This window comes from Lysinibacillus sp. EB271-A1-10B, from assembly GCF_058791335.1.
The window spans coordinates 1-57,671 of the sequence record NZ_JBYTDL010000020.1; the positions used below are offsets into that span (position 1 = coordinate 1).

The 57,671-nt window shown below is 36.4% G+C and carries 57 protein-coding genes, 1 other RNA gene and 1 pseudogene (1 of these 59 running past the window's edge); 27 read left to right on the plus strand and 32 right to left on the minus strand.

Annotated features, from left to right (window positions below; translation table 11 throughout):
• Positions 1-382: 382 nt before the first annotated feature.
• The 3 genes from AC3WSK_RS20015 to AC3WSK_RS20025 form a co-directional block, all read right to left on the minus strand.
• Positions 383-661 (minus strand): hypothetical protein, encoded by a 279-nt coding sequence (locus AC3WSK_RS20015; RefSeq protein WP_240518348.1) that lies wholly within the window; start codon positions 659-661, stop codon positions 383-385.
• 227 nt (positions 662-888) lie between these two features.
• The gene (locus AC3WSK_RS20020; RefSeq protein ID WP_427484541.1) at positions 889-1,440 is read right to left on the minus strand and encodes a superoxide dismutase family protein; all 552 of its coding nucleotides are present in this window, start codon (positions 1,438-1,440) and stop codon (positions 889-891) included.
• Between the two features lie 150 nt (positions 1,441-1,590).
• Positions 1,591-2,397: a 3D domain-containing protein gene (locus AC3WSK_RS20025; RefSeq protein ID WP_427484540.1), complete on the minus strand. Its 807-nt coding sequence runs from the start codon at positions 2,395-2,397 to the stop codon at positions 1,591-1,593.
• Positions 2,398-2,872: 475 nt separating this feature from the next.
• On the opposite strand from AC3WSK_RS20025, the gene AC3WSK_RS20030 reads away from it, so the two are divergent.
• The 6 genes from AC3WSK_RS20030 to AC3WSK_RS20055 all read left to right on the plus strand — a co-directional run bounded on the left by AC3WSK_RS20030 (position 2,873) and on the right by AC3WSK_RS20055 (position 12,034).
• The gene (locus tag AC3WSK_RS20030) at positions 2,873-4,000 is read left to right on the plus strand and encodes a response regulator (RefSeq protein WP_079563061.1); all 1,128 of its coding nucleotides are present in this window, start codon (positions 2,873-2,875) and stop codon (positions 3,998-4,000) included.
• 374 nt (positions 4,001-4,374) lie between these two features.
• Entirely contained in the window at positions 4,375-7,416 is a 3,042-nt protein-coding gene (locus tag AC3WSK_RS20035) for an ATP-binding protein (RefSeq protein ID WP_492414395.1), read from the plus strand.
• A gap of 241 nt (positions 7,417-7,657) precedes the next feature.
• Positions 7,658-8,347 carry a response regulator gene (locus tag AC3WSK_RS20040; protein ID WP_427484537.1) on the plus strand — a complete coding sequence of 230 codons (690 nt, stop codon included), beginning with the start codon at positions 7,658-7,660 and terminating at the stop codon, positions 8,345-8,347.
• Positions 8,344-9,324: a sensor histidine kinase gene (locus AC3WSK_RS20045; RefSeq protein ID WP_492414396.1), complete on the plus strand. Its 981-nt coding sequence runs from the start codon at positions 8,344-8,346 to the stop codon at positions 9,322-9,324. Before AC3WSK_RS20040 ends, AC3WSK_RS20045 begins: the two co-directional genes overlap by 4 nt.
• 114 nt (positions 9,325-9,438) lie before the next feature.
• Positions 9,439-10,200 carry an ABC transporter ATP-binding protein gene (locus AC3WSK_RS20050; RefSeq protein ID WP_079563058.1) on the plus strand — a complete coding sequence of 254 codons (762 nt, stop codon included), beginning with the start codon at positions 9,439-9,441 and terminating at the stop codon, positions 10,198-10,200.
• Positions 10,190-12,034 (plus strand): FtsX-like permease family protein, encoded by a 1,845-nt coding sequence (locus tag AC3WSK_RS20055; RefSeq protein ID WP_427484535.1) that lies wholly within the window; start codon positions 10,190-10,192, stop codon positions 12,032-12,034. The genes AC3WSK_RS20050 and AC3WSK_RS20055 overlap by 11 nt, the downstream gene beginning before the upstream one ends.
• 435 nt (positions 12,035-12,469) lie before the next feature.
• Here the strand turns inward: AC3WSK_RS20055 and AC3WSK_RS20060 are convergent, their stop codons facing one another.
• A complete protein-coding gene (locus AC3WSK_RS20060) occupies positions 12,470-12,910 on the minus strand; it encodes a hypothetical protein (protein WP_079563055.1) in 441 nt (146 codons plus the stop codon).
• A 311-nt stretch (positions 12,911-13,221) separates the two neighbouring features.
• On the opposite strand from AC3WSK_RS20060, the gene AC3WSK_RS20065 reads away from it, so the two are divergent.
• The 3 genes from AC3WSK_RS20065 to AC3WSK_RS20075 all read left to right on the plus strand — a co-directional run bounded on the left by AC3WSK_RS20065 (position 13,222) and on the right by AC3WSK_RS20075 (position 15,430).
• Complete coding sequence (locus tag AC3WSK_RS20065; RefSeq protein WP_492414398.1) at positions 13,222-13,806, plus strand: DUF4352 domain-containing protein; 585 nt, start codon at positions 13,222-13,224, stop codon at positions 13,804-13,806.
• A 369-nt stretch (positions 13,807-14,175) separates the two neighbouring features.
• Positions 14,176-14,814: a YfbR-like 5'-deoxynucleotidase gene (locus AC3WSK_RS20070; RefSeq protein ID WP_492414399.1), complete on the plus strand. Its 639-nt coding sequence runs from the start codon at positions 14,176-14,178 to the stop codon at positions 14,812-14,814.
• A gap of 103 nt (positions 14,815-14,917) precedes the next feature.
• A complete protein-coding gene (locus tag AC3WSK_RS20075) occupies positions 14,918-15,430 on the plus strand; it encodes a zf-HC2 domain-containing protein (protein WP_079563053.1) in 513 nt (170 codons plus the stop codon).
• A gap of 53 nt (positions 15,431-15,483) precedes the next feature.
• On the opposite strand, the gene AC3WSK_RS20080 is transcribed toward AC3WSK_RS20075, so the two are convergent.
• From AC3WSK_RS20080 to AC3WSK_RS20090, 3 genes are all read right to left on the minus strand, one after another.
• The gene (locus AC3WSK_RS20080; RefSeq protein WP_427484533.1) at positions 15,484-16,482 is read right to left on the minus strand and encodes an anti-sigma factor; all 999 of its coding nucleotides are present in this window, start codon (positions 16,480-16,482) and stop codon (positions 15,484-15,486) included.
• Positions 16,475-17,005, minus strand: coding sequence for a sigma-70 family RNA polymerase sigma factor (locus AC3WSK_RS20085; protein WP_079563051.1), 531 nt, complete (start codon positions 17,003-17,005; stop codon positions 16,475-16,477). Before AC3WSK_RS20085 ends, AC3WSK_RS20080 begins: the two co-directional genes overlap by 8 nt.
• Before the next feature lie 232 nt (positions 17,006-17,237).
• Positions 17,238-17,576 (minus strand): zinc ribbon domain-containing protein YjdM, encoded by a 339-nt coding sequence (locus tag AC3WSK_RS20090; RefSeq protein WP_079563050.1) that lies wholly within the window; start codon positions 17,574-17,576, stop codon positions 17,238-17,240.
• A 247-nt stretch (positions 17,577-17,823) separates the two neighbouring features.
• On the opposite strand from AC3WSK_RS20090, the gene ssrS reads away from it, so the two are divergent.
• The 3 genes from ssrS to AC3WSK_RS20105 all read left to right on the plus strand — a co-directional run bounded on the left by ssrS (position 17,824) and on the right by AC3WSK_RS20105 (position 19,376).
• A non-coding RNA gene (gene ssrS / locus AC3WSK_RS20095) (6S RNA) lies at positions 17,824-18,016 on the plus strand.
• Positions 18,017-18,216: 200 nt separating this feature from the next.
• Positions 18,217-18,753 (plus strand): hypothetical protein, encoded by a 537-nt coding sequence (locus AC3WSK_RS20100; RefSeq protein WP_492414400.1) that lies wholly within the window; start codon positions 18,217-18,219, stop codon positions 18,751-18,753.
• A 383-nt stretch (positions 18,754-19,136) separates the two neighbouring features.
• Positions 19,137-19,376, plus strand: a complete 240-nt coding sequence (locus AC3WSK_RS20105; protein WP_079563048.1) for a DUF3923 family protein — start codon at positions 19,137-19,139, stop codon at positions 19,374-19,376.
• Positions 19,377-19,576: 200 nt separating this feature from the next.
• Here AC3WSK_RS20105 and AC3WSK_RS20110 read toward each other — a convergent pair whose 3' ends face one another.
• Positions 19,577-20,758 (minus strand): NupC/NupG family nucleoside CNT transporter, encoded by a 1,182-nt coding sequence (locus tag AC3WSK_RS20110; protein ID WP_079563047.1) that lies wholly within the window; start codon positions 20,756-20,758, stop codon positions 19,577-19,579.
• Positions 20,759-21,139: 381 nt separating this feature from the next.
• Positions 21,140-21,700: a hypothetical protein gene (locus AC3WSK_RS20115; protein ID WP_427484530.1), complete on the minus strand. Its 561-nt coding sequence runs from the start codon at positions 21,698-21,700 to the stop codon at positions 21,140-21,142.
• 156 nt (positions 21,701-21,856) lie between these two features.
• Here AC3WSK_RS20115 and AC3WSK_RS20120 point away from each other — a divergent pair, with 156 nt between their 5' ends.
• Positions 21,857-22,312, plus strand: coding sequence for a hypothetical protein (locus tag AC3WSK_RS20120; protein WP_492414401.1), 456 nt, complete (start codon positions 21,857-21,859; stop codon positions 22,310-22,312).
• A 207-nt stretch (positions 22,313-22,519) separates the two neighbouring features.
• Here the strand turns inward: AC3WSK_RS20120 and AC3WSK_RS20125 are convergent, their stop codons facing one another.
• From AC3WSK_RS20125 to AC3WSK_RS20145, 5 genes are all read right to left on the minus strand, one after another.
• On the minus strand, positions 22,520-22,933 hold the full coding sequence (locus AC3WSK_RS20125) for a VOC family protein (protein ID WP_079563044.1): 414 nt from the start codon (positions 22,931-22,933) through the stop codon (positions 22,520-22,522).
• A gap of 141 nt (positions 22,934-23,074) precedes the next feature.
• On the minus strand, positions 23,075-23,701 hold the full coding sequence (locus tag AC3WSK_RS20130) for a nucleoside/nucleotide kinase family protein (RefSeq protein WP_492414402.1): 627 nt from the start codon (positions 23,699-23,701) through the stop codon (positions 23,075-23,077).
• A gap of 59 nt (positions 23,702-23,760) precedes the next feature.
• Positions 23,761-24,402 carry a 3-oxoacid CoA-transferase subunit B gene (locus AC3WSK_RS20135; protein ID WP_079563042.1) on the minus strand — a complete coding sequence of 214 codons (642 nt, stop codon included), beginning with the start codon at positions 24,400-24,402 and terminating at the stop codon, positions 23,761-23,763.
• Positions 24,403-25,110, minus strand: coding sequence for a CoA transferase subunit A (locus AC3WSK_RS20140; RefSeq protein WP_427484526.1), 708 nt, complete (start codon positions 25,108-25,110; stop codon positions 24,403-24,405).
• Positions 25,111-25,217: 107 nt separating this feature from the next.
• Positions 25,218-26,096 carry a LysR family transcriptional regulator gene (locus tag AC3WSK_RS20145; protein WP_079563040.1) on the minus strand — a complete coding sequence of 293 codons (879 nt, stop codon included), beginning with the start codon at positions 26,094-26,096 and terminating at the stop codon, positions 25,218-25,220.
• A gap of 300 nt (positions 26,097-26,396) precedes the next feature.
• Between AC3WSK_RS20145 and AC3WSK_RS20150 the strand changes: the two genes are divergently transcribed.
• Positions 26,397-27,710: a short-chain fatty acid transporter gene (locus AC3WSK_RS20150; protein WP_492414403.1), complete on the plus strand. Its 1,314-nt coding sequence runs from the start codon at positions 26,397-26,399 to the stop codon at positions 27,708-27,710.
• 112 nt (positions 27,711-27,822) lie between these two features.
• Here AC3WSK_RS20150 and AC3WSK_RS20155 read toward each other — a convergent pair whose 3' ends face one another.
• Positions 27,823-28,434: a LysE family translocator gene (locus tag AC3WSK_RS20155; RefSeq protein ID WP_170939027.1), complete on the minus strand. Its 612-nt coding sequence runs from the start codon at positions 28,432-28,434 to the stop codon at positions 27,823-27,825.
• Between the two features lie 206 nt (positions 28,435-28,640).
• Between AC3WSK_RS20155 and AC3WSK_RS20160 the strand changes: the two genes are divergently transcribed.
• Together AC3WSK_RS20160 and AC3WSK_RS20165 are read left to right on the plus strand one after the other, a co-directional pair.
• Positions 28,641-29,066 (plus strand): SRPBCC family protein, encoded by a 426-nt coding sequence (locus tag AC3WSK_RS20160; RefSeq protein ID WP_492414404.1) that lies wholly within the window; start codon positions 28,641-28,643, stop codon positions 29,064-29,066.
• The gene (locus AC3WSK_RS20165; protein WP_079563036.1) at positions 29,063-29,383 is read left to right on the plus strand and encodes an ArsR/SmtB family transcription factor; all 321 of its coding nucleotides are present in this window, start codon (positions 29,063-29,065) and stop codon (positions 29,381-29,383) included. Before AC3WSK_RS20160 ends, AC3WSK_RS20165 begins: the two co-directional genes overlap by 4 nt.
• 40 nt (positions 29,384-29,423) lie before the next feature.
• On the opposite strand, the gene AC3WSK_RS20170 is transcribed toward AC3WSK_RS20165, so the two are convergent.
• Both AC3WSK_RS20170 and AC3WSK_RS20175 read right to left on the minus strand, forming a co-directional pair.
• A complete protein-coding gene (locus AC3WSK_RS20170; RefSeq protein WP_427484523.1) occupies positions 29,424-30,203 on the minus strand; it encodes a YqhG family protein in 780 nt (259 codons plus the stop codon).
• A gap of 17 nt (positions 30,204-30,220) precedes the next feature.
• A complete protein-coding gene (locus tag AC3WSK_RS20175; protein ID WP_427484522.1) occupies positions 30,221-31,735 on the minus strand; it encodes a DEAD/DEAH box helicase in 1,515 nt (504 codons plus the stop codon).
• Positions 31,736-32,354: 619 nt separating this feature from the next.
• Here AC3WSK_RS20175 and AC3WSK_RS20180 point away from each other — a divergent pair.
• The 5 genes from AC3WSK_RS20180 to AC3WSK_RS20200 all read left to right on the plus strand — a co-directional run bounded on the left by AC3WSK_RS20180 (position 32,355) and on the right by AC3WSK_RS20200 (position 36,640).
• Positions 32,355-33,179 carry a methyl-accepting chemotaxis protein gene (locus AC3WSK_RS20180; RefSeq protein ID WP_079563033.1) on the plus strand — a complete coding sequence of 275 codons (825 nt, stop codon included), beginning with the start codon at positions 32,355-32,357 and terminating at the stop codon, positions 33,177-33,179.
• 211 nt (positions 33,180-33,390) lie between these two features.
• Positions 33,391-33,963: a dienelactone hydrolase family protein gene (locus tag AC3WSK_RS20185; protein WP_079563032.1), complete on the plus strand. Its 573-nt coding sequence runs from the start codon at positions 33,391-33,393 to the stop codon at positions 33,961-33,963.
• A 19-nt stretch (positions 33,964-33,982) separates the two neighbouring features.
• Positions 33,983-34,939: a LytTR family transcriptional regulator DNA-binding domain-containing protein gene (locus tag AC3WSK_RS20190; RefSeq protein ID WP_492535119.1), complete on the plus strand. Its 957-nt coding sequence runs from the start codon at positions 33,983-33,985 to the stop codon at positions 34,937-34,939.
• A 148-nt stretch (positions 34,940-35,087) separates the two neighbouring features.
• On the plus strand, positions 35,088-35,936 hold the full coding sequence (locus tag AC3WSK_RS20195) for an ABC transporter ATP-binding protein (RefSeq protein WP_079563030.1): 849 nt from the start codon (positions 35,088-35,090) through the stop codon (positions 35,934-35,936).
• Positions 35,933-36,640, plus strand: coding sequence for an ABC transporter permease (locus AC3WSK_RS20200; RefSeq protein WP_079563029.1), 708 nt, complete (start codon positions 35,933-35,935; stop codon positions 36,638-36,640). Before AC3WSK_RS20195 ends, AC3WSK_RS20200 begins: the two co-directional genes overlap by 4 nt.
• A 36-nt stretch (positions 36,641-36,676) precedes the next feature.
• Here the strand turns inward: AC3WSK_RS20200 and AC3WSK_RS20205 are convergent, their stop codons facing one another.
• Positions 36,677-37,267 (minus strand): GNAT family N-acetyltransferase, encoded by a 591-nt coding sequence (locus tag AC3WSK_RS20205; RefSeq protein WP_079563028.1) that lies wholly within the window; start codon positions 37,265-37,267, stop codon positions 36,677-36,679.
• A 93-nt stretch (positions 37,268-37,360) separates the two neighbouring features.
• Here AC3WSK_RS20205 and pdxR point away from each other — a divergent pair, with 93 nt between their 5' ends.
• Positions 37,361-38,737 carry a MocR-like pyridoxine biosynthesis transcription factor PdxR gene (gene pdxR, locus AC3WSK_RS20210; protein ID WP_492414406.1) on the plus strand — a complete coding sequence of 459 codons (1,377 nt, stop codon included), beginning with the start codon at positions 37,361-37,363 and terminating at the stop codon, positions 38,735-38,737.
• Positions 38,738-38,786: 49 nt separating this feature from the next.
• Positions 38,787-39,596 carry an EcsC family protein gene (locus AC3WSK_RS20215; protein WP_079563026.1) on the plus strand — a complete coding sequence of 270 codons (810 nt, stop codon included), beginning with the start codon at positions 38,787-38,789 and terminating at the stop codon, positions 39,594-39,596.
• Between the two features lie 80 nt (positions 39,597-39,676).
• Here AC3WSK_RS20215 and AC3WSK_RS20220 read toward each other — a convergent pair whose 3' ends face one another.
• The gene (locus tag AC3WSK_RS20220) at positions 39,677-40,645 is read right to left on the minus strand and encodes a quinone oxidoreductase family protein (protein ID WP_492414407.1); all 969 of its coding nucleotides are present in this window, start codon (positions 40,643-40,645) and stop codon (positions 39,677-39,679) included.
• A 66-nt stretch (positions 40,646-40,711) separates the two neighbouring features.
• On the opposite strand from AC3WSK_RS20220, the gene AC3WSK_RS20225 reads away from it, so the two are divergent.
• The gene (locus tag AC3WSK_RS20225) at positions 40,712-41,329 is read left to right on the plus strand and encodes a hypothetical protein (RefSeq protein ID WP_492414408.1); all 618 of its coding nucleotides are present in this window, start codon (positions 40,712-40,714) and stop codon (positions 41,327-41,329) included.
• A gap of 451 nt (positions 41,330-41,780) precedes the next feature.
• Positions 41,781-42,054: pseudogene (locus AC3WSK_RS20230) on the plus strand (MFS transporter); the annotation flags it as partial.
• A gap of 146 nt (positions 42,055-42,200) precedes the next feature.
• On the opposite strand, the gene AC3WSK_RS20235 reads toward AC3WSK_RS20230, so the two are convergent.
• From AC3WSK_RS20235 to AC3WSK_RS20245, 3 genes are all read right to left on the minus strand, one after another.
• Positions 42,201-43,385, minus strand: coding sequence for an NAD(P)/FAD-dependent oxidoreductase (locus AC3WSK_RS20235; protein ID WP_079563023.1), 1,185 nt, complete (start codon positions 43,383-43,385; stop codon positions 42,201-42,203).
• A 50-nt stretch (positions 43,386-43,435) separates the two neighbouring features.
• Positions 43,436-43,864 carry a helical membrane plugin domain-containing protein gene (locus AC3WSK_RS20240; protein ID WP_079563022.1) on the minus strand — a complete coding sequence of 143 codons (429 nt, stop codon included), beginning with the start codon at positions 43,862-43,864 and terminating at the stop codon, positions 43,436-43,438.
• A gap of 461 nt (positions 43,865-44,325) precedes the next feature.
• Positions 44,326-44,943, minus strand: a complete 618-nt coding sequence (locus AC3WSK_RS20245) for a TetR/AcrR family transcriptional regulator (protein ID WP_079563021.1) — start codon at positions 44,941-44,943, stop codon at positions 44,326-44,328.
• 124 nt (positions 44,944-45,067) lie between these two features.
• On the opposite strand from AC3WSK_RS20245, the gene AC3WSK_RS20250 reads away from it, so the two are divergent.
• Positions 45,068-47,254: an MMPL family transporter gene (locus tag AC3WSK_RS20250; protein ID WP_492414409.1), complete on the plus strand. Its 2,187-nt coding sequence runs from the start codon at positions 45,068-45,070 to the stop codon at positions 47,252-47,254.
• 200 nt (positions 47,255-47,454) lie between these two features.
• Here AC3WSK_RS20250 and AC3WSK_RS20255 read toward each other — a convergent pair whose 3' ends face one another.
• Complete coding sequence (locus AC3WSK_RS20255) at positions 47,455-48,969, minus strand: DHA2 family efflux MFS transporter permease subunit (protein WP_079563019.1); 1,515 nt, start codon at positions 48,967-48,969, stop codon at positions 47,455-47,457.
• 157 nt (positions 48,970-49,126) lie between these two features.
• Here AC3WSK_RS20255 and AC3WSK_RS20260 point away from each other — a divergent pair, with 157 nt between their 5' ends.
• On the plus strand, positions 49,127-50,032 hold the full coding sequence (locus AC3WSK_RS20260; protein ID WP_079563018.1) for a TetR/AcrR family transcriptional regulator: 906 nt from the start codon (positions 49,127-49,129) through the stop codon (positions 50,030-50,032).
• Positions 50,033-50,238: 206 nt separating this feature from the next.
• Here the strand turns inward: AC3WSK_RS20260 and cydS are convergent, their stop codons facing one another.
• From cydS to AC3WSK_RS20305, 9 genes are all read right to left on the minus strand, one after another.
• Positions 50,239-50,337 (minus strand): cytochrome bd oxidase small subunit CydS family protein, encoded by a 99-nt coding sequence (gene cydS, locus AC3WSK_RS20265; RefSeq protein ID WP_492414410.1) that lies wholly within the window; start codon positions 50,335-50,337, stop codon positions 50,239-50,241.
• Between the two features lie 11 nt (positions 50,338-50,348).
• Complete coding sequence (locus tag AC3WSK_RS20270; RefSeq protein ID WP_492414411.1) at positions 50,349-51,377, minus strand: cytochrome d ubiquinol oxidase subunit II; 1,029 nt, start codon at positions 51,375-51,377, stop codon at positions 50,349-50,351.
• Entirely contained in the window at positions 51,374-52,717 is a 1,344-nt protein-coding gene (locus AC3WSK_RS20275) for a cytochrome ubiquinol oxidase subunit I (protein ID WP_492414412.1), read from the minus strand. The genes AC3WSK_RS20270 and AC3WSK_RS20275 overlap by 4 nt, the downstream gene beginning before the upstream one ends.
• 129 nt (positions 52,718-52,846) lie before the next feature.
• Positions 52,847-53,623 carry a sulfite exporter TauE/SafE family protein gene (locus tag AC3WSK_RS20280; protein WP_079563015.1) on the minus strand — a complete coding sequence of 259 codons (777 nt, stop codon included), beginning with the start codon at positions 53,621-53,623 and terminating at the stop codon, positions 52,847-52,849.
• A gap of 373 nt (positions 53,624-53,996) precedes the next feature.
• Positions 53,997-54,629 (minus strand): response regulator, encoded by a 633-nt coding sequence (locus AC3WSK_RS20285; RefSeq protein WP_492414413.1) that lies wholly within the window; start codon positions 54,627-54,629, stop codon positions 53,997-53,999.
• The gene (locus AC3WSK_RS20290; RefSeq protein WP_427484516.1) at positions 54,626-55,657 is read right to left on the minus strand and encodes a PAS domain-containing sensor histidine kinase; all 1,032 of its coding nucleotides are present in this window, start codon (positions 55,655-55,657) and stop codon (positions 54,626-54,628) included. The genes AC3WSK_RS20285 and AC3WSK_RS20290 overlap by 4 nt, the downstream gene beginning before the upstream one ends.
• Before the next feature lie 73 nt (positions 55,658-55,730).
• The gene (locus AC3WSK_RS20295) at positions 55,731-56,069 is read right to left on the minus strand and encodes a rhodanese-like domain-containing protein (protein WP_079563013.1); all 339 of its coding nucleotides are present in this window, start codon (positions 56,067-56,069) and stop codon (positions 55,731-55,733) included.
• Between the two features lie 151 nt (positions 56,070-56,220).
• Positions 56,221-57,627 (minus strand): MBL fold metallo-hydrolase, encoded by a 1,407-nt coding sequence (locus AC3WSK_RS20300; RefSeq protein ID WP_079563012.1) that lies wholly within the window; start codon positions 57,625-57,627, stop codon positions 56,221-56,223.
• Between the two features lie 19 nt (positions 57,628-57,646).
• On the minus strand, positions 57,647-57,671 hold the 3' end of the coding sequence (locus AC3WSK_RS20305; protein ID WP_492414414.1) for a helical membrane plugin domain-containing protein. It continues 539 nt past the right edge of the window; only the last 25 of its 564 coding nucleotides appear in the window; its start codon lies beyond the right edge, outside the window; the stop codon is at positions 57,647-57,649.

The following is a 57,671-nucleotide window of genomic DNA, read 5'->3' on the forward strand; positions in this document are numbered from 1 at the left end:
TGTTATCTCCCTATAGTTGTTAACACTAGCAATCATACCCAAAAGATACAAATCAACTTTTGCTAGCTTTTGAACATATTTTGATAATGACTTTCCTTGAAATTTCTCGCTAAGTTATGTAAGTGCTTCTATTCCACTCATTTTTTAACTGCCAAAGGAAAAAAACTTACTCGTTCCCGTAGCTTACTATGAGCGGTCACTTTCTTTTATCGCAATATATAAACTTGCAAGGAATGCTCATAATTCAAAAAAACATTTACTTTTTAGTTTTAAATTTTTGGTTTATTAGAAAAAACATACTAAAATTAGCATGTTTTAGAAATGCTTATAAAATGATAAATTCTTATTTTTTCATTCAGGCCGAAGCCCGTCCCTTTTTTACTTAAGCTGTAACACTCGTTTTACCATTTTGATTGTCATCACCGTTACCTTTATGCTGTGTTACATACTGAATAACAAACATCGCAATAAAGATGGCTAAACCTGCCCAATCTGAAAACTTTTCTGAATAGATAAGAAGTAAACCAGCTGCAATCGCAATAATGCGTTCAAACCAAAGCATTTTGCGATACCAGTATCCGATTACTCCCGCACCTATAGCTACCATTCCTGTAGCTGTGAATACTCCCCATATAATTTGAGGTATAGTTGTCTCTATCATTAACAACACAGGTGAGATTGGAAGGGGTACCCCTCCCACCTAAACAAATTCAATTCTTCGCATAAAATTTATCTAAGATCACTTGACTGGAGGTAAGAAAGTGCCCAGCCGGAACAAAAATCAACCTCACGTTATGGTGATGAACTAAAAGTTTCATCGATTTTTACCCTTAAAACAAAAAACTGTATCTAAAGTGATTTTCTTTAGATACAGTCGATTTATTGTCCTTATTGAATAATGCCACAAGCAATTCTAGCACCAGAATTACCTGAAGGATCTGTTTTATAATCATCCTCTGATTCATGAATGATTAATGTCGTTCCCCCATCTCGTAACAATGAGTTAGCAGCATTTTTTTCTAATGTTAGCCCTTCAGCCAAAAAGTTTAAATCCACTTTACCATCTTCTCCAACTTCTAAATTTGGAAGATCTCCTAAATGATATCCCTTAGGGTTATCCTTCCCATGCTCTTTACTCGTTGGATTAAAATGAGGACCTGCTGATTCAAATGTTGGTGGCTCACACTTCCCAACGGAATGAATATGAATGCCATGTGTTCCTGCTGGCAATCCTGATAGTGCGAGTGTCATCTTAACCCCATTATCCTCTTCCTCAAAATATGCATTGCCATAACTTTCATTATTTTTACCAATTACTTTCGCGGTTGCAGTTAGTCCTGAATTTGCGTTAACTGCCACTTTTTGCTCCTTCTTTTCAAAGAAACTACAACCACCGACAAATACTAATAAAGAAATTATTATTAAGCTCATTTTTTTCATAAAAATCCCTCCTCTTTTTGATGGTTTCCAACAATCCTTCCACTTATGCAAGTTCAATGGGAATTTTGCAAATCATTGATTAAGGAGTAGTAAACTTTAAACAATATAAAAAGGGTATCTTCAGTTCAAGGAGACACCCTCTCAAATACATTAATTTAAAATTTTTACAATTACATTTTTGACGCCCCACTGACGAGCTTGTCCCTCGGTAGGAATAAATACATCAATTTTATTACCTTTTATCGCTCCACCAGTATCTGCTGCAATTGCTTCACCATAACCTTCAACCCAAACCCTTGTCCCAAGAGGAATTACTCGTGGATCTACAGCAATTACCTTTAAGTTTGGATTCGATCTTATATCTGTTCCATTCGCTGTAATTCCCGAACATCCTTCGCAATACGCGGTATAGGCTGTTGCTCGCATTGTGAACGTTTTTCCCGTAGTTGTCGGAGCACTCACAGATTTTGTACTAGCTGTTGCAACTTTATTACTTGAAGCTGTCGCTTGCTTTTTACTTGATGTCGTTGCTACCGTTTTAGGTTTGCTTTCGGACGTTTTAGGTTTTGCTGCCGAAGCATTGATAGCCAATGATTCACCTACATAAATTAGATCAGCAGATGCAAGGTTATTCCATTCCTGTAATTCTTCCACTGACACATCATTTTCACGTGCAATTGTAAATAAAGTATCTCCGGCCTCAACAAAGTGTTGGTCTTTCGGCGAATTATCATTTTTCTTTTCGGCTATATTTAAATTTTGCTCTGGATAAAACCATCTTGCTTCTGAGTCGATCATTGGCTCATAATCTTCTAAAGTTAAATTGTAAATTTTCGAGATTCCCCAAAATGCATCGAATGGCATAAAAGTGAGTTTGTCCTTTGCAGATGATGGACTGGCAAATAAACTTAATCCCAAGGTTAATGTTACCGCTAAAGCTAAAGCTTGTTTTTTCATATTTTTGTAACCTCCACATTTTATTATTTCGCAGTCTTCTGCTAGCACACTAGATTTAGGCTCTTAATGCTAGAGAATACAAGCAATCATTCAGGACAACAGACCTGATATTACGAATTATTGCTAAAATTGCGGAAAAATATACAAGTGCAAATATATTTTTGGTAAATAAACAATTTTATGGAGGAAATATTAGAACTCTATTTGCAATCTTTATATGTTGGAAAATAAGTATTTTCATCCGATAATAAGGAGGAATGGAGGGTAAAAATTAATTCAATAATGTCTTCTCAGATGATGGAGCTACAACATACTTTACAAATGGGTGTTATGCAAAATGTGGTCAATCTAATACTGCAGCAGCAAGAGACCATACATCCGTAAAAAGGGTCAGTCATTGATATTTTAATTTAACCTACTTCACTGAGGTATAATTGATATCAGGTTAATAAACATTAGAAAGTTGGTGGCCTTTTTGATTCGAGCGATAGTAATGGATGATGAGCCATTAGCGCTTATAAACATGGAGAAAAAGTTAAAGGAATTTAATTCAATAGAGGTCGTTAGATCTTTTACGACTGTAAAAGATCTGCTTGCAATAGGGCCAAGCTTGGATTTCCAAGTGGCATTTTTAGATATTGAAATGCCTGGCATGAACGGTTTAGAGATTGCACAGCTTTTAAAAGAATGGAACAAAAATATTTATATCGTATTTGTCACTGCGTATCGAGACTATGCAGTACAAGCATTTGAAATTCACTCCCTTGACTATTTATTAAAGCCTATTTCAAAAGCTCGTCTAGAGACAACTATTAATAGAATCCAAGAACTCCTTCACCTAGAAAATAAACCGAATCCTATAGAAGTACGAAATAAACCCGCACTTACGATCCAATGCTTTGGAGGATTCGTTGTTTTACATAATGACAAAGCAGTCCATTGGAGAACGCTTAAAACAAAAGAATTATTTGCCTTTCTTCTTTCCAATCTTAATAGTCATGTTCCTCGCGATACAATCATCGAAGCTTTATGGGCAGACACGGAATGTAAAAAGGCACGAGTACAGTTACATACAACAGTTTCCTATCTACGCACCACGCTTTCAGCATTAGGTTATTCAGAAGTCATACAGTATGCAAACGGCTGCTATGTTTTGCAATTAGAGGATTTTCAATGTGATGCCCATAACTTGGAGCATATTTTAAATGATAAAACGGAGACTGGTAAGATTGATGTAGGGAGAGCTGAGGCGCTCGTACAAAATTACCAAGGCGAATTTATGTCCTCATTAGATTATCCCTGGATTACTGGTAAAGCAAGTTTTATGAACAACAAATTTACTCTTTTACTTCATGATTTATTAGAGCACTATACATCAATTGATGATGCGGAAAAACGAGAGCATATATTACTTTTAACAGTAGAACATACCCCCTATTCCGATAAAACCATCCAACAGCTAATGAGGCACTATATAGAAGTTGATCATCGAGCAGGTGCAGTAAAGGTTTACAACACCTTTAAAAGTATCTTGATGTCGGATCTCGGTATTTTACCAAAGCAAGAAACAACTGAGCTGTTTAACGCTATATCTGTTGAATAATTCTAGGCATCGAGAAGATACCCTCGATGCCTAATCTTATTGGCGAACAGGTATTATCAATATGACTCTGCATGAATGTGTCCAGAGGCTTTAACTTGAATTTACCTACACTATATTATCTCTCCCCTTGAAATCATTCGTCACACCCCTTAATGAAAACTAATTCACCCAAAAATATAATTGACACATACAATAGGCAGGAGCTAAGATTTCACGCTATTCTCGTGTGAAAGTGAGTAGCCCGAAGCGAAAATCAACTCTTTCTGATTAGTCTGAAAGTATCTTTTTTATAAATTTTTTATTCCCATTTTCTAAATTTCATGGCATGGTGAATATAGGCCTTTTAATACATAAAGTAAATTTCGGAGGTTCTTATGTCACTGTTAAAAAAAGCGACAATACGACATTCGCTTTTCATCATTTTAATTTTTATAGTTCTTACTACACTTCGTATACTATGGCTTGCCTATTTTTTCCCTTCCAGTGAACAAACGATTGCCAAGGAAGGTGTATTTGATCTACGGGATCAGCAGTTATCCGATGAAGAAGTTCTTAACTTAGATGGAGAATGGCTCTACTATCCCGGATTATTAATAGATCCGTTAAACACTGCTCATAACAAATCTCTCCAATCGTTTGAACAAGCTACCCGGGTGATTCCCACGCGAGATTCTGAGGCAACTGCAGAACGATACGGTTCATACCGTTTAAAAATCTTACTCAATGACACTGCCCCCAAAGATAATCGTTATGCCGTTGAGATTCCTTCCGTGTCAACTGCTTCAGCATTATATCTTAATGGGAAGTTGGTTGAACAGTCTGGAAAAGTAGCTACCGATTCACAAAGTCATCAAGGCCAAGCTACTCCTTATACGCTTTACTTTACAAATGAGCAGCCTGAAATTGACTTAATTTTACACGTGTCTAATTTCGATACATCAGAAAGTCTTACCATTAATAAAAGAATTTTATTTGGCTCTGCTGTAGCTATGGAAAATCGCCAAATTATAAATGATTTATCCCTTGCTACAATCTCAATAACACTACTATTATTCGCACTTTTTAGCAGCCTTGTGTTTTTATTTATTTATCCAAGACCAATTGTTTTACTGTTCACAATAGGTTTTCTTTTACTTTTAGCAGATGAGTTAATTTCATACGATCAATCTATGCTCGATTGGTTACATCTCAATTATGTATGGTCATTCAAACTATCTACTATCATTTATCTCGGGGCTTCTTTTTTCTTTGTTCAATTTATGCGTGTTTTACTAGTCAAATATCATCATGCTAAATGCTTTCAGTGGCTCTTCGCTTTCTACGCCCTTTCAGCATTTTTCACTATCGTCTTACCAGTTAATTGGTTATACTCAATAAATTCTTTTTACTTTATACTGTATGTCATTTCATTTTTATCTGTAGTAGTACTCGCTTTAAGAGAGTATCTTGAAAATCAAAAACAGAGTACTGCATTTATAGCATTGACGGCTCTCGGAACATTAAACGGCATCATATGGGCATATATCAAATCCAACTATTTTTATGATATACCAATGTATCCATTCGATTATTTGTTTATCATGCTTGGTTTTTCAGGTTATTGGTTTAAACGTTTTTTTGAAAATAAAGAGCAGATTAATCAATTGATTGCTAAATTACAAAAAGACGATGCTTTGAAGGATGAATTTTTATCCAGTAGCTCACAAAAACTATGGGATCCTATGAATAAAATGATTACGTTAGGGCAATCCATTTACGATAATCCAAACAATAAGCTTATGGATGATGATAAACAAAACCTAAAACATCTTATTGATATCGGGAGAAGCATGTCATTTTCATTAAATGACATATTAGACTTTACTCGTTTAAAAGAAGGTAACTTGCATCTCCATAAACAGAACGTCAGCATTCAAGGTACAGTTTATGGCGTTTTTGATTTGTTACGTTTTATAACAATCGGTAAACAGATTCAAATGAGTTCAACAATTCCTAGGGCATTCCCTAATGTGGTGGCCGATGAAAATCGATTGATTCAAATTCTTTTTAATCTCCTACACAATGCTATTAAATATACGAGTGCAGGATCTATAAAAATCAGCGCCCAAATCGAAAATAATATGGCTGTTATCCATATTCGTGATACCGGGCTAGGAATGGATGATGATATCCAAAGTCGTCTATTTTCCCCCTACGAACAAGGAAATGATAATAATGATGGAATCGGCCTTGGATTATTAATTTCAAAGAGGCTGATCGAATTACATGGAGGAACTTTACAAATACACTCTATTCCTAACAAAGGATCGGATGTCTTTTTCACCTTACCATTAGCAGATGAAAACGTTAATGAGGAGCAATCCTATATCGAGGAAGAGGACACGCATCTTCTTGTTGAAGAAAAAAATTCATCATCTATAACGGAAAAGCAATTCAACATTTTAATGATTGACGATGATCCTATTAACTTAACAATTATGCGTAGCTTATTTGCAACTTCGGAATATGCTGTTACTACAGTTACTAGCAGTGAGCAGGCATTAGAATTGCTACAGCAAGAAGATTGGGATCTAGTCATTATTGATGCGATGTTACCTTATATATCAGGCTATGCATTAACTGAAATTATTCGAGAGCATTACTCATTGCTTGAATTACCTGTCTTAATATTAACGGCTCGAAATTGTTCCGAGGATGTTTATACTTGTTTCGCCCATAGTGCAAATGACTATGTGACAAAGCCCATTAATTCTTTAGAGTTAAAGGTAAGGAGTAGAGCCCTAATCGATTTAAAATATAGTATCAATCAACGACTACATTTAGAAACAGCTTGGCTTCAGGCCCAAATACAACCTCATTTTTTATTTAATACATTAAACTCAATTGCATCACTTAGTACGATCGATACAGACCGAATGATTGACTTAATGCATCATTTTGGTGAATATCTACATGCCAGCTTCGATGTGCGGAATTTACAGCGAGTAGTATCACTTAAGGATGAGTTAGAGCTAGTACGGTCATATCTCTATATTAGTCAGCAGCGTTTTGGAGACTTACTAAATATCGAATGGGATATTGATGACAATATAAATATTGAAATCCCGCCTATCTCCTTACAAACTTTAGTGGAAAATGCAGTTGTTCATGGTGTATTAAAACAGGAAGAAGGCGGTACAGTTTGTATTCGTATAAAGAATTGTCCGAATCATGTTGCAGTAAGTGTTATAGATAATGGGGTTGGGATTGATTCAAATCTATTAGATGAACTACAATCCGGTAGCTATTCGCCAAGTTCTGGTGTTGGGCTACGTAATACAGATTTACGACTTAAAAGGATTTACGGACAGAGGTTACAAATTAATAGCACGTTAAATGAAGGAACAACTATCACCTTCCACATTCCAAAAAAATAAATAAAAGAGGTCATCACATTCCCAATTGGGTTTGTGGTGGCTCTTTTTTATAATTTCAAGTTACAATTACTTTACTCAATAGAGAATATTAATGGATTATTTAAAATCAGGGTACATTAAAAATATATAAATAAGAAGAAGGCTACTCAGCGTAACGTGGGGTTGATTTCCATGACATACGTTTTAAACAAATGTTATTCCCAACTTTCGGTGATGAGCAAAAAAAGGAAAGGTCGATACTATGTACAAAATTTACATAATAGAGGACGATATCAATATTTCAAAAACCATTGAGGAGCATTTATCAAAATATCAATTTGAATGCTATACCGTTCAACAATTTAATCAAATAGTAGAAGAATTCCAAGCAATTCAACCCCATCTCGTTGTTATGGACATTAACTTACCAACCTATGATGGGTACTTTTGGTCGCGCAAAATCCGCCAGTTATCCAACTGCCCTATTATTATTGTATCTGCTCGTGTTAATGATATCGATCAAGTATATGGTATTGAAAATGGTGCGGATGATTTTATTACGAAGCCCTTCTCACTAGATGTGCTTATGGCAAAGGTGAATGGTCTTATTCGTCGTACATATGGAGAATATGCTTCCTCTGATTCTAATTCGATTTCCATCGCAAATACAACATTAAATGCTAATACAGTTCGTCTTTACACCGAAAAGCATGAGAGCCTACTAACATTAAAAGAGATGCAGCTTAGCACATTACTATTTGAAGCTTATCCTAATGTTGTTCCTCGTCAAAAATTGTTAAGTGCTATTTGGGATGATGAATCCTTCGTTGAGGAAAACACTTTATCAGTTAATATTGGCCGATTACGCAAAAAATTCGAGGCAATCCAATCTAGACTAGAAATTAAAACAATTCGCGGACTTGGCTATCAATTAGTGGAGGCAGAAGAATGAAGCTCTTCTTTCGAGATCATGTAAGTGTAATTATTCTTTATTGTGTAAGCTTTCTATTATTACCTTGGATTATTCATTCCCTGGATGATTTAGCTTCGCACTATCTTTACTTCATATTTCTCGTGAGCTTCCTATTTATCGTTTGGTTGATTGGACGTTATTTTCGAAGAAGAAAGCTCTATACTCATTTACAGAAGAGCACATTAACAGGCGATGACCTCTATCTGCATGAACCACAGGCTACAATGGAGCAAGCCTATAGCCAAAAACTACGACAAATGCAATATCTATACTTAACACAGCAGCAATATCTAGAGGAGCAAGGGAAAGAAAAACAGCTTGTACTTTCACATTTTGCCCATCAAATGAAAACACCATTGTCGGTTATTCAGCTGATGATCCAATCTAATGCAACTAACCAATCAGAGTACTTACAAACAATTAATCAGGAATGTGATAAGCTGACGTTTACCTTGAATCAGCTACTAACTTATGAACGCACGTCCAATCTAGTGGCTGATTTAAAAATAGAAGCACTTTCATTAAAGGAGCTTACGAAGGAAGTTGTTAATGATTTAAAGGATTATTTCATCGCCAAAGAAATTTTTCCAAAAGTGACGATTGATGAACATACAATTATTTATTCAGATCGTAAATGGTTAAAGATTGTGCTTTATCAAATCATCAATAACGCCATTAAATATGCTGAGTCTGAGAGCTCTATTCAAATCATTTACGACGAAGCTACTTTACGCATTCAAAACTGTGGAGAAACAATTCCGGAGAGTGAAATTTCACGTGTCTTTGATTTATTTTATACAGGCATGAAAGGTAGAATGAGCGGTGAAGCAACAGGTATAGGCTTGTATTTAGTGAAAAAAATTTTAACTATATTAGAGCACCCTTTTACTTTACAATCCCATGAGGAAGTCACGAACTTTTCCATAGACTTTTCAAATAGCGTAAAAAAAACATAATTATACGCCCAATATGACAACATTGTCATATTGACGTCATTTAGCCAAATAGGTAAAATGCCGCTCCTTCTTTATACTTAAGCTATTCAATCGAAGTAAGGGAGTTGTTCAAAAATGGGAAGCTCGATTCTACAAGTGACCAATTTGCAGAAAGAATATATCGGGGAAATCACATACAAGGCGTTGAATGGCATAGATTTTCAGCTTGGTGAGAATGAATTCGTAGCCGTTATGGGGCCTTCAGGAAGTGGAAAAACTACATTTTTAAATAGCGTGTCAACAATCGATCGTCCTACCGCTGGTGAAATTCTTATCAATAATAGGAATCCTTATTCTTTAGATGATGAAGAACTTGCAAAGTTCCGTCGTTCAGAATTAGGCTTTGTCTTTCAAGATTTCAATCTTGTCCACACGTTAACGGTGAAAGAAAATATTTTATTACCGTTAACATTAGATAGCTTACCTGCCGATAAAATGCAGCAACGACTTCAACATGTATCTCAATTTCTTGGAATTGAAGAGCTTCTGCCAAAGCGAATTTATGAAATTTCTGGCGGGCAAAAACAACGTGTAGCTATTGCTCGTGCGGTTATTCATAAGCCAAGTTTATTGTTGGCAGATGAGCCTACAGGGAATCTCGATTCAAAAGCAGTAAACGATGTCATGCACTTATTTAGTTCGATTCATACTGAACTGAAAACTTCTATTTTAATGGTGACACATGATCCTTATGTAGCAAGCTTCGCCAGTCGAATTATATTTATTAAAGATGGTAAATTATATAACGAAATTCATCGTGGTCATAATCGCAAACAATTTTACCAGGAAATCATGGACACACTTGCTTTTTTAGGTGGTGGACAGCATGAGCTTTAATCATATCGTTGTTCAAAACATTTTACGTGATAAATGGACCTATGTTTCGTATTTCCTCAGTAGTATGTTCTCTATCATTATTTTCTTTCTATTTGCAGTCATCGCTTTTCATCCAAGTCTTAATAGTGTAGATTCAAACTCATCACTTGGTATTTCATTAATGTTGGCGAGTATACTCGTTTATTTATTTTCATTTCTTTTCATTGCGTACTCAATAATGGCCTTTTTAAAGAAAAAAACAAAAACACTAGGTATTTTTATGATTACTGGTGCATCGATGAAACAAATTCGTACGTTAGTCTTTCGTGAAAATATACTAATCGGTATCATGGCGATTATTACAGCCATTATTCTTGGTCTTGTCATTGCCCCTCTCTTCTTAATGGGTGCCAAGGTTGTTTTAAAGGCAGAAACTTTCGGTATGTATATGCCTATTAAAGCGATTGGTTTAACTATTGGTTTATTCCTTGTATTATTCGTCGTGATTTCAAAAATAATGACAAGATTTATTAATAAAGAAGCGTCCATTCAATTATTAAAAAGTGATGCTGTTATTGAAAAATCGATAAAACCACATTATCTTTTATTAGTCATTAGTCTTATTATTACTGCCACTCTAGCTTATTTATCAAAAATCAATCCTGACATTGTAGATAGCCTCGGCATTCTATACTACACGGTGTTTTTTGTGAGTATTCTTTCTACAATTTATCTAATCATCTCACAAGGAATGCTCTTCTTGCTAAAGGCTTTTGAGAGATCCTCAGCTTATATGAAACGAACGAATATGCTACTGGCTTCCAATCTTAATGCGAAAATGAAATCGCACGCAAATATGCTCTTTTTAATCACTCTCTTATTAAGCGGTGTCTTTTTAAGTACAAGTATTTTGTTTAGCTCTTACTATAATGTTGAAAAGGATAGTGAGGCAAATTATCCATACAGCTTTCAGTATATTGCCCCTCCTAAGGCTGACCCAAGTAAGGTAGAAGCTGATATTGAAAATCTTGAAAAACAATTATCCGCAGTGGATTCACAAAAATATTTTATTGAATTTAAATCAAATGAAGAACTTCGTATAGGCTACATGTCAATTTCTGATTATAACTTGTTACACAACGAAAAGGTTAGCATAGGTGCAAATGAAGTTATAGCAGTTGCTGGTAATCGTAAAGCATTACCAATTACTGATGTAAATGATGACAAATATCTAAAGCATTTTAAGCTTGTATCTGTAAATGAAAAAAATCTATTAACAACAGGTTTCCAACAAACGTATTTCATTGTACCTGATGATGTTTATAACAGTATCGAATATCCTGTCTACAAAGCCTACTTATTTGAGCTTATCAATTGGACGGCACATACAGAGCTGGCGAAAAAGATTATTGAGGATTTCCCACATATACATGAGGAACGTTATGTAACTTCAAAAATCGACCTGTACGACACGGAGATGTTTACAAAAAGTGTTATGTTTTTTATCGGCTCTATGTTGAGTTTGATTTTCTTAAGTGCGGCAATGAGTATACTCTACTTTTATTTACAAACGACACTTCTTCAAGAAAAAGAAAAGTATGAAGGTATACGGAAACTTGGGCTATCTAAAAAAGAGTTATTCACAGTTGTTTCTAAAGAGCTAGCCATCCTTATATTTGTACCATTCGCGATAGCTATTACGATGTTATTTGCTACATTATTTGCCATGCGAACAATGGTTTCCACAGCATTTTTACAAGTCTCTATGATGAGCTCTTTATGCTTCTTTGCATTGTTCTTCATTAGTTATTTATTCATTCGCAAAAGCTATTTCAAACGCTTGCTTAGCGATTAATGAAAAAAATTCGCACTCCTCTCAGGGTGCGAATTTTTCATATTGTTGAAAACCTATTTGGGTCAATGAAATAAAGGATGGATCTTCTGCAAAACGAGGGGTTGATTTCCGTTTCGACTGAGCGCTTTCCTGGGGGCGTCCGATGAGCCGCTTCACTCGCGTTGCTCGCTCCAGGGTCTCGGGCCAACACGAGGTTGGTCACGAAGGCGTTATCACAGGATGTGATGTTCTTAGCCTTCGTTCCTCTATTGCTAATCCCCAAGGAGTCGCTCAGTCTCCACTCCAGTCAACCACATCACATAGCATGTATCCTTTGGTATATCACTCTAATTATAGGGATAAACGAAACTTCAGCCAATAGATCTTTTTTGTGCGAAAGCGCAGTGAAACGTAGCGGCAGCAACATTAAAAAAACTTAGGTGCATTTTTTATCCTTTACCAAAGCACAGGTTTTGCTACCATTAGCCATAACATGATTAGCAATAACAAAATGTACATCCATGCTTTGCGATGTAGCAGTGCAGCAAATTTTTGCTGGTCATAGGCAGGTGTGTTGAATGTCTGTAATGTTGGTTTGAACGCTCTTGCTAAAAAAACAATAGAGGCAAACATCACGAGGAATGTAAGAACAATCCACGAGGTACTCCAATGATAGCCGGCATGCCACATTAATAAAATACCGGATGCAACAAGAACATGCCCCGAATGCTTGACGATCGTAATTGCTCCTTTAAACGCCTCAATGTAAGGTGACATTTCAACATGAGACGCTGTACGCATTTTCTTAACAATTGTTAGAACAACGAACAAAGGCCCAATCGAAAGAACAGCGCTTAAAATATGTATGTAAAGAAGAATTGTATAAATTGAAATCATGTTGCGTACTCCCCTTTTCACGGAATCGAAAAGGATTTCCTTGTGCTAGCACAAAGCCGATTCCGGACGCAATTATGCCGACGCATAATTGATTCATTTCTCCCTCATTATAGCATTCAACACAAGCGAGCTTTATCGCCAATTGTGAATCCTTTGTAAACGCAAATTGAATCATTGTTAGATACTAGCTTAACAGCGGACCAATTACAATTAACTGTTTTTATTCCCTATTAATTTTACTACTGACACATTATAGTAAATTTGGTATAGTTTCATATGAACGAAATATTACATATTAAAGGAGAGTTACTATGAAGAAATTTTTCAAATTTGGATGTGGCGGATTAATAGCCTTAATCATTCTTGGAGTAATTATCGCTGCACTTGGTGGTGGTGATAATTCAACTAAGGATAAAGAGAACGGAAAACAACCAGTTTCTACTGAGGTTGGAAAAAAAGACGATAAAGATAAAGTTGTCGGAATCGGTACAGCATTAGAAGTTGGAGATGCAGTCTTTACACTTAATGGAGTAGAATTAGCGGATCAAGTAGGACCTTCTGTATTACCGAAAAAAGCAAGTGGAAAATACGTTGTGCTAGATGTTACTTACAAAAACAATGGAAATAAAGCTGTAACTATTGATGCAAGCTTCTTTAAATTACAACGAGGTGAAAAAACATACGAATCCGATAGTGTTGCAAGTATGTCTGCAAACCAGGGTAATGATGGAAACATTCAAAACAGCTTCTTCTTACAGGAAGTAAATCCAGACATGGAGATCAAAGGTAAGGTTGTGTTTGACCTTGCTCCAGAAGTAGCAGAAGCAACTGATTTACAACTTCAAGTACAAACTGGTATTTTTGGTACTGAAACAGGTTTAATTAATTTAAAATAATTATCGAAGCCGCTTAAAACGAGTGGCTTTTTTCTACAAATAAATTTGAGAATATTGATCAGTTTTTCAAATAGCTTAAAAGTAATTCCTTCACCTGTGTTTATAAACTTTCTTATTGGGGAAAATTTAATATAACTTTCACAATATATTAAAGAAGTAAAGAGCATGACTAATTACCACATTTAAAGCAATACCGAAGAGCATAGCCTATCATAATTAGAGATATCGTACGCATTGATGTTATGTGAGCAGTTTGTTCCTGACAATAGTAGCAAATATGCTTGGTGATACACCTAGATAATTGTAAATTTGTATCCCTAGACTCTTCAAAACATATTATAGTAACATGCACATATAGAACAAAAAGGAGTGATTTTTATAGGTATTCATCAATTTTTTACAAGTCTAAACGATTTAGAGCGTATTATTCGATGCCCTGGACGCTTCAAATTTGAAGAGCACAATGTGGCTGCCCACTCTTGGAAGGTGTCACAGTATGCGATGTTTTTTGCCACACTCGAGGAAATGAATGGAGCTACAATTAATTGGAAATCATTATATGAAAAAACCATCAATCACGACTTTGCTGAAGTATTTATCGGTGATATTAAAACTCCAGTAAAGCATGCGAGCCCAGAGCTTAAAAAAATGCTTGCACATGTGGAAGAAAAAATGATGGAGAAATTTATTATTGATGAGATCCCACAAGAGTTTCAGGCTATCTTCTTCGAGCGTATGAAAGAAGGTAAGGATAAAACTATCGAAGGTCGCCTACTTGAGTTTGCTGATAAGCTTGACCAATTTTATGAAGCCTTTGCTGAGTTAAAGCGCGGAAACACAGATAAAGAATTTGTGCATATGTATCAATCTGCCCTTTCCAAGATTTTAACTATTCCTCTTGATGCGTCGGTTCACTATTTCCGTACCGAGATTCTGAAGGATGCTGTGAAAGAAAAAACACATATTGATATTCAAGCTTTGACAAATGAAGTATTAACGTCAAATTAAATAGGTGCATGTACAAGTTTTCCGAACGAATGAACTCGCGGAAGGCTTTTTTTATTTCCTCCAAAAAGTCGTATAATGGAAAGGAGCGATTGGAGGGAAGCTTTTGTCACAGGAATGTTCAATTGTAGAGGATTTATTACCTTTGTATAAGAAACAAGCGCTCCAAGCAACTACTATCCAATTTGTCGAGCACCATTTAGCTAATTGTGAGCATTGTCGGCAACTCGCTACTTCAAAGCAAGGACTAGGCTATCCTTTACTAATGAAAAGAACGGTAACATTTTTCCATCTTGTTTTTATCGTACTATCCTTTATGTTTGCCATTAACTCTTCCTTACTTGGCAATCAAACAAGCTTTGTTGTATCGTACGCGATTTTCGGCTGTCTTACTTATTTCTTTTACAAAAATATTTGGATTGTTTTTGCCATCAGCTCTGTACCTGTTTTTGTATGGGCTATTATTGACAATATCAATAACCCACTCTATGTCACCTACTACTCATTCGCAGAAATCGGTACACTGTTGATTGGAGCTAGCTACATAGCACTTTTACATACTATTTTTGCACTAATCGGCGCTGCTTTTGCTATTTTATTTCGTAAGTTTAAAAGATAATGTTCCACCTTGCAGAAAGAAGTTGTCTCAAGTATTTGAGACAACTTCTTTCATCACCAATTGTACCCATTCATAAGTTCAACATCCCCTAGCATTGCATTAGAAATACCTTCTAGATCTCGAAGCATCAATAACCTCTTTGCCGGTCCTGTTACAACAGCACCATAAGCTTGAAATCCATTCTTTTTAATATAATCATAGCGTTCCTGCAAATGGTGTAAACCTAGAAATCCTTCGTAATAGCTTTCCTTTTCAGCTAAAAGCTTTTCCATATTTTTCAGCATCCAACGCTGGCTATCTCTCAAACTTGTAAAGTCCTGTGCTTCAGATATATGTGAATAATCATCACTAACTGTTAAGCCACCTGATAGCCCGATTCTATCATTAATTGTAATTGTGCCACTAATGCGGTCAGAAGAGGTTGGTTCAAAGGATTTAAACTCGCCTGTATATAATGGCATCCAAACGATTCGGACATCGTACGGAGCAAGCATTTTTTCCAAATCTTTAGGCTCTTTAAATGTTGAAGTCGAAAATGCCATTTCCGCTACAGCTCCCTCAGGTAACTTTTCTAACGCCTTCCATACATTATTGTTAAGATGAGATGAGGTTGCTTTTCCCGTCACAGGATCTTCTGGTAAATTAAAATTAAATTGTTGTGAAGTATTTATCGACGTTAAGTTCATACTCATAGATGAATTAGAATTTAATATTGATTTTTCAACACGCATTTCACCAACTACTACTTTTTCCTTTCCTACCTGTTTCTCAAGAGGATAACTCATTTTTTGTGTTAGAAATGGTGTTATTTCTGCAGGCAAACCCTTAGAGTATTGACCTTTAATATTTGGATGTTGCCATTCAAGTACTATTAAAGAGTTATAAGCATGCTTAAGATCAGGACGCGTTTTTTCAAAAACGATGGACACCCCTGCTATATAGAGAGCATAAATAACGAAGCATATTAGCAATATACGTAGCACTCGAAATGTTAACGTAAAACGATATTTTCTTAGAATCTTTTTTTCATTCCCCTGCGACCATTCAGTCATGTTGAAAACCTCCATTCTTTTTTACTATTTCTTCTAACCTTTTGCGAGCACGATGCAAAAGTATTTTCACCTGCCCCTCAGAAAGCTCTAGTGCCTCCTGCAATTCTAAGTAGGTGAATTGTTCATATTCACGTAAATATAAAATCGTTCGGTAATTTTCAGGCAAAAATTTCAGCAGCGCCTGTACATCTTGTGCCACTTCTTGCGTTAAAAAATCCTCTTCTGGTAACCCATATGGACTTAGCATTTCATCTTTCCAAAATAAGTGTGCGAACGGAATTGTCCTTCGTCTCTTTTGCTTGCGCCATTCATCTAGGTACGTGTTCCGTGCTACTTTGAATAACCATGCTCTCACATCCTCTTCTTTATAAAACGACAAAGATACCGTGGCTCGCACAAATGTTTCTTGAACTAAATCTTCCGCTATATGTACTGATCCAGACATCTTCAGCAGAAAATAATATAACGATTTCGCGTATTTTTCATAAAGTTGCTCTAGCTCGTTTTTCCGCTGTCTGTCCATGCCATCTCCCTCATTTCGTTTTTTCACAAGTAAAACGCATATCTTTTCTAAATGTTACAGTAATTACTAATTTTTGTTAAAATAAATTTTACCTTGGCGTAATTGCGTCCGGGCCTTATTTTTATTCAGTAGGCGTCTAGACATCCGCTGAATAAAATAAAAAAGAGCCGATTTAGAATGGCCTTCCAACATCAAGTTGGAGCGATTCATTTCACGACTCTTTTTACAGTAATTATGCTTTTTTAACGAACTCTGACTTTAATTTCATTGCACCAAAGCCATCGATTTTACAATCAATATTGTGATCGCCTTCAACGAGACGAATGCTCTTCACCTTTGTCCCGATTTTTAATGTTGAAGAACTACCTTTAACTTTTAAATCCTTTATAACTGTAACAGAATCGCCGTCCGCAAGTAGATTGCCATTAGCATCCTTTACGATTAGCGTATCTGCTTCCTGTTCCGTTCCATCAGTGCTCCACTCATGTGCACATTCTGGACATACAAAGTTTGTTCCATCCTCATATGTGTATTCAGAATTACATTTCGGACAATTTGGATAAGCTGCCATTTCTGCTTCCTCCCTATACTTTTTTTCTAGGTAAACCCTATATATGCCCCTTTATCTTACATACTCGGCCCTGCTAAGTAAAGGCTGTTCGTATTTTTCGTTCGTATTTGTGAATAAAGTATGAATCGGTTCCATGTTTTTGGAGATATTTCATTTTGAAAACATTTGAATTGGGACACTCGCCCATTGACTTTTTTGTACAAACCATCTTACTTGCAAGTTCTTTTAACATGCCTTATTATATCCTTAAAGGCTGCATTGTTCGTACAATATTAAGTTTTAACCTTTAAGCTGTAAAAGGGAGTTTTATTATTGGAGTTGGAATGACGGGCCTCACACCATGGTGCATGAGGATAAGCAGGAAAGCTTCTGCGAACACCCACTTTGAGGAGTGGTGGTTTAAAACTTTCTATAATAACTACGGCATACGCGGCTTTTTAATTTAATCATATAGCCACATGGCTTTGAAGTATCTCTCATAGTGAAAACTATGGGAGATTTTTTTATGGGGAATTTGTTGGAAGCATTATAGATTGAGGTTCAGATGTTTAAAAGAGTATGTATTATTTTGGATTACAAAATGGGCCAAATGAAATAGTATAATTAAGCGTATTTTAACTTATTTCGTAGAGGTGCTAGTTTGTTTAAAAAGAAAATATTAATCGGACATTCAGAAGATACTGTCCTGGCAATTATCGAACACATAGAAAAAAGTAACATTCCGTTTGAAATAGGATTCAAAGATATTTTAAAGCGATCGTCTAAAGAATACGAAGCTTTTTATACGGTCAACGTTCAAAAACAATATGCGAAGCAAGTAGAAGCCATCGTTGCGCAGTATGTGTCCCAAGAAGATTTGAAGCATTTGTATAAAGTGGAGAAAAAGAAAAGTAGAAAATTAGAGAGGAAGGAAAAGGCTCTTTATTTGTTTGCAGCCTTTATATACTTTATAGCGGTGGCGGCCATCGAAATGGGTAAGAGCGTAGGATTGGACATCGTTCCACCTATCGGTTGCGCTGTGTTATTGATGGGCGGTACGTTTATGACGATAAAGTTTTACAAAGCGATGAAAAAAGAATCGGGTGATTTGAGAAAGATCAATAAGAAGTTGATGTTTTTCGGTATTGGTATAATAATTTATGCCGTTTCTTCTTTTATATCTGTACTTCGATTTTAATTTACTTACATCAAAGAATACATAGACCATACACGGCTTTTTTTATTTAATCATACAGCCACAAGGCTTTTGAACAAATCATCCTTCATAATTAATTGGAGGGTGATTTTTTTATCAACATGACTGATATTGGTTATTTGTTTTTGTTCATTTAATTAATTAATCATCTTTGTGAATTATAAGGAAATTAATCTTAAGGCTGAGAGATTGCACCACCTAAAGTTTATTTCCTATAAAAAGTAAAAATGTTACAATTACACTATTGAAGGAAAAATATTAGTCGGAGCATTTTATCAACAAAAGTCCTTTTATTAATCAGCGTATTGATTTTAGAATGATTATTGGTCTTCGTTCGACTTTAGAATAGAAAGGAGATATTTATTTTGGGTACGAAAATATGGTGGGCCCTAAATATTGTATGGTTATTCATTTTTGCTGCTGGGGCATTATTTGTTGGATTAAGAACAGTTGATTCTGCAGGGGTAGTTCAAACTCCTGAACTTAAAATGATAGCTTTCATTATTTTGGGTATTGTATTTTTATTTGTTGTACTATTTCAATTAATACTACTCATTTTTATTCACTTTGTTCGAAAAGGTTCCACTACTACTTTAACAAAATGACTATCTTAACGACGGTGGTCTTTGTAGTTTTCTAAGTCACTTTAAAGTGGCTTTTTTATATGGCAGAAGTTAAAACACCTCACGTTGTTGGACCGATTTAGCCATCCATGATTGCAATAACCACGCACTTTAATCATAAAAAAACTGCCCCCCAATAGATGTGTGATGTGTCTATCCATTGGAGTGCAGTTCAACTTTTATTAAATTATGAAACCTACAATTGTAGCCGTTAAAATACTAACGAGCGTTGCTCCATACAACAACTTTAAACCAAAACGAGCAACTATATCCCCTTGTCTTACATTCAAACCTTTTACCGCTCCAGCAATAATACCGATAGATGCAAAGTTTGCAAAGGATACAAGGAAGACCGAAATAATACCTACTGTATGTGCACTCATAGACTTCGTTGCTTCTCCAAGGCTTTTCATCGCAACAAATTCATTCGTTACTAATTTAGTTGCCATAATTCCTCCGGCAGTAATAGCCTCTGCCCAAGGTACACCCATTAGGAAAGCAATTGGTGCAAAGATATAACCTAAAATATCTTGGAAAGATATACCTAAAATCATATCAAATAGTGAATTGATTAAATCCATTAATGCTACGAAACCGATCAGCATAGCTCCTACAATGATAGCTACTTTAAAGCCATCCATGATATATTCTCCAAGCATTTGGAAGAAAGTTTGCTTTTGCTCATCTTCAATTTTTAAAATATCTTCGTTTTCTTCTACTGTATACGGATTAATGATTGCAACAATAATAAATCCGCCAAACAAGTTCAACACAATCGCTGTTACAACATATTTTGGTTCAATCATTGTCATATATGCGCCAACAACCGACATAGAAACAGTCGACATTGCAGATGCGCATAATGTATACATTCGCTGTGGACTAATTTTATCTAATTGTTTTTTTACAGTAATGAATACTTCAGATTGACCTACCATTGCAGACGCAACAGCATTATATGATTCCAATTTCCCCATGCCATTTACTTTACTTAAAAGTAAACCTATCCATTTCATAATGAAAGGAAGAATTTTAAAATGCTGTAAGATCCCTATCAATGCAGATATAAATACAATTGGTAATAACACATTTATGAAGAAGGAATACTCCCCTTCATTCGCTAAACCACCAAAAACAAAAGTTATGCCCGTACTTGCGTAAGACAATAAATGATCAAATACATTTGTAAATCCTTTGATTAGAACATAACCAAACTTTGTATTTAGCAGTAATGCTGCAAATAAAAATTGGATAATCAACATAATAATTATGTTTTTATATTTTATTTCTTTTTTGTTTTTACTCATTAACAGAGCTAAACCAAAAACAAGTAGCAATCCACAAATGGATATTAAGTATCTCATGAGTTCCTCCATAAATTATATTAATAATTTTTGCGCGTTCGATATCCGAAACTACAAATCCTTCTTTCACTCATTATGTTCCATTATTGAAACTTGAATAACAGCTTTATATTTTAAAACTGAAAATATGTAGACAGTCAGACGTCAGACAAATCACTTCACTATACATTGTTTTCACTAGCAATTCAATAGTTAAAAGAAAAAAACTCCGCTAAAAGTGTATACGCTTACAAGATTATCGTATAAAAAAAGACCATCATAAATGACGGTCTCCGTTTACTACAAGTTTTTGTAAGCTGTATTCAAATTATACTGATTTAAATGAACTTATAAGGATAAATTGCCCCCCATAAATCCTTTTACATAAAAATGTGTTTCGTTTTATTTTATAAAATTCAATGCTTGTCGGGTAGATTCAATAAGTAATACATCCCCTTTATGCTCTCTTAACTTTAATGCTCCTTCAAAGCATTTTTCTGCCTCTGCAATTTTCCCTAATTCTAATAAACACTTTCCTCTATGTTGCATGGCAAAGTCCACATATAACAAATTATTGTCTGCCTCACATTTATCTAAAACACCGTTGAAGATTTCTAATGCTTCTATTGGATTACCGTTATATTTAATTGCCTCCCCTAGGCGTATTAATGACACGATTTCTCGATTGCTATCTTTCTGATCGCAGGCAATTCTAATGCATTCCGATAAAATAATAATGGCTTTTTGCGGTTCTCCATAAATTCTATATAAGTTCCCCAGTGTTCCCATTAGAAAGTATTTCTCATCTTCACTCTTTGTATTTGTAAGTAAATTTTCAGCAATGTCTATCATTTCTTTTAATTTAATCGGATTAGATGTTTTTTCACGAAGATACTCATTGTTATCAAAATAAATTATTTCACTTATTGTCAAAAGACAGTTTTTAAACTCTGAAAAGTTCATTTTTGAATACCTCCTATTGTTATTTCTGGTCTTTATCGAGAACCGCACTTAAAACGAGGATGTAACTCCATGTTAATCTTGAAAAAAGCTATCTTCTTTTTGTATAATTCTCCTCCATTTTGCGCATATATGGTAGTAACAAGGGAGGTTATTACATTGAAAAAGTTATTTTATTTATTTTTACTAGCCACACTTTTATTATCAGCTTGCGGGAAAAATACTGCTCCAAAGGAAGTTGCTGTCGATAAAAATACTTCAGTTGAAGATATAGTGGGAGCTATCGTTAAAAATAAATTCACTGTGGAAGAAAAGAATGGTACCGTATCAATCTCTATTCAGGATACTGATGTGAAAAAAGGTATGAAAAATCAAATGTTAAAGGATTCCACTAAAATATTTGCAGAGCTGTCTAAGCTACCTAGTGTTAAAACTCCAGCTATTAGTTGGTCTGCTCCGTTAACAGAACCAAATGGGGACAAATCTATGAATGAACTATTAAATATTTACTTTAGTGAGGAAGATTTTAAAAAGGTTAATTGGGCAAATTATACCCAGCTAGATATTGAATCTACTGCTACTCATTATCATCAAGAGGCTTCTTTAGGACATTAGAGCATTTCAATGACAAGATACCCCCTCGTGTATACACGAAGGGGTATCTTTTTAATTGCTTAAAATAAATGTTTTTGTAATAAAATTCCTATAGAATACCTTTTCTACCCTTCCCTATTAAAGGTCGCATTTTAATACCACATAGGGTATAAAAGATAGAACCTGCCGCTATGCTTTCGGTACTTAAAACATTCTGCTGAAAAGAATTTAAATCCCCTCTGTGTTCATTAATACTAGACGCCAGCCATCGGGATCTTCAATTGTGACGCCTTTTTCAGCCCAATATGTATTTTCTGGTTCCACCTCAGGATAGCCCATTTGCAATAAGCGTTCGGCAATACGCTGTATAGTTGAACGCTTTGGAATATATAGTACGAGCAAATTATCCTTTGTTGGTGCTGGGCAAGGACTTCCTTCAATATGCTCTATAAATTCTAAATGATAGCTGGCATTCGGAAGACCAATCATGATACCAGTGTAGCCTCGATGCCCTGAAAAAGAGCCTATTTTTTCTAACCCCACGCCTTCGCAATAAAATTCTTCAATTTCCTTTATTTTATCAGTCGGTCTTGCTACACGTACCTGTGCCACCTGAAAATCATCTGACCATTGTTGTCTCATAATTAATTCCCTCCTTTACCATCATTGTATAACGGAAAAATAGAGCTAGAGAACAGCCAATAGTCTGAAAAATCAAAAGAAACGTTCATGCTCGTCCGAAATACCCGCGAAATCCATGTAAATACCCGTGAAGCGACATTTCTACTTTAAAAAATCACAAATTTTATCTGCAGCTGCTAACGGATTTTCTTTTTCTAAATAATACTCCTCAGCTGGCCAATATCTTCTTTGATACTTATTTAGCCGTTCTTGAAAATCTCCAATATAGGAATCCCTTTGTAATACTCTTTCCTTTCGAACTGTTCGAGGGATATCTAGAAATAAACGATAATCATAAAAGTTATTCCATTCATGCCTCAAAAGGAATACTCCCTCGATCACAAGAATACTATTCGTTTCTAATTTTATTCTTCTATCGTTAACGGTATCTGCTGATTGATTATAAAATGGTAGTCGGAATTGTAACTTGTTTTTATGTAAGGGTAACAACATATTATTTTTAATCAATTCAACATCCCATTGTAAATAATAGTATTCATACCATTCTGCGTGGCCAGTATTATAACGTTTACTGCTTTCTACGATATGATTATCTATATGGATTAATTCTACAGCACAAATCGATTGTAGCTCCTTCGCCAGTTTGTTAGCTACAGTGGACTTGCCTGCACCACCTAATCCATCAATCGCGACAATGAATGGTCTATCTTTAACAGAGCTCTTGCTAAATTGCTTTATAATATCGTACTTTAATTCATGTATATTCATTTGTTGCTACTCCTAATAAAAAATAACCAGCTCTATCAAAAGAACTGGTTTCATTTAATTTATACTGTTAAAGCAACACTAAAAGAAGCAGCGGTCTTCTCTTTTACTTCCTCTACCGTGACACCCTCTGCTAATTCTATAAGCTGCATCCCTTCATCTGTAAAATCGAAAACAGCCAAATCTGTAATTAATCTATGCACCACGCCCTTTCCAGTTAAAGGCAGCTCGCATTGCTTTTTTATTTTTGACTCACCGTTTTTATTGACATGCTCCATCACGACGACTACTCTTTTCGCCCCGACTACAAGGTCCATGGCACCTCCCATACCTTTCACCATTTTCCCTGGAATCATCCAGTTCGCAAGGTCCCCCGTTTCAGATACTTCCATGCCACCTAAAATAGCCAGATCGATATGGCCTCCACGAATCATGGCAAATGATTCGGCACTGTCGAAGAAGGAGGCACCTGGAACTGCAGTGACCGTTTCTTTACCTGCATTAATTAAATCAGGATCGACCACGTCTTCTGCCGGGTATGGACCAATGCCAAGAAGCCCGTTTTCTGATTGTAAAAGGACGTCATAGTCAGACGGGATTGCATTGGCCACTAGCGTTGGAATACCAATACCTAAATTGACGTTCATGCCATTTTGTATTTCTTTTACTGCTCTATTCACTATTCTTTGTCTTGTATCAGCCATTTACGCATCCCCCTTTTTTATCATCAAACGCTCAATACGCTTCTCATAATTACCACCTAGTAAAACCCGCTGCACGAACACACCAGGTGTATGGATATGATCTGGATCTAGCTCTCCAACTTCAACAATTTCCTCTACTTCTGCAATCGTAATTTTTCCTGCCATTGCAGCTAGTGGATTGAAGTTACGTGATGTTTTTCTAAAAACTAAATTGCCTAGCTTGTCCGCCTTCCATGCTTTGACTAGTGCAAAGTCGGCGACAATACCTTTTTCTAAAATATATTCCTTGCCATCAAAAACCTTTACTTCTTTCCCCTCAGCGATGGGTGTTCCGACTCCAGTAGCTGTGTAAAAACCCGGAATCCCAGCTCCACCAGCTCGCATGCGCTCCGCTAACGTACCTTGTGGTGTCAATTCTACTTCAAGCTCCCCGCTTAAAAATTGCTGCTCAAAAATTTTATTTTCACCTACATAGGATGCAATCATTTTTTTGATTTGTTTATTTGCTAATAAAAGACCTAAACCCCAATCATCCACACCGCAGTTATTGCTTATGACCGTTAAGTCCTTTGTTCCCCTTTGAACTAGCGATGCAATAGATTTTTCAGGGATTCCACATAGCCCGAAACCCCCTACTGCTAACGTATCTCCATCTTTAATGTCGGCGACGGCCTCCTCAAACGAATTCCACACTTTCCCCTTCCCCATATCGAAACCCCCTAAAATTTCTCGTTTATTAAGAAAAATTCTACCTTACTACCGTTTTATAAGTAAAGGAATAAATTAGAATACTATTTATTCTAAAAGTGCATATATCAATTTTCAGAACGTATTGTATGGAGTAGTTGCTTTAATGCAAAGGATTGATAAGTATTTTTCTTCGTAATAACGCCTAAACGCCATGGCATGTCAAAATTAAGTAACGGTATAATTTTGACATTCCTGTTCGTCTGCTTTGCGGCAATTGAATATGGTAAAAGAGTCACCCCTAGGTTCGAGGATACTAGCTCCACTATCAAATCCCATTGCGAGCTTTTATAGCCGACTACTGGTGTAAATCCTACGCTTTTACATGATTTAATAACATAATCATGTAATGTGAATTCCTCTGTAAAGATAATGAATGTTTCATTTTTTAAATCTTGTAATCGAATATGTTCTTGCTGAGCTAGTGGATGGGACTCATTGATAAAGACAAAAAATTGATCTTCCACAAATGATTGGACAGAAAATTTCCTTTCATCAGTAGGTATAACGACAATTCCCATATCAACATCGCCATTTTCTACTAACGTTCCGATCATTTTAGCTCCCCGTTCCACAAGCTCTAAATGCACCTTAGGATATTGCTTATGAAACTTTCGAGCAATTTCAGGGAAAAATAGTGTGCCAATTAGTGGCGGAATTCCTAATTTAATCGTACCTGTTTTGATGTTCGATAAATCATCCAATAATATATGTAAATCGTGTACAGAACGTATTATTTTTTGTCCTTGTTTATAAACAATACTACCAGCGTCTGTTAATTCTATATTACGTGTAGATCGGTTTAACAACTCTACATGAAGAGCATTCTCCAACTTTTTAATGCTTTTGCTTAATGAAGGCTGTGACATAAAGCATTCATTAGCTGCCTTTGAAAAACTCCCATGTTCAACAACGGTCATAAAAGCTTTTAAATCCCGCAACTCCATTTAGATACCCCTCCATTTATTCTAATTTGTTATAAAAAATATTCCAAAACTCTCTATTTAGTAATAGATTCTCCTCATTTTCTACTTATCCTTCTTCTTAAAAACACGTGGATCAAACATAATAGCCATAAGGCTTAGTTATGATTTTAATCACAGTTATATTCCGCAATAGTAATCATCCGTTTATTTCTACATTACGTTCATTTTATTGTGCTTGATTACCGATTTATCTTTCTTTATTCATTTCCCTATGTACAATTAGCCATAAGGGATGGCAGAAAAGGAAAGGGGATTTCAAACATGAAAACGTTAACAAGAATTTCAAATGCTATCATGGAAAAATATTTACCTGATCCATACATTTTTGTCACTATACTCACAGTATTAACGTTATTATTAGGGGTTGCATTAACAGATGCTTCTCCACTCGATATGGTGACATATTGGGGAGGTAGTTTTTGGAGTTTACTAGAATTTACAATGCAAATGGTGATTGTCTTAGCTGCAGGCCATATTTTAGCGAATAGTCCCGTTTTTAAAAAAAGATTAGCAGCCATTGCAAGTAAAATAAAAACACCCGGTATGGCCATTATTATTGTTACATTTGTATCGCTAATCGCTTGCTGGATTAACTGGGGTTTCGGACTTGTCATTGGTGCCCTATTTGCAAAGGAAATTGCTCGGCATGTTAAAAAAGTTGATTATCGTTTATTAATTGCTAGTGCCTATTCAGGCTTTGTTATTTGGCACGGTGGATTAGCTGGCTCAATTCCGTTATCCATAGCTACTGAAGGTCATAAGTTTGCGGATATTATGGGGATCATCCCAACAAACATTACATTATTTTCAACGTATAACTTATTTATAGTTATTGTGATCGTTTTCACTTTACCTTTCTTTAATCGTTGGATGATGCCAAAAGAAGAAGACTCGGTTGAGGTTGACCCTACTTTATTAGTAGAGGAAAAAACAGCGTTGCCTAAACCTGAAAATAACTTTGCTAGCCGCTCTGAAAGAAGTTATATTTTAACGATTTTAATTGCTATTATTGGACTCGTATTTTTAGTACATCATTTTATGACGAAAGGCTTTGTTCTTGATTTAAATGTGATCAATACGATTTTTATTGTGTTAGGGATCATTTTCCACGGGACACCACAGCGTTTCCTTGCTGCTGCACAAGATGCTATTAAAACAACAACAGGCATCGTTTTTCAATTTCCGTTTTATGCAGGGATTATGGGTATGATGACCGCTTCTGGTTTAGCTGCTGTATTCTCAGAATGGTTCGTCAATATTTCTAATGAACATACCTTCTATTTGTTTACATTTTACTCTGCAGGACTTGTTAACTTCTTTATACCATCAGGCGGTGGGCAATGGGCGGTACAAGCTCCTATTATGCTAGACGCTGCAACCACTTTAGGTGCCGACTATGCTAAAACTGCCATGGCAATCGCGTGGGGTGACGCTTGGACGAATATGATTCAGCCGTTCTGGGCACTACCAGCCCTTGCAATTGCTGGCTTAAAGGCTAGAGATATAATGGGCTTCTGTTTATTCATTTTAATCTTCACCGGCATTATTATTAGCATTGGCTTCTTGTTCTTCTAGCTGGATATAAAGTACTTCACGGGATATTTATCCGTGAAGTTTTTATTTTTAGAAAGTGATCCCTACTACTAAAATAAATTTTCCCCAAAAATTTAGCCGCAAAAAAAAGCCCTTAATGGGCTTTTTCTAATGCCAATTTAATGCCAAAGCCAATTAACACTGCACCTGTCAATCCTTCGATTACAGCTTTCGTCCTTGGCTTTTTCATAAATGCGCTAATTTTATCCAATAAGTAAACATAAAACACAAACCAAAATCCTGTTAACGCCGTATAAATAAGTCCCATCATAAGAAACGGTATAAATGTACCGCTCTTGCCATCTACAAACTGAGGTAAAAATGTGAGAAAAAATACAGCCACCTTCGGGTTTGTTACGTTCGTTAAAAAGCCTTGCTTAAAGCATGATTGCTGCGAATATTTATGATCAATTTGGGCCTCATCTTGCACAACAGGAGGCTGCGTACGTATTGTTCGTAATGCCCATAAAGTTTTAATACCTAAGTAACATAAATAGACCGCTCCGACGTATTTTAAAATGGCAAATACATATGCTGACTTTACAATAATCGCGGAAAGTCCAATAACTGCTGCAAATGTATGAATCAATAATCCACAGCACGAACCAAGTAAAGTCTGTAAGCCCCCTTTTCTACTTACGGTAAGTGTATTTTTTGTTGCAATCGCCGTATCCGGACCAGGCAAAATAATTAATAAAATACACATTAATAAAAAGACAGATATGTTCACCACTTTAATACCCTCCCTTTTAATCAGAAAATTATAAAAATAATTTTAACATATGTACAACTACACCAAAAGACGTGATGTGAAAATTTATCCAAAGTAATTATAATTGACATGCAACCATAAGGTGTTATATATTCATAACACCTTATGGTTACATTTTTTTATAAAGGAGTTCATTTTAAATGACTGAAAAACTAGAGAACATTGTTAAAACAGTTACACTCAATGCACCGATTGAAAAAGTGTGGGAAACAGTAACAGACGCTGAAAAGATTGCTTCTTGGCTTATGCCAAGCAATTTTAAGCCCGTTGAAGGGCATGAATTTACAATACAATCACCGTTTGGCCCTTCACCATGTCGAGTAGAACAAGTAGATGCTCCACATTTTGTTCGTTTTGCATGGGATACAGATGGATGGTTTGTCACTTTTGAACTGAAAGAAATTGGTGAGCAAACAGAGTTTACATTAACTCATGGTGGCTGGAAAGAAGCTTCACATATCATTCCTAAAACTAACATGCCTGCTGAAGCTATTCGTACAACTATGGATGGCGGCTGGACAATGCTTATCGGCAAAAAATTAAAAGAAGTTGTAGAATCACAATGACACCGCTTGCTGTAAAGCATGATGTTTTTCAAGCAATCGCTGATCCAACAAGACGTCATGTCCTACAGCTACTTGCCTCAAGTGATAAACCGATCTCACTTATTTCTGAAAATTTTTCTATTAGCCGAACTGCTGTCGTGAAGCATTTAAAAATTTTAGAACAAGCTGAGCTAGTCTCTGCCCAAAAAAAGGGACGAGAAAAAATATACACATTACATGCCGAAAAACTAAAAGAGATTGAAGACTGGCTACAGTACTTTGATTTGTTTTGGGATAATAAGTTGGCGCAACTACAAAGTATTTTTGAAGAAGATTAAATGACAAGGAGCTGTCCCTTCTAATAGGACAGCTCCTTGTTTAATAAAGATAAAATATTCCACCACTAATAATTTCTATTTTAATTTTTGTATCGTATTGTTCCTCTAATGCCTTCTTTTCAACATCATAACATTCGGGTTTGTCATCTTCCTCTTCATAAAAATAATCGAGTACCCGCTGATCACGTTGCCATCGTTTTTTGGCTTCAGTAGCCCATGAATGATCATCTTGTTCAATTATTTTTTCAATAGTAGCATTTAATCTTTCAAGTGCTCTAAGGGGCTTTATAATAAATTGAACATGAAAAGCATTATCTGCTGGAACAGTGTCAAAATCGGATGTACATATCGTTTCTTGAAAATCCTCTTTTATGACCCCAGTTAGCAAGTTTATACCCAATGAATAAAGCATTTCTTTCGTTTGGTCGCAGCAATATGACACTTTAAAATTAACACCTAACCATGGCGTAAGGATAACTTGCCCTATTGCGGTATCCACCTTCTCAAAAAGCTGAACATAAGCTCCTAGCTCCCTTGTTGCTTGAAAAAGCTGGTTCATTCTCGGAGAACCGAAATGAATAGCTTCGCCATAAAGGCTCCCAGCTGATGCCGTTTGATCTGTAATGAAAGTTACTTGGGCTGGATTTGCCTCAGTATTTGTTGCTTCTACGTATTGCCAATAAAAAGGGCGATTCATTATTCTTTTATCAATATCAACTGTTAATTGTACCGTGAGATAATGCTGATCTTCCCTTAAAATAGGGCAATCATTTTCATTAAAAAATTCTCGTAAATAACTATGAACTTGCTGTGGATACATAGTCCTTCTCCCTTACACTATACAGATTCTTTAAAGTTAGATAGAATCGCATCTAAGTCGCCGACTACCTTTTCGAAAACATCAATTTTCGTATGAAGTAATGCTAATATATTCTCTTCAATTGTATTGGCTATAGCGAGATTATAAATATGAACATCATGCTCTTGCCCTAAACGATGCACACGACCAATCCGTTGCTCTAGCTTCATAGGGTTCCAGGGCAAATCATAGTTAATGACATGATGACAAAATTGAAGGTTAATCCCCTCACCGCCTGCCTCTGTTGCGATTAGAACCTGCGCCCTTTCCTTAAAAAGATGCTTCATATAATCACGTTTGCTTTTATTATATTTACCGTTGAACAGGACACTCGTAATACCGTTAGAATGTAAATACCATTGTAAATAAATTTGAGTAGCTCTATACTCTGTAAAAATAATCACTTTATCCTTGGCCTGTTCGACTATTTCTAGTGTCTTTTTCGCCTTTGAATTCACTTCTAATGCCATTAATTTTGCTAGTATATCTTCAATTTCTTGTGATTGTGCATTGTCTTCAAGCATTTTAGATAACGTCAAGGCTGTTGCCTCTTTACTACTACACATTTCCTTCTGCAATGTAATCATTGAAAAAGAGCCTGTATTTTGAAGCGTTCCGAGCAGATTATAAACTTCCTCTTCTTCCTTCGTAAATCGAATAGGGACAATTTGAACACGGCGATTTGTCCACTCAATGCCCGTGTCCTCCCTCCTATTCCTCACCATCACCTGATTCACTAATTCCTTTAAATAATCATTATGCTCTAAATCATGCTTGCTTGCCGAAAATGCAGATTGAAATGTATCATAATTGCCAAGATGACCAGGCTTAAGTAAAGAAATAAGATAAAATAATTCAAAAACATCGTTTTGAATCGGTGTTGCCGTTAATAATAAACAAAACTTTTTCTTTAAGCCTTGTACAAATTCATAAATTTGGGTTTTATGATTTTTTAGTTTATGTGCCTCATCGATAATAATCATGTCGTAATTCTGCTCATAAATGCGCTCTTTGTGAGGACTCTTCTTCGCTGTATCCATACTCATAATAAGGACATCATAGCGCTCAATCGACACATTTTTTTTATAAGCTATTGCTGGAATGTGGAATTTAATATTTAATTCTTCAATCCACTGATTAATAAGAGATGCTGGAGCTAATATTAACGCTCTTTTAACGAGTCCTCGAATCAGATATTCTTTTAAAATTAAACCTGCTTCAATTGTTTTACCAAGACCTACCTCATCAGCTAGAATCGCCTTTCCATTCATACGTTCAATGACTGTTTCTGCCGCTTCCAACTGGTGTGTAAGTGGCTTTAAATTCGGTAAATACTTTGTCGCCTGTAAACCTGTGAAATCAGTAATTAACTTCATTTTCACAATGTCATAATTCATCTTGTACAATGTCCAGCTATCCCACTTTTCAAGATGATTTAGTTTATTGATAAAGCCTTCTTCCCATTCGGACGACCTTTCTATTTTCATGATCATCACCTCATGCTATTATTTCTAGTTTAGGTTGTCCAAAAAAGAGAAAGCTATGTTAAGCTTTGCGAAAGAAAATATAAATATTTAATGAAGTTTTTTGCATTAGGTACTTATTTATTTAAAAAAATGAAGGACGCTCTTTTGCAAATCGAGAGATTGATTTCCGTTCCGGCTGCTACTTTCCTGGGGGCGTCCGCTGAGCCGCTTCTCCAAGAGCATGTATCCTCTAGCATGTCACTCTAATTTATAGTAATAAAATCATACATCAGCATCATGATTTATTTCCTTCATACAGAAATCCCGCTCATTTTAAACGCCACAACATTTGCAAAGTTTTTACTTTATTATTTCCATCAGGTGCTGCTTAATTCATTTGCGAATGGTTAGATGATTTACTTGACTCTTTTAATAACCTGCAATATTGTTTTTTTAAATCCAATCCCTTTCAAGCAAATTAATTATAAAACCTTAATTTCGTACAATTTAAAAGGATTATGGTATTAAGATAGTCTTTTTATCCTTTTCTTTTTTTCATACAATTAAAGAAGCATTACTTTCCAGAAATTACGTTTTTGCAAAAAACGAGATTATTACAAAGCTTACATATACTGAGGAGGTTACTATGAATATTATTGAAGCATTATCAGCGTCATTACCTTACATTCATTTAGCTATGAAAGGCGAGTCCATGATTGGATTAGTAGATAAAGAGAGTGAGAGTATTATTGCTTATTTACCTGGGAAACGGATAGATTCTGGTTATAAAATTGGACAAAAAATTCTCCCAGGTGATGCAATTTTACATCTCCCACTTAAAGGCAAAAGTACTGATGAACCTGTACCAAAAGAATTTTATGGAGTGGAATTTAACGCATTTTCTTTTCCTGTTCGCGAAAATGGGCAAATCGTAGGCGCGCTAGCCTTTGGAATACCTATTGACGATTCTCTACAAATGGAGAAATATATTGTTACTATGAATGACATTATCCAAAACCTGCAGGATAAATTACATACAATTGCCTCTCATTCGGAGGAGCTAGCCGCAACTAGTGAGGAAATTAATAAACAGACCCAATTCGCTTTAGAGGACGCAGAAAAAACAAATGGTATTACCGATTTAATAAAAAATATTTCTCGTCAAACAAATCTCCTCGGATTAAATGCATCGATTGAGGCGGCACGAGCAGGCCAACATGGTGCTGGATTTAATATAGTAGCACAAGAAGTTCGCAAGCTTTCTACCGAAACATCTACTGCTACCGATAACATCGAATCCTCTCTTCGAAGCATCAATCATAATCTTGAGAGTTTAAAGCAAAATATGACTCAAATAAATGGCGCCACAAACGAACAGGCACAACTTGTTCAGGACTTTAGTGAAATTATTGACGAGCTTAGTACGCTTAGTACCGAAATGAAGGGTTTTATGTCTAAAGCTTTAAAATAAAGACTTATATCAATAGAAAAATCCGCCTCGCTTTCTGTGGTCAAATCAATAGCCACAAAAGTCTGCGTGGATTTTTTACTTTTTATGTAAGGAAAATTCATCAATTGTTAAATAGTTATTTCAAAATAACAAATTATAGACTAAAATTTTCTAAAATATACTATATGATTACTTTTTGATACACTATTGGAAAAAACAAAATGAGGTCAAAATGAAAAGGAAAGTATTTATATTACATGAGATTTATGGAGTCAACAATTTTATAAAAATGCAAGCTGAGTCATATAGTAACGCCAACACTATTGTTGAGTGCATTACTTTATATTCAGACAATAGAATATTCCCATATGAACAAGAACAGCAGGCTTATGATTATTTCATAAATGAAATTGGCTTTGATGCTCCCCTCGAACAACTAACCGAAAAAGTATTGGAGGCTAGCTCACATTATGACGAAGTGCTGTTAATCGGATTTAGCGTGGGTGCAACATTAGCTTGGAGATTATCAACATTGCCATTACAAGGAATCGTTTGCGTTTATGGTTCACGCATTCGACAATACCTGGATGTGATCCCCTCTTGTCCGACACTCGTCATTTTACCCAGTGATGAGAAAAGTTTTAATGTCCATGTATTAAAAGAAACACTCGATACATTACCACTTGTTCATACGAGTCAATATCTAGGTCAGCATGGTTTTATGGACTGCAATAATTCAAACTATTGTTATAAAAGTTATCTACAGGCACAAAACGAAATCTCGCAATTTTTCGAAATTAAATGAAGTAAGGGTGGACTTAGTAATGAATCAAAATGAAAGCATGATTATTGATCCTTATATAGAAGGAGGAAATGTAATTTATCCAAACTTCCACCTATCTATGCAGCCTGGCATTATTATTGGCATCTATACGGATGTGTCAAAAATACATACTTTAATCCAGTGGTTTGCGAAGCAAAGCAATACGTATACACATTTTCGTGAAAATGCCCTGTATGAGCGACTGACGGTTCGAGAATACATCAACTTTTGCTTAAAGCTTTTCAATGCTTCTTCTGAAAAGATGGAGGATGTATTAGCATTGTTCGCTTTAACGGAGCAAAAAAGCATGAAAATTAGCAAGCTTTCAAATAGCGAAAAGCAACGCTTAAAATTACTGAATACATATCTTAATCAGGCACCGATACAAGTTTTAGAAGAACCCCTCCAAAATCTGGATGAATTTTCCAAACAAAAAGCCATTCAGTTATTGGGTGTCCTTCAAAAGCAAAATAAAACAGTCATTTTACTATCTAACAATTTCGAGAATTTAATCGTTTCGAGTACAGAAATACATAGACTAGATGCAATGGGCTTACATGCATTAGATGTGAAAGAAGATGAGACAGAACTAGCTTCTCCCTCTCTTGAAAGTGCACCGATTCGACTTGATAAAATCCCTACAAAGAAGAACGATAAGATCATTTTATTTAATCCCCCTGAAATCGATTATATCGAAAGCGTTGAGGATGTTGTTTCACTGTATGTTACAGGTGAAGCCTATCCATGTACATTGTCGCTAAATGAGCTTGAACAAAAATTGACACCGTTCGGCTTCTTTAGAAGTCATCGCTCTTATATCGTTAACTTACAAAAGGTACGGGAAATCATTACGTGGACTCGCAATAGCTACAGCTTAGCCCTGAATAGCACTGAAAAGACCGTAGTACCTTTGTCGAAAAATAAGCTTGCAGATTTAAAGGAAATACTCGGAATTTAGTAGATTTCCCAGGAAATAAACGACTCCTGTCAGCTGAAATATTTCTCCGCTAATGGTCATTTCACCGCCTTTCACCTGTAATTTAATGTTGTTATCTTCATTGTCCCTTATAGTTGAGACATCAACAACAACACAGGGAGGTTTTCAAATGAACGCAGTGATTGATGTTCAGCATTTAAAAAAAACGTTTAATAAGGAAACAGCATTACAGGATGTTTCCTTTACCATTCAAAAAGGAGAAATATTCGGCTTTCTTGGACCTAGTGGTTCTGGAAAAACGACTACAATAAAAATATTAACAGCACAAACTGAAAAAACTGATGGCGACGTTTTATTGTTTGGCCGCCCAGCAAATGAGATGAAACAAAGTAACAATCGTAAACGCTTTGGTATTTTAACAGATAATAGCGGACTATATACACGACTTTCAATCGAGGAGAATTTATTACTATTCAGTAATTTATATCAATTACCTAAATCAGCCGTCAAAGAGGCTTTGGATTTTGTTAACCTATACGGTGATCGTAAAAAGAAAATTAGTCAGCTTTCTAAAGGAATGATGCAACGTGTTACGCTAGCACGTGCCATCATGCATAAACCAGAACTACTATTTTTAGATGAACCAACTTCTGCACTCGATCCCGTTAATACACAACATATTTATAACGGCTTGCGTAAACTAAACGAGATGGGTACTACAATATTTTTAACAACACACGATATGAGTGAAGCAGAAATACTTTGTGATCGTGTCGCCTTCTTACATAAAGGTAAAATTAGAGCAATTGGTTCGCCAAAAGATTTGAAAAAAGAGTTTGGTGATGAGTCTATTACAGTTGAACTAAAAAATGGCGCTAGCGAAGTCATTCAAAATGGAAATCAGGATGCAGAAAAACTGTTTCATTGGATGCAATCGAACGAAGTTTCTCGCATTTATACAAACGAGCCGACACTAGGTAATATTTTTATGCAAATAACAGGGAGTGATTTAGTATGAACCTTTCAATGACACGTATTCAAGCTATTTTAATGAAGGATTATAAGGAATTTTCACGTAACTATGCGGTATCCATTATGGTATTTATGCCACTTTTTTTTGCATTTTTATATAGTAAAACGGGCTCAGCTACTATCGCAACCTATTTCCTTTCAATTAATATTGCATTTTCTATGGTGACTTCCTATGTACAATGCTGTCTAATTGCTGAAGAGAAAGAAAAAAATACGCTTCGCAGTTTAATGCTTTCCCCTGCTTCACTTGGCGATATTTTAATTGGTAAAAGCTTGTTTGTCTTTATCATTACGGTAGTAATCGTAGCATTGACTATTTTCATCGTTGGCTATAACCCGGCTAATCTTTTCATCTTAGCTATCGCTTTAATAGTTTCAACTGTGTTCTATATTGCAATGGGAACATTATGTGGATTATTCGCCAAAACGATTATGGAAGGATCTCTTATTGTACTACCTGTTATCCTAATTTTCTCATTTGGTCCTCTTGTACTAGCTCTATCTTCTGCTAGTCCGATATTCAAGATTGCTGAATGGTTACCAAGTTCCCAATTGGTAGTATTAGGAGAAGCTCTAGAAGGCACATACACAACAATGGACGTCATTATTCCAATAGCTACTATCATCGCATGGTCAATAGTAACTTGGATTGTAGTAGGATATATTTATAAAAAAAGAATGGTCGACTAATGACCATTCTTTTTAAGTATAATAATTTCTTTATCCCTATTTCTCGGTAGCGTCAATTAGCAACTGCTGCAAATGCTTTTTCACTCGTGGCCATTCTTGTAGAGTAATACTGTACATCACAGTATTACGAGTTGTACCATCCTTACGCACCATATGATTACGTAAGACCCCCTCCTTTATTGCTCCTAGACGCTCAATTGCCCTTTGTGAACGCACATTTTCATGATCAGTTTTAATTTGCACACGCTGTATATTTAATACCTCAAAGCAGTATTGTAGTAATAAATATTTGCAATTCGTATTAATAGCTGTACGCCAAAAAGCAGGTGAAATCCATGTAGTTCCTATTTCAAGCCGTTTATGCGTTTCATCAATATCCATAAATCGAGTCGAACCGATGATGTGTCCAGATTTTTTATCCACAATTACGAATGGGAACTCGTTTTTTTCTCGTTTTGTTAGTAATGCCTTATCCACAAAGTTATTCACATCGTCTATTTTTTCTATAGTTGTGGACATATGTGACCAGATCTCTGGATAACTTGCAGCCTCTAATAACCCTTGCATATCATCATGTTCTAAAGGCTTAAGCAATACAACCTCATTTTCTAATGCTATAAAATTCATTTTCTTCACTCCTTTTCAATATTTAACGATAATTTTGATATGATAGATAGAACCAATTTTCAAAAAATACACCATACCAGGAGGTGCAACATTTTGGATTTATCGATTTCATTTACTGGAGATTCACCGAAGTACGTGCAAATTTACGAAGAAATAAAACAAGTAATTTTAAGCAAAAAACTGATGGCCGATGAGCAATTGCCTTCTAAACGGACTCTTGCAATAACGCTTGACGTTAGTGTCCATACAATTAAAGAAGCTTATGAGCAATTACTAGCTGAAGGCTATATCTATAGTAAGGAACGCTCTGGCTATTTTATAGCGCCCTTTGAATTTGAATGGGAACAGCAGCAAAAACATCACATATCCACAGCTAAAGCATCTACTACATATACTATAAAATTTGATTTTAATAACGGACATGTGGATAAGGAGGCTTTTCCATTCTCCAGCTGGCATAAGCTGTTGAAAAAGCACTTCTATGTGGATAATTTAACGACAAGTCCTTGGCAAGGAGAAGCTATATTGCGGACGGAAATCGCTCGTTATGTTGAACGATCAAGAGGGGTTACTTGTGAGGCATCACAGGTGTTTATTTATAGTGGTACACAAAATCAGCTTCAAGCTCTATGTCACTTTTTTGGCCCAAAAGCACAAGTTGGCTTAGAGGATCCTGGCTTTAAAAGAGTGCATGCAACATTACAACAATGTGGACTAACAACTCATGCAATTCCTGTTGATAACTCAGGGGTTACTATACCGAAAAAATCAATCCACATGTTATACACAACACCCGCACACCAGTTTCCACTAGGCATGGTTATGCCTGTTGAACGGCGTGCGGCACTTCTGCAATGGGCTACTACTGAAAAAGCATATATTATTGAAGATGACTATGATTCAGAATTTCGTTATAAGGGGCTCCCTATCCCCTCTTTAGCAAAAATGGATCAGCTTCAACGCGTAATTTATTTCGGAACCTTTTCCAAAACGCTTATCCCATCGCTGCGCATAAGTTACATGATTTTGCCTAAATCGTTAGTCGAAGCTTTTACTCATTTTAATCAAGAACAAAAATCCGTTGTCTCCAAAATAGATCAGCTTGTGTTAGCCGATTTTATTGCTCAAGGTTTATTCGATAAGCATTTAGCCAAAATGCGCACTATTTATCGTAAAAAGCAACAGACATTACTAGCAGCTATTAACGCCCATTTTTCGAATGAATTCGAAGTAATTGGTGAAAAATCAGGACTACACATCGTTATGAAGTTACCAAAAAGACTTTCTGAACAGGAGGCGATTAAACTTGCGCAGGAGGAAGGTATCCAAGTCTACCCATGTTCAACCTCCTATCAGCACAACTCTGAACAGGCTATGGTCATTATAGGCTACGGTGGGCTTTCCCTTGAGCAAATCCAAGAAAGTATCGCGTTACTTGCAACAGTTTGGCAATCATTCGAAACCTTTTAAAATTCTTCTCGTATTTATACTAAATGCACATATAAGGGGAATAGACAAAATGGAGAATCTCGAGCAATTAGAAAAGCATTTGCAAGAAATTCAAGCGTGGGAGAAAGATCAAAAGGACTTGTGGTTTTGGGAGAAATTAGGTCGCATTCCGTTTAAACTCTTAGATAAGATGACACCTGCCTTTCTTCAAAAGAAGATAGCATTACTAGTTGATGAATTAGGGAGCTATATTCAATCAGGTGGGCAATACTTAATTAATGAACAGGCTATGCTGCAGAACATACGTAACAATTCTTCTTTTCATGATATTTGTGCTATATCTGATATAGGACAAATTCCTTTGGAGGATATGATTGCTCTAAGTGACAAGCTTCAAAATGAACGCGTAAAATTAGCAACAGTACAAGGTGCTTCTACCGGCTTTGGTGGTATCTTTACACTAGCTATAGACATTCCTTTTATTTTAGGAATGGCTTTAAAAACATTGCAAGAGATTGCAATCATTCACGGCTATAACCCAAACGATAAAATGGAACGAATTTTCATCGTTAAATGTCTCCAATTCTCCTCAGCTGATATTGTCGGCAAAGAAGCTATATTGAAAGAGCTTTCTTCTATGCATACGACGAATCATGCAGCGGAGGATATGATTTCACAACTGCAAGGCTGGCAGGAAGTATTTTTTACGTATCGCGATCAATTCGGCTGGAAAAAGCTGTTTCAAATGATTCCGGTAGCTGGGATGATTTTCGGTGCCTATGCAAATAAAGGAATGATTCAAGATGTTGCTGAAGCAGGAATTATGCTCTATCGCAAACGGCGTATATATGAAAAAATCAATGAACTAGACAAGCAATAACACTAACTATGCCCATATAAAAAGATGACTCTACAATATCAGAGTCATCTTTTTTATATCTACATTTGGATTTAATTACTTTATATTTTAATTAATATTTTCCCTTGATGCTGGCGACTTTCCATCAAATCATGGGCTTTCTGCATGTCCTCTAATTTAAAGATCCTCGCAACAGGTACTTGGAAGCTCTCTTCCCTCAGCAATGCAAACATCTCCTCGGTAACTTGTTGTAGCATTTCTGGCTTGGAAGCTCGAGTCGTTCCTAGGCTAAAACCTTTCACATTGCGGCAGCTATTATGTAAATCAGATGTTTTTATATTACCTGCTTTACCACCACTATTTCCAAATTGCACGAGCGTACCATACGGAGCTAAACAGTGAAAGCTCTCTTCTGTAATATTTCCAGCGATGGAGTCAAAAATGATGTTTACACCTTGACCATCCGTATATTCATTGACTTGCGCACTAAAATTATCGTATGTCAGTACATGATGGGCACCTAGCTCATAGGCAATTGTCGCTTTTTTCATATCACTGACTGTGCCAATAATATTTTTAGCACCTAGCTTTTTCGCCATTTGAATAAGCATTGTCCCTGCACCACCAGATGCAGCATGAATTAGTACGCTATCGTTTGTACGAATTGGAGCGATTTGATGTGTTAAGAGATAGGATAAAAACAAAACCGTTGGCACAGCAGCTGCCTTCTCCAAAGAGACATCATTTGGAACTTTGAAGACAAGCTGTTCTTTCGCTACTACATACTCTGCATATGCTCCATCTTTTGGGAATGCAATAACGACATCCCCAACTTTAAATGCACTATTTTCACCAAAAACCTCTTCAACTACACCAGCTACATCTAAACCGAGTATCATTGGGAAATTTGCTTTTGCTTTATTGCCTGTTCTATTTTTAATATCGGCAAAATTCACACTCGTATATGTCGTACGTATTAATACTTCCCCTGCTGAAATAGACGGCTTTGGACATTCTACGTACTTTAAAACATCAGAAGTACCAAACTCATTAATAATCACAGCCTTCATAAATTTCTCCCCCCCTTGTTATAGTTAGATTATAAAATAAAAAAAGAAATAAATGGGGTTATTTCCATGAAAATCAAACCAAGAAAAGAACAATACAATGATATTCCATACCATCACTTTGATAACAAAAGTGACAGGGTGTGCTTTATGTTCTCTGGCACTGGCTATACGTATGAAAAACCACTTCTTTATTATTCAACTGAGCTGATGCTAGAACTTGGCTATGATGTAGTACAAGTATGCTATACGTTTGATTCGCAACAATTTGAACAGGAGCCAGAAGCTATTTCAGCAATGGTTTATAATGCCGCAAACCCTATTGTGGAATATATTTTAAGTACAAAATCTTATACCGAAGCTGTATACATAGGAAAATCACTCGGGACATTACCGATCACAGATTTTTATATGCAGCGAATGTCATCTGTTCCTTCTCGTTATGTGCTTTTGACACCCCTACTGACTCTTGATCATGTGATGAAAAATTTGCTTGAAAAGCAGGCATTTCTAGCAATCGGTACTGCTGATCCTCATTATTCTAAAGAAAGATTAGGACTACTTTCTTCATTTGAGCTCACTATTGTAGAAAATGCTGACCATTCTCTTGAAATAAAAAATCATACAGTAGAGTCAGTGATTCTTTGCCAATCACTTTTAACGGAGCTTACAGCCTATCTTCAATAAGAATATCGGAACCTTTTCGTGAAATATCGGAATTATTTCTGAATTTATCGGAATGTTTTAGAAGTTTATCGGAACAATTCAGGTATTTATCGGAATATATTAAAATTCGTAGAAACACCTTACCGAATTATGGATAACGAGTAAATAAGGCTGTTCTTCCCAGAGAGCTCGGATTGCTAAAATCGGGTAAGAGCGAATTATTGAAACAAGCCTAGGTGTAGCGCATTGGATTTCTATTTGAATGATGGTGCGACGGGAACTCCCGTTACAGAGAAACAGTATAAGCATACGTATTTATGCCGTACTGAAAAGGCTATTATGGTGACATAATAGTGAACTAAGGTGGCACCACGTGAGTATAAATTTCACAATCTCGTCCCAAAGACAAATCGTCTTGGGGGTGGGATTTTTTTGTTTTAGTTACTTGTCATAACTACAAGGAGGAATTTATATGGGCGTAAATAAATTAATAGAAATGTGGCGTTATCCGGCTATATTATTGTCTAGTATTGGTGTTTCCAGCGTCGGAAGCTGGATAGCTTTAAATCTAATTGTTTTACCTTACAGGATCCGCTATCGCTGTGTCTGGCTTATATATCGTTAGGGCTTTATCCACACTTTTCGCCAGTTTCTGGTCAGGCAGTTTGATAGATCGTTTAAATAAAAAATACCTCATGATTGTTCTCAACCTTTTCGAATCTTTACTAATTGTCACACTACCTTTTCCGTCGCTTCGGCTGTTTCTTCCGTCCCCCGACTCTTCCATCAAAATTTATCGCTGAAACACCCGGTGTTCACTTCATCTTAAGTCATATGTAGACACAAAAAGGGCATGAACTCAATATTACTATTGATTCATGCCCTTGAAATATTAATACGCTAAGCCGAATAGCGCTTTAATGTGTGTAAGATAGCGAATGTTAGACGCTTCTTTCATAAGTGTTGCAGGAAGACCTTTAAGTTGTGTGTTGCTAGCACCGATTGTCGCAACAGCGTCTTTACGGCCTAAGCTTGCAAGTGTACCAGAGTTAATTGCAGAGAAAGACTTCATCTCTTGGTTTTTGTATTGTGCAAATAAGTTGTATCCAGCGCACTCACCCATTTGCCATGCAACTTGTGCAGTTGGTGCATATAGTGGACGTCCGCCATCACCTGGTAATGCTACAGATGCATCACCGATTACGAATACATCATCATGAGATGTAGATTGTAAGAATTCGTTAATCGTAGCTTTACCGCGGTCTGCTTCAAGACCAGACTCGCCTACGATTGGAAGTGGAGCTACCCCGCCTGTCCAAATAAGCGTATTGGCAACGATTGGTTCGCGATCTTTAAGAGAGATGACGTTACCATCAACACCCGTTACAGGAGTGCTAGTAATGAATTCAACGCCACGTTTTGCTAAACTTTCAGTAGCGCGTTGGATAAGTACATCCGGAAGTACTGGTAAGATTTTCGGACCAGCTTCAACAAGTTTAATTTTAAGGTCAGCAAAGTTAACACCGTGTTTTGCTGCGATCTTCGGGAAGTTATCCACGATTTCACCAACAAGCTCTACACCTGTTAAACCGCCACCACCGATAACGATTGTTGCATCTGCTTCGTCTTTTGTTTGTGCATATGCTTTAATACGGTCTTCGATATGTTTGTTAATTTTGTTTGCTTCGTTCACTGATTTAAGTACCATTGAGTTTTCTTCTAATCCTGGGATACCGAAGAATCCAGTTTGGCTACCTAAAGATACTACTAAAGTATCGTAATTTAAAGTATACCCAGTATCTAGGTCAACTTTTTTACTGTCTACGTTGAATTTTGTAACTTTAGCGATTTGTAAATCGATATCTAAACCTTTAAAGATTTTTTTAAGTGGTAAAGCAACAGCACCTTCAGCAATAGTACCACCAGCTAAACGGTGAAGTTCAGTGATGATTTGGTGTGTTGGGAATTGGTTTACTACAGTAATTTTAGCTTCATCAGCTGATAGATACTTACGTGCTGTTAATGCAGTTAAAACGCCAGCGTAACCAGCACCTAAGATGACGATTTCTTTTGACATGATTAATTAATCCTCCGTCCGTACGTTTTGAATATATCTCGAGTCGAGTCTTATTTAGCTTTACGTTCAGCGCTTACTTGTAAGAAAGCATTAACAAAACGGAAAACACCTTGAACTTGTGGGTCTTTTAACATTTTCATAAGACCGAATAAACCAATTACTTCTTGGCTTTCAGACGCACGGTCTTTCGCTTCAATTGCAGTAGCTGCAAGATTTTTAGCTGAGCCTACTACTGGGCCTGCCATTTCTGTTACCGCACCAACAGTATCATTTTTCAATACTTCGTCAGTTGCAACAGCTTGAGCAAACTCATATGACTTTGTTAATAGCGTCATCATTTCAGTTAACTTTGGTAATTGTTCAACTAAAGTTGTAAGTGATTCCTGAACCTCAGGCTTTAATAATTGATCTAGCACATCCAATTGTTCTTGACTCACAGTTAATTGTTCAGACTGTGTTTGGTTATTCGTTTCTGACATTTTGAACTCTCCTTTGCCATCACTATCACTATTTTAATTTTTATTGCTTCCATGTAAAAAAGACCATTAAGGCACTTCTTAACAGTCGTTACAGCGCTTATATCTTACAAATCACCAGTCTCAAGAACTGGATAGCAATTCGTATAATTTGTTATTACAATGTTAACTTTATTTTGCAAAAAGCGCATCATAATTCCATCCTATCTTGTCTTGGTGACGTTACAACCTCCATTATAAGGTTGTTTGTATATTATTTCAATGAGCTAAATCACAATTTCGACAATCTTTTCAAAATTCATTGATTTGTAACTATATATTTGTAATTAAGTTTGCTTTGTATCCCAAATACAACATTTTTAATCTCAAATTTATTAAAATACCTCTGATCTAAGTTTCCCCCTAAATCGATGGCGTAATACTGATTTTATTTTCAGCATTAATATTACATAAAATGAAAGAAATCATTTTTCAACAGATTTCCAGAAAAAGTCTATAATTTCTCTCGCGGCCATAGCTTCTGATTGAAATACCCTTTTCCCTTCCCCATCTTTAACGTATCCTACTGACATTAAAGCCATAAACGAATGAGCAAAAAAAGTAGCATTTCCCTTCCGGATCGTACCTAGTTCCATCTCTAACTGCATCGCCTGCTCTATCGTTTTATACATATTATTTTCTGATGCTTGCACTTCTTTTAACTGAGATTCCGATAAATTAATTGTCGCTTCTCTCATAAAATTTTTCATATCAATATCTACAGTGGCCGATAAATGAATTTCAACAAGCTTCTCCAACCGATTTTTAAATGATATTGACTCCTCTAAGATCTGTATAATAGACAGTTGGATTTGATCCATCATTACCAGCAACGCTGATGTATATAAATCCCCTTTAGTCGGGTAATAGTAATAGATAGTAGCCTTTGTAACGTTACAAGCTTTTGCTACATCAGCCATCGAAATATTTTTATAGCCTTCTTTGATAAAAAGCCTTATTGCCGTTTCAAGAACAATATCTTTTTTTGGTTTCGCATTCTCATCATGGCGAGGTCTTCCGAGAACACGCGGTGACTGCTTCAACAAGTTCGCCCCCTTATAAAGTATTCATTTTAGACATAGTATAGCATATAATCTTTTTATAATTGATTAATTAACCTTCCGGTATATATAATTAAAATTACTTACATGAAACGGAGGTCTTTAAATGAAAAAGCACCCACTAGAGCAATGGGGCTCAATGGTAACAAGTAAAAAAGGGCGCTTTTTAGCCCTCGCCTTTTGGATTTCACTTGTTGTTGTACTGTCATTTGCCTGGCCACAGATTAATAGTATTAAGAGTGAATCTGGTAAAAATTTACCCGAAAGTGAAATGTCTCAGCAGGCAGCAACTATTATTGCAGAACAATTTCCAAATGATGCAGGTACACCATTATTACTCGTCTGGCATCGAGATAGCGGGCTAACTACTGATGATTTTGTTGCTATCCAAAAAGTTTACGGAGAGCTTAAAGCGAAACCTTTAGCAAATCAAACTGTTATTCCACCATATGATAAAATGCCACCTCAAGCCTTTTTAGCGTCTGCATCTGACAATGGCACAACAATTGTAACTCCTATTTTCTTTGAAAAAGGCGTGGCTACGGATGCGTTGCGAGAGAGTTTAAAGATATTAACAAAAACAATGGATAAGAATAATATCCAAATAGATAAAGACTTAGTTAGTGACAATCTTCATGTGCGTTATTCTGGACCGGTTGGTATCGCTACGGATGCTGTCGGTTTATTCTCCCAAGCTGATGTTAAATTACTAATTGCGACAGTGCTCCTTGTTTTAGTTTTACTAATTATTATTTATCGTTCACCGTTATTAGCCATTATTCCATTAATGGTTGTTGCTCTTGCCTACGTCGTTATAAGTCCAACGCTCGGTTTTTTCGCCGATCATGGATGGATCGATAAGGACTCGCAGGCTGTCTCTATTATGACTGTATTACTCTTTGGAGCAGGTACAGACTATTGTTTATTTTTAATATCAAAGTATCGAGAGATATTATTTCATATTGAAGATAAGACTACTGCCATGAAGCTTACTATTAAGGAGTCTGGCGGTGCGATTATGATGAGTGCATTAACGGTTGTTATCGGTTTAGCTACTCTTAGCCTTGCCCATTATGGTGCATTCCAACGTTTTGCAATTCCGTTTAGCTTTGGTGTACTGGTGATGGGTGTTGCTGCGTTAGTTGTACTTCCAGCAATTCTTGTTATCATAGGTCGCGTTGCCTTCTTCCCATTCATTCCACGAACAGAGGATATGGCTTATAAAAAAGGAAAAAAACAGCACAAACCAACACATAAAATAAGTCGCACAATCGGGCGCACTGTAACGCATAAACCATGGGTGGTCATTGTTGTCACTTTACTGTTCCTTGGTGGGTTAGCAGCATTCGTACCACGTATTCAGTATACTTTCGATCTATTATCGTCATTTCCTGAGAATATGCCATCCCGCGAAGGCTTTAATTTAATAGAAGAAAATTTTTCACCTGGTGAATTAGCTCCAGTTCAGCTCGTCATTGATACTGAGGGTATAGATATCCACTTGCAGCAGCAATTAGCTGAAATCTCTTATATTGATAGTGTTGCAGATAGCCGAATTGGAGAGAAAAATAATGCTATCCAATTGTACGAGATTTCTTTAAATGCGAATCCTTATGCTAAGGAATCGTTAGCTCATATTCCAGAGCTTAAAGCAGCGGTTATAAAAATGCTTGAGGATGAAGGTATAAAAAGTGCAGATAAACATATTTGGATTGGCGGCGAAACAGCTAGTCAATATGATACACAGCAATTAACTGTACGCGATGAAACTGTTATTATGCCAACAATGATTGCTTTAATTGCTTTATTATTATTCATTTATCTACGTTCCGTAACAGCTACTGTTTACTTACTAGCAACAGTTATTATTTCTTATTTCGGGGCACTTGGTGCAGGTTGGCTAATTTTACATTATGTAATGGGGGCAGATGCCATTTCAGGAGCAATTCCACTCTATGCATTTGTATTTTTAGTGGCTCTCGGGGAAGATTATAATATCTTTATGATTTCGGAAATTTGGAAAAAACGCAGAACAGTAGATCATTTAACAGCTATTGAGGAAGGTGTCGTAAGAACAGGAAGCGTTATTACATCTGCTGGTCTAATTTTAGCTGGAACATTCGCTGTCCTTGCTACCCTACCTATTCAAGTACTTGTTCAGTTCGGTGTCGTTACGGCAATTGGCGTGTTGCTTGATACATTCATTGTACGTCCATTGCTGGTACCTGCTATTACTACTGTTCTCGGTAAATATGCGTTTTGGCCAGGAGCATTATTTAAAAAGAATGATTAAAATTATTGCACGGACATTAGCGTAAAAGGTTAGGATGATTTTAAAATATTCATCCATCCTTTAGCTTTTGCTAATATCCGTGCTATTTTGAGTGCCCATACAACGATACGTATTGCTATAATGCATCAAAAAACTCCCCTTCGATAAACAGAAATATATTTTTCATCCGTTTACCTATAGGGGAGCATATCAACTTATTATTATTTAGTTGGTTTTTTCAAATCCATTGAAGCCGCTGTGCTTTCAACATTAACGCGTTTTAAGAAGAACGCAAGTACAAGTGCAAGAACGGTAATACAAGCAGCAATGAAGAATGAGTGTGTAATACCATCTAATAAAGCATTTTGCATAATGTGATCCTGCATTTGCTGCATTTGTTCTGGCGACGGTGCAACACCTGATTGCGCTGCATTCGCTTTTGCTTCTGCAATTAATTCTTCAGCTTTTGCTTTTGTACGACTATTCATGAACGTCACCATCACGGCACTACCAATTGCCCCCGCTACTTGCTGTACAGTGTTGTTAATTGCTGTACCGTGTGGGTTCATCATTTGTGGTAACTGGTTTAAACCGTTTGTCATAATCGGCATCATAACCATTGACAAACCAAACATACGAATTGTGTACAATGACACAATAAATGTATAGCTTGAATCTATTTCTAACTTTGTTAAACCGAATGACGCAATCGTTGTAATCGTTAAACCGATAATCGCTAGTACACGCGGTCCAAATTTATCGAATAGTTTCCCTGTAATCGGCGACATAATGCCCATTACAAGTGCCCCAGGAAGCATCATTAAGCCCGCCTCGAATGGTTCAATCCCACGAATTGATTGTACGTAAGCAGGTGTTAAAATCATCCCAGAGAACATAGCCATTGAGACGATAACCGAGATAGCTGATCCCAACGCAAACATTGGATATTTATAAATACGTAATTCTAGCAAAGGCTGATCCATACGTAATTGTTTAAATATGAAGATGATTAAAGCAAGTAAACCAGCTGAAATTGTGCCATATACCCAAGGACTTGACCAGCCTTTATCCCCTGCCGTACTGAAACCATATAGAATACCACCGAATGCAATTGTTGATAATAGCACTGATGGGACATCTAAATGAACTTCACGTGTATCCATCACGTTTTCTAATTTCCAAATACCAAATAATAAACTAATTACAGCAAATGGAATAATCATTTGGAATAGCATACGCCAATCGTGATGCTCAACAATATATCCTGATAATGTAGGTCCGATTGCTGGTGCAGAAATCATTACTAGACCGAAAATACCCATTGCTGCTCCACGTTTTTCTTTTGGAAAACTAATGAGCATTACATTCATTAGAAGTGGTGACATACTTGCAGCCCCTGCTGCTTGCACCATACGACCTGCTAAAAGTGTACCGAAGTTAGGTGCAAATCCAGCCATAGCCGTACCAATTGTAAAGACTGACATCGCTACAATAAATAAATGTCTATTTTTAAAGCGCGTTACAAAGAATGCTGAAGCAGGTACTAAAATACCACTTACAAGCATATATCCTGTTGCGAGCCATTGTACGGATGAATACGTTATACCAAAATCTTTCATGATTGTTGGTAATGCAACATTTAACAATGTGTTGTTTAGAAAAGCAACAAAAGCACCCACAAATAAAATACTAATCATACCATAGGGGGGCTTTTTCAATGTTTGCTCACTATTCATTTATATCCCTCAATTCTTTCTTGTTTTTTTCGATAAAACTTATTTTATACTCGCAGTCTATTTTTTTCAACAATTAAGTCTATAAAATTTAAAAACATTGATATATAAGCATTTTCAATATAGAATAAGAGTATAATATTTTAAAAAAGGTGAGGTTATGAACAAAAGAAAAAGACAAATTATCACTGCCGCCCGCGCTCTTTTTATCGAAAAGGGATTCGTGGATGCATCGATGAACGACATCATTAGTGCAGCAAAAATTTCAAAGGGCACATTTTATAATCATTTTTCTTCTAAAAATGAATGTTTAATCGCGATATTAGACGAAGGGCGCGAAGAGGCAAGTAATCGCCGCCACGAACTTCTTTACGGTAAAGATCCTACAGATTTAGAAGTATTAACACAGCAAGTTGCAGTACTCATGTATGTCAATCGAGAACATAATTTAATTCAAATTTTTGAATCGATTTTCCACTCTAAGGATATCGAATTAAAAAAAATAATTTTAAACTATTATTTACAAGAGTTGGAGTGGCTCGCCAACCGACTTGTACAAGTTTTCGGAGAAGAAATTAGTCCCATCAGCTATGAATGCGCCGTACAGACACTTGGTATGATTAACCTTACATTACGCGCAGTCTTAATCGCTGACTATAAATATATAAATCGAGAAGCCATTGTACGTGTAGCATTACGCAATATTAGCGTAATTATACCCGTTATGCTTGAATCAAAAGAAATCATCATTAGTACTGAAATGATCAATACGATTCAAAACGTCGCGAATTTTAAAACAGTTAATAAGGAAACGGTCATCGAGCAATTAACAGGCTTTAAAAAAGGGTTAGCTAAGAACGAAACAGTAGAAGGGTTAGAATACGTGGAATTCTTATTAGAGGAATTACAGCGCGAGAAACCAAAGCTCTTTATTATCGAATCACTTCTTACACCTTTCCGAAAAGCATTCGTCGGAACCGTACACGCCGAAGAGGCACGTGACATCGCTAATAGCTTGTGGCGCTATGTAAAAATTGAGCGACCATCTGAGCGGTGCTTAAAATAACCACATAAACAAAAGGAGCTATATAGAAAGTCAAATATTCACGACTTTCCATCTAGCTCCTTTTTTCAGGCTTTTATCCTATTAAATTAATTTATTATGCGCATTTGATAAACCTATAAGTTAATCTTCGTTACGACTGGGCGACTCCTTGGGGATTAGCAACAGAGGAACGGAAATCAACTCACATATAATGATGAATACATTTATCACTTAATTTGACGATCTTTCGGTCCTATCCAAAAGCCAACCACAATACTAATAGCTACTACAAGAAAAGGTGCATACAAAATAATAAATTGATTCATTATAATTCCCCCTATGCATGGTGATCATGTTTACCGCAAGCATAATCACGATCAAACACAAACCATTTCATTACTAAATATAGTGAAGGGATGAGTAGAACTAATCCTCCAACAAACGCTATCACTAATGCAATCGCCATTGTTTCATTTGTAAAGCTATCATAGACCGACAAATACGGATACAGTAAATACGGATAATGTGAAATACCATAGCCGAAAAATGCAAATCCAAACTGGGCAACCATTAAAAAGACGGCTATGCCATAGTTTTTCTTTTTAAATAAAAGAATTAGCGTTAAAAGAAATAGCACCCCTGAAATGGCGAAAAGCCACCACAAATTTAACATATTTTCATAATGCTCAGGCACGTGTCCCTTTAACTCCACCATAATCCCTATTACACTTATTACGAGCGGCAAAGACCAACCGAGAGCATATTTTCTCATTAAATTCGAGGCATGTTCATCTCGTGCTCTTTTCCCATACCATGTTAAGAAAACAGCCGAAATATACAAAACTGCCACTATACTTAATAGCACAATAGACCAAGTTAACGGATTCGTGAAAAGTTTAGCAATTTGTAAATGTGGTTCTTCATTTACAAATTTCACGAACCCTCCCTCAGATATCGTTAACACAATAGATAGTGATGCAGGTATAAATAAACCAGTAATTCCGTACATCATTGTATAACCAATATGTCCACCTTTTTCGCTGTAGGATTCAAATGCATAACAACTCCCTCTAATTGCTATTAATATTAATGAGATACTGACCGGCACTAGCAAAATCGTGCCGTAATAATAAGCTGTTTGAGGGAAGAAACCTACCATTCCAACAAAGAAAAATACAAGGAAGACATTTGTAATTTCCCACACCGGAGATAAATAACGCTTAATAACATTGGCTAGTATTTGATCTTTACCAATCAAGACACTATACGCATTAAAGAAGCCCGCTCCAAAGTCTATGGACGCGACAATGACATAGCCGAATAGAAATAACCATAGTACTGAAATCCCTAATATTTCTAAGCTCATTGCCCTGCACACCCTCCCACTTGCTTATGTTCTTCAATTTCACGTTCAATCGGATTGTTACGGAACATACGGATAAGTACAACGATACTTCCTACCGCTAATACAATGTACAGACCCGCAAATAGTATTAGCATCGTATCGACTTGGCCACTCGTTGTAGCACCTTCCGCCGTTTTCATATAACCACGCAGTATCCAAGGCTGACGCCCTACTTCCGCAAACCACCAGCCTGCCTCAACAGCAATAAGCGATAGCGGACCACCTGCCACTACTATTCTCTTAAAACTTTTTGAAGAAATGAACCTCCATCCTAGCCACTTACCTAGCACATAAATAGCTGCAACGACAATTAGTAAAGTTCCGATCACTACCATCACATCAAACAAATAATGGATGTAAAGTGGCGGCTGTTCGTCCTCAGGAAATTGATCTAAACCTTTTACTTCTGCAAAAGGATTATTATGCGCCAATACACTCAATGCATACGGTACTTTGATGGCATATTTCACCTCTTCCCCATCTAATACTCCAAATAGCACAAGCGAAGCATCCTCTTTTGTTTCAAAATGCCATTCAGCAGCTGCTAATTTTTCTGGTTGATATTCAGCTAAATACTTCCCAGAAAAATCACCTACAATTAGTGCTGCTAGCGAAAATACTAGTCCAAGTTTCAATAAAAGATGTAATGCTTTTTTATGATACACATGCTTCGACCCTCGCAGTATACGATAAGCTGCAATAGAAGCTAATAAAAATGCGGACGTCATATAAGACGTTACTAATACATGCGCTACCTTCGTTGGCATTGCAGGATTTAGCATTGCTAGAACTGGTTGAATGTTTACCAGTTCTCCATCTACAAGATCAAAGCCCTGCGGCGCATTCATAAAGGCATTCACAATCGTAATAAAAACAGCCGACATAGAAGCACCAATCGCTACCGGGACCAATAATAATAGATGTCGCTTTGGATTTTTAAATCGATCCCATGTATATAAATAAAGCCCTAAGAAAATCGCTTCAACAAAGAACGCAAATGTTTCCATAAACAATGGTAATGCGATCACCTGGCCAGCCAACTCCATAAAGTTTGGCCATAGTAGTGATAGCTGTAATCCTATCGCAGTACCAGTGACAACACCTATTGCCACAGTAATCACAAACCCTCTCGCCCATCTTCTTGCGAGCAATAAATAGTGCTCGTCATTATTTTTTAATCCAACCCATTGAGCAATCATGATCATTAAAGGTATACCAACGCCAATTGTTGCGTAAATGATATGGAATGACAATGTTAACTCTGTTAAGGCCCGACTCCACATTACAGCTGAATCATTCATTTTATTTCATCTCCTAGGTACCAAAAATTCTTCCAATGATTGAAAGAAACATTATCCCCGCTACTAAAAAACTTATAATTATTAGCTTTTTTTCATGTGATTTATAGGCAACCACTTTTTGTTTTTTCATCATAATAGATCAGCCCAAATTTTAATCGCTGTCGCTAAGATGAGTACGGCTAAAATACTTTGCAAAATTTTCGTATTCATTTTTTTACCTACTTTTGCCCCAAGAGGAGCCGCCAGTAAACTTGCCACTATCATAATACCTGCGGAATAGTACTCGACTTGTCCTGTCATTAGCTTACCGATTGTTCCACCGATTGAAGAGATAAACGTAATGGCTAAACTAGTAGCAATCGTCATGCGCGTTGGTATCCCAAGAACTACAAGCATAATCGGGACAAGCAAGAAGCCACCTGCAGCACCAACGATCCCTGAACCAATCCCAACAATAAATGCTAAAATTGCGGCTAACGGCTTGTTGAAAGTTACTTCACCCATCGGCTTATCATCAATTTGTTTCTTAGGAATAAACATCATCACGGCTGCAATCAAGGCTAATATCCCGTATACGACATTCACACCATTTTCAGATAAAAACTGTGATCCGTAGCTCCCAACAAAGCTACCAGCTAAAATGGCTCCTCCCATATAAAGAATAAGGGGCTTATTAAGATAGCCACCCTTTCGATATGCCCAAACGCCTGCAATCGAAGCAAAAAACACTTGTACCGCACTAATACCTGAAACTTCATGTGCTGAAAACGCCGCTAAGCCAAAAAGTGGTGGTATATATAGTAGCATTGGGTATTTAATGATTGATCCGCCTATTCCCAACATACCGGACACAAAAGATCCAACGAATCCAATCAGGAAAATCACAATTATAAATGTTATATCCACTGTGCTTGCATCTCCTTTTATTTATGTGCCTTCAGTATAGTCCCACTGTAATTCCAGACATATAGGGGTTTTCCACTATTAGCTTTACTCACTGTGACAATATTGAAAATTATTTCTATAAAATAAAAAAAAGATCACTCATCATTCGAGTGATCCCAGCTTGCTGACAAAAATAAATATAACAATAAACAAAGATTAATTTTTACTCCGAGTTGGCGCCTCCCGCGGACTTGGCTTCAATCTCATCCCGCAGGAGTCGCCACTTCAACAGCTCCAAGAAAGCGCTAGTCGGAAGTAAATCAACCCCTCATTTTGCCGTAGAGCCATATATTTCAATTCTCATATTGCACCAGATCCTAACCGCAATACGCTGTTACATATAGTTATTTGCAAGTCCATACTGAATAAGCTCAGCTTTATTACTTAAATCGAGTTTTTGCATAATATTTGATTTATGATTTTCAACCGTTTTACTACTAATATATAGTTGCCCAGCAATTTGGACATTCGTATATCCTAGAACTGTTAACCTCATTATTTCCTGCTCACGCACAGTTAAAATGCATTGTTCTTCATGCCCTTTATGTTCAAACAATTTATTTAGCTGCTCCTGCGGAATACCCACGTTATAATATATACGACCACTATATACAGCGCGGATAGCCTCATAGAGAACTCCCCCTTGACTATTTTTCAAAATATAGCCATGAGCTTCAACAGCAATCGCTTTTTGAATATAAGCAACTTCATTGTGCATGGTTAACATAATAATTTTCACGTGAGGCATTTGCTTATGAATCTCTTGAGTAGCCGTAAACCCATCTAACCCATTCGGAATGGATACGTCCATTAAAATGACATCCGGGTTTAATGATATTGCCTGAGTGATTGCTTCCGCTCCATCACCTGCTTCACCTACAACCTGTACATCTTTATAATTTTCCAATAAAAGAACAATCCCTTTACGGATCAGCACATGATCATCTACTACTAAAACACGAATCATCTAAAGTCATCCTTCCAATTAGGTACTTGAATGCTAATTTGAGTACCTTTATTGTGAGCCGAATTAATATTAAAAGATCCCCCTAATAGTGTAATTCGCTCCTCCATATGCTTTAAACCGAGCCCTTCTTTTTTCACGTACTGTAGATCAAACCCTACGCCATTATCTTCTATATAGAGTGATAAATTTGTAGCTTTCTTTTGGAGGCGAATGACGACTTTAGAGGCCTTTGCATATTTAATAACATTGTGTAAAGCCTCCTGCACGACGCGATAAATATTGATTTCTACGGATGGATTACACCGTTCTTCAAAATCTGTTTCTAACGATATAGCAATATCAGGATGTACCTTTTGCACTGAATCGACAAGGGTGCTTAATGTAGGTGTAATCCCTAACTGATCTATACTATGGGGGCGAAGCTGATAGGAGTACAATTTAATATCATTCATTACTTGCTCTAGCTCATTGCGTACTTCTTCGATATACGTATTTAGTTTTTCATTGTCTTTGACATAAGATTCAACCGCCTGCAGTGCAACAGATATTGTATATAATGATTGGCCAACGCCATCATGTAATTCTTGCGCAAGCCTTTTATGTTCTTCCTCTTTTGCCTCAATCAACTTTTTAATAATCAGCTTTGAAATCCGAGCCTCTTCTTCCTTTAACTGAAGGGTCTGATCGCGCAACACAAGAAGAAACGCTTGCTCGTTATTGTCTGTATACATCAGTGCAGTGCTCATTTCAACATCTATCTTACTACCATGATACGTCGGCATTTTCGATAAAAAATAAGGAACCTCATTATGCTCTATTAAATAACATGTATGTTCTTTTGGAGATTTTTGACGATTTTCACAAAATGAACAAAAGGGCACTCGATCTCCTAATTCCCATCCCGATAACCTCTTCGCCGAGGGATTCATCATTAAAATTTCACGGTTTTGATTCATTATGATGATGCCATCTTGAATATATTGAAATATTTGCTGTAAATATTTATTTTTCAGCTGTTCTTTCTCCAATCTAAACACACTCCTAGCTAAAAAGGCATAAAGCCTCCCTTTAAGTTTACTTGTTACTTCAGCATAATTGGCCCTATACTTTTTCTTCTATCACGCTATAACTCTTCACTTCATGCCCCGCTTTACGAATAATACGAACACTCATATTTTTTTCTAGCTGTGTTGATGCAATAATATGAAGGGGTCTTTTAGGTAGTTCATGCATGTGACGTACTAAATAGGCAATTGGTAAATTTAATGCATTTGGTGTAGGTGATTTGTAAGAATCATTATAATCACGTACATCTACTATCGCCATTCCTACTTTCAACTCTTGCGGTAAACACTCCTGTATTTGACGTACTGGGATATGCCGTTTATAAATAATTCTACCAATAATAAGAAGGAATATACTCAAACTTACAATAATCATTTTTTAACCCCTTTTACCGAGAAAAAAGGTTGTCTAAATCCGTTTAGCATTCCATTGACGAATCTCATAACGCCTTACTAAACCTTATAAAAAAAGAAAAATAGCAGACTAGGATTACTAGTATGCTATTTTTCTTTTAGAACAACCTCGTTTATTTAGTCACTACCTCTTGTTGCCAAGCCATATAGCCACCTGTTAAATTTACAATGTCGTGAATGCCGTTTGCTTTTAGCACACTTACAGCAATTGCAGAACGAGCACCACCTTGGCATTGAACAACAATTTTTTTATTAGTTTGCAATTCATCTAAACGTCTAGCTAGTGTACCAACCATAATATGTTGAGCATTTTCAATATGCCCTGCATCATATTCTGTTTGATTGCGCACATCAAGCACATGAACTTTTTCACTTTCAATGAACGGCTTTGCTTCTAAAGGAGTTATATTTTCATAACTATCTAGAGAAGTAGCCTCTTCCAAAACTTTCGTCACATCCCCATAACCAACAACATTGTCGATACCGATAGAACGCAATGCTATTAAAATATCATCTAGTTGAGAAGGATTCATTAACAGATACAATGGTTTTGAATAATCTACTAGCCAACCAGCCCAATTGGTCAATGAATTATTGTAAGGGATGTTTAGCGTACCTGCGATAAACCCTTGTGAGAAATCTTCCGCCGGTCTAGTATCAATCACTTGCTCCCCATCTGCAAGAAGTCGAGTAATCTCTTCATAGTTTGACACTACCTTTACTGGTGGTAAGTTCTTAAGAAGTTCTATCCCTACTTTATTGACACGCTTCATAACAGCAAAATAATAAGGAGGTTCCGGCTGACCATCTAGTAATGCGTCAACAAATTTTTGTTCATCATCAAACTGCATAGCCCAGTTGAATTGCTTCTCATACCCAACTGTTGAAGATGGCACAGCGCCCAACGCTTTACCACAAGCACTACCCGCTCCATGAGCTGGCCATATTTGCATGTACTCTGGTAAAGCCTTAAAACGTTCTAATGATTTAAACATCGCTTTAGCACCAGATAGTGATGTACCCTGAATACCAGCAGCCTTTTCTAACAAATCAGGGCGTCCGATATCACCTACAAAGACAAAGTCACCTGTAAAAATCCCCATTGGCTTATCTGCTACACCGCCACGATCCGTTAATAAGAAGGAGATACTTTCTGGCGTATGTCCTGGTGTATGCATAACTTTAAAAATAAGATTACCTATAGTAAATTCATCACCATCTTTTAATAATTGATGAGGAATTCCTTCAAGATTTTGATACTTCCAATCAGCATCCCCTTCGTCGGAAATATACATCGTTGTTCCAGCACGGTCTGCTAACTCACGAGACCCAGCTACAAAATCGGCATGAATATGCGTTTCTAACGCGCCAACAATTTGCATCTTTTCTTTTTCTGCTAAAGCAAGATAGGGCTCAATATTACGCATCGGGTCAACAATGACCATTTCACCTTTCGCCTGACATCCCACAACATAAGAAGCGTGCGCTAATTTCTCATCGTAAAAATATCGTAATAACATGTGTAAAACTCCCCTTTACTCAGTTTTTTTCTTTTAAAATATCT

What these genes read in the sequence shown, in the direction of transcription:
- AC3WSK_RS20200 (WP_079563029.1), top strand. Translation starts at nt 35,933, where the DNA reads ATGAACCTTTCAATGACACGTATTCAAGCTATTTTAATGAAGGATTAT.
- AC3WSK_RS20155 (WP_170939027.1), bottom strand. Translation starts at nt 28,434, where the DNA reads ATGTGTATTTTATTAATTATTTTGCCTGGTCCGGATACGGCGATTGCA.
- AC3WSK_RS20205 (WP_079563028.1), bottom strand. Translation starts at nt 37,267, where the DNA reads ATGAATTTTATAGCATTAGAAAATGAGGTTGTATTGCTTAAGCCTTTA.
- AC3WSK_RS20060 (WP_079563055.1), bottom strand. Translation starts at nt 12,910, where the DNA reads ATGATTTCAATTTATACAATTCTTCTTTACATACATATTTTAAGCGCT.
- AC3WSK_RS20235 (WP_079563023.1), bottom strand. Translation starts at nt 43,385, where the DNA reads ATGTCAAAAGAAATCGTCATCTTAGGTGCTGGTTACGCTGGCGTTTTA.
- AC3WSK_RS20145 (WP_079563040.1), bottom strand. Translation starts at nt 26,096, where the DNA reads ATGGAGTTGCGGGATTTAAAAGCTTTTATGACCGTTGTTGAACATGGG.
- AC3WSK_RS20045 (WP_492414396.1), top strand. Translation starts at nt 8,344, where the DNA reads ATGAAGCTCTTCTTTCGAGATCATGTAAGTGTAATTATTCTTTATTGT.
- AC3WSK_RS20025 (WP_427484540.1), bottom strand. Translation starts at nt 2,397, where the DNA reads ATGAAAAAACAAGCTTTAGCTTTAGCGGTAACATTAACCTTGGGATTA.
- AC3WSK_RS20190 (WP_492535119.1), top strand. Translation starts at nt 33,983, where the DNA reads ATGAATCAAAATGAAAGCATGATTATTGATCCTTATATAGAAGGAGGA.
- AC3WSK_RS20135 (WP_079563042.1), bottom strand. Translation starts at nt 24,402, where the DNA reads ATGGCTGATACAAGACAAAGAATAGTGAATAGAGCAGTAAAAGAAATA.
- AC3WSK_RS20115 (WP_427484530.1), bottom strand. Translation starts at nt 21,700, where the DNA reads ATGAACTTTTCAGAGTTTAAAAACTGTCTTTTGACAATAAGTGAAATA.
- AC3WSK_RS20140 (WP_427484526.1), bottom strand. Translation starts at nt 25,110, where the DNA reads ATGGGGAAGGGGAAAGTGTGGAATTCGTTTGAGGAGGCCGTCGCCGAC.
- AC3WSK_RS20165 (WP_079563036.1), top strand. Translation starts at nt 29,063, where the DNA reads ATGACACCGCTTGCTGTAAAGCATGATGTTTTTCAAGCAATCGCTGAT.
- AC3WSK_RS20175 (WP_427484522.1), bottom strand. Translation starts at nt 31,735, where the DNA reads ATGATCATGAAAATAGAAAGGTCGTCCGAATGGGAAGAAGGCTTTATC.
- AC3WSK_RS20170 (WP_427484523.1), bottom strand. Translation starts at nt 30,203, where the DNA reads ATGTATCCACAGCAAGTTCATAGTTATTTACGAGAATTTTTTAATGAA.
- AC3WSK_RS20220 (WP_492414407.1), bottom strand. Translation starts at nt 40,645, where the DNA reads ATGAAGGCTGTGATTATTAATGAGTTTGGTACTTCTGATGTTTTAAAG.
- AC3WSK_RS20255 (WP_079563019.1), bottom strand. Translation starts at nt 48,969, where the DNA reads ATGAATAGTGAGCAAACATTGAAAAAGCCCCCCTATGGTATGATTAGT.
- AC3WSK_RS20300 (WP_079563012.1), bottom strand. Translation starts at nt 57,627, where the DNA reads ATGTTATTACGATATTTTTACGATGAGAAATTAGCGCACGCTTCTTAT.
- AC3WSK_RS20185 (WP_079563032.1), top strand. Translation starts at nt 33,391, where the DNA reads ATGAAAAGGAAAGTATTTATATTACATGAGATTTATGGAGTCAACAAT.
- AC3WSK_RS20295 (WP_079563013.1), bottom strand. Translation starts at nt 56,069, where the DNA reads ATGATTATTGTAAGTTTGAGTATATTCCTTCTTATTATTGGTAGAATT.
- AC3WSK_RS20225 (WP_492414408.1), top strand. Translation starts at nt 40,712, where the DNA reads ATGAAAATCAAACCAAGAAAAGAACAATACAATGATATTCCATACCAT.
- AC3WSK_RS20035 (WP_492414395.1), top strand. Translation starts at nt 4,375, where the DNA reads ATGTCACTGTTAAAAAAAGCGACAATACGACATTCGCTTTTCATCATT.
- AC3WSK_RS20125 (WP_079563044.1), bottom strand. Translation starts at nt 22,933, where the DNA reads ATGAGACAACAATGGTCAGATGATTTTCAGGTGGCACAGGTACGTGTA.
- AC3WSK_RS20240 (WP_079563022.1), bottom strand. Translation starts at nt 43,864, where the DNA reads ATGTCAGAAACGAATAACCAAACACAGTCTGAACAATTAACTGTGAGT.
- AC3WSK_RS20160 (WP_492414404.1), top strand. Translation starts at nt 28,641, where the DNA reads ATGACTGAAAAACTAGAGAACATTGTTAAAACAGTTACACTCAATGCA.
- AC3WSK_RS20285 (WP_492414413.1), bottom strand. Translation starts at nt 54,629, where the DNA reads ATGATTCGTGTTTTAGTAGTAGATGATCATGTGCTGATCCGTAAAGGG.
- AC3WSK_RS20090 (WP_079563050.1), bottom strand. Translation starts at nt 17,576, where the DNA reads ATGGCAGCTTATCCAAATTGTCCGAAATGTAATTCTGAATACACATAT.
- AC3WSK_RS20250 (WP_492414409.1), top strand. Translation starts at nt 45,068, where the DNA reads ATGAAAAAGCACCCACTAGAGCAATGGGGCTCAATGGTAACAAGTAAA.
- AC3WSK_RS20080 (WP_427484533.1), bottom strand. Translation starts at nt 16,482, where the DNA reads ATGACTGAATGGTCGCAGGGGAATGAAAAAAAGATTCTAAGAAAATAT.
- AC3WSK_RS20050 (WP_079563058.1), top strand. Translation starts at nt 9,439, where the DNA reads ATGGGAAGCTCGATTCTACAAGTGACCAATTTGCAGAAAGAATATATC.
- AC3WSK_RS20195 (WP_079563030.1), top strand. Translation starts at nt 35,088, where the DNA reads ATGAACGCAGTGATTGATGTTCAGCATTTAAAAAAAACGTTTAATAAG.
- cydS (WP_492414410.1), bottom strand. Translation starts at nt 50,337, where the DNA reads ATGAATCAATTTATTATTTTGTATGCACCTTTTCTTGTAGTAGCTATT.
- AC3WSK_RS20180 (WP_079563033.1), top strand. Translation starts at nt 32,355, where the DNA reads ATGAATATTATTGAAGCATTATCAGCGTCATTACCTTACATTCATTTA.
- AC3WSK_RS20055 (WP_427484535.1), top strand. Translation starts at nt 10,190, where the DNA reads ATGAGCTTTAATCATATCGTTGTTCAAAACATTTTACGTGATAAATGG.
- AC3WSK_RS20110 (WP_079563047.1), bottom strand. Translation starts at nt 20,758, where the DNA reads ATGAGATACTTAATATCCATTTGTGGATTGCTACTTGTTTTTGGTTTA.
- AC3WSK_RS20130 (WP_492414402.1), bottom strand. Translation starts at nt 23,701, where the DNA reads ATGAATATACATGAATTAAAGTACGATATTATAAAGCAATTTAGCAAG.
- AC3WSK_RS20040 (WP_427484537.1), top strand. Translation starts at nt 7,658, where the DNA reads ATGTACAAAATTTACATAATAGAGGACGATATCAATATTTCAAAAACC.
- AC3WSK_RS20260 (WP_079563018.1), top strand. Translation starts at nt 49,127, where the DNA reads ATGAACAAAAGAAAAAGACAAATTATCACTGCCGCCCGCGCTCTTTTT.
- AC3WSK_RS20270 (WP_492414411.1), bottom strand. Translation starts at nt 51,377, where the DNA reads ATGAGCTTAGAAATATTAGGGATTTCAGTACTATGGTTATTTCTATTC.
- AC3WSK_RS20020 (WP_427484541.1), bottom strand. Translation starts at nt 1,440, where the DNA reads ATGAAAAAAATGAGCTTAATAATAATTTCTTTATTAGTATTTGTCGGT.
- AC3WSK_RS20065 (WP_492414398.1), top strand. Translation starts at nt 13,222, where the DNA reads ATGAAGAAATTTTTCAAATTTGGATGTGGCGGATTAATAGCCTTAATC.
- AC3WSK_RS20015 (WP_240518348.1), bottom strand. Translation starts at nt 661, where the DNA reads ATGATAGAGACAACTATACCTCAAATTATATGGGGAGTATTCACAGCT.
- AC3WSK_RS20085 (WP_079563051.1), bottom strand. Translation starts at nt 17,005, where the DNA reads ATGGACAGACAGCGGAAAAACGAGCTAGAGCAACTTTATGAAAAATAC.
- AC3WSK_RS20150 (WP_492414403.1), top strand. Translation starts at nt 26,397, where the DNA reads ATGAAAACGTTAACAAGAATTTCAAATGCTATCATGGAAAAATATTTA.
- AC3WSK_RS20275 (WP_492414412.1), bottom strand. Translation starts at nt 52,717, where the DNA reads ATGAATGATTCAGCTGTAATGTGGAGTCGGGCCTTAACAGAGTTAACA.
- AC3WSK_RS20215 (WP_079563026.1), top strand. Translation starts at nt 38,787, where the DNA reads ATGGAGAATCTCGAGCAATTAGAAAAGCATTTGCAAGAAATTCAAGCG.